This is a genomic window from Providencia sp. NPDC089933, assembly GCF_049545585.1.
GTDB lineage: Bacteria > Pseudomonadota > Gammaproteobacteria > Enterobacterales > Enterobacteriaceae > Providencia > Providencia huashanensis.
In genome coordinates, this window is sequence record NZ_JBMWDT010000004.1 from 176545 (window position 1) to 234215 (window position 57671).

Annotated in this window: 57 protein-coding genes and 2 pseudogenes (2 of these 59 only partly in view); 21 read left to right on the top strand and 38 right to left on the bottom strand. The window is 38.9% G+C overall.

What is annotated here, in order from left to right; translation table 11 throughout:
- Both ACPEH5_RS07975 and cfa read left to right on the top strand, forming a co-directional pair.
- Window positions 1-34, top strand: the 3' portion of a protein-coding gene (locus tag ACPEH5_RS07975) for a cytosine deaminase (protein WP_042845259.1). Its footprint begins 1262 nt before the window's first position; the window shows 34 of its 1296 coding nt (coding positions 1263-1296); its start codon lies off the left edge, out of view; the stop codon is at window positions 32-34.
- Window positions 35-477: 443 nt separating this feature from the next.
- Window positions 478-1641, top strand: coding sequence for a cyclopropane fatty acyl phospholipid synthase (gene cfa / locus ACPEH5_RS07980; protein WP_281110439.1), 1164 nt, complete (start codon window positions 478-480; stop codon window positions 1639-1641).
- Between the two features lie 312 nt (window positions 1642-1953).
- On the opposite strand, the gene ACPEH5_RS07985 is transcribed toward cfa, so the two are convergent.
- On the bottom strand, window positions 1954-2145 hold the full coding sequence (locus tag ACPEH5_RS07985; protein ID WP_225832987.1) for a hypothetical protein: 192 nt from the start codon (window positions 2143-2145) through the stop codon (window positions 1954-1956).
- Between the two features lie 17 nt (window positions 2146-2162).
- A complete protein-coding gene (locus tag ACPEH5_RS07990; RefSeq protein WP_187550066.1) occupies window positions 2163-2786 on the bottom strand; it encodes an SDR family oxidoreductase in 624 nt (207 codons plus the stop codon).
- Window positions 2787-3231: 445 nt separating this feature from the next.
- Between ACPEH5_RS07990 and ACPEH5_RS07995 the strand changes: the two genes are divergently transcribed.
- The 5 genes from ACPEH5_RS07995 to ACPEH5_RS08015 all read left to right on the top strand — a co-directional run bounded on the left by ACPEH5_RS07995 (window position 3232) and on the right by ACPEH5_RS08015 (window position 11480).
- A complete protein-coding gene (locus tag ACPEH5_RS07995; RefSeq protein WP_042845264.1) occupies window positions 3232-3987 on the top strand; it encodes a Slam-dependent surface lipoprotein in 756 nt (251 codons plus the stop codon).
- A 75-nt stretch (window positions 3988-4062) separates the two neighbouring features.
- Complete coding sequence (locus tag ACPEH5_RS08000) at window positions 4063-5517, top strand: porin family protein (RefSeq protein WP_048608007.1); 1455 nt, start codon at window positions 4063-4065, stop codon at window positions 5515-5517.
- Window positions 5518-5542: 25 nt separating this feature from the next.
- Window positions 5543-8506: a TonB-dependent receptor plug domain-containing protein gene (locus ACPEH5_RS08005; protein ID WP_281110440.1), complete on the top strand. Its 2964-nt coding sequence runs from the start codon at window positions 5543-5545 to the stop codon at window positions 8504-8506.
- 572 nt (window positions 8507-9078) lie between these two features.
- Complete coding sequence (locus ACPEH5_RS08010; RefSeq protein ID WP_166685687.1) at window positions 9079-10638, top strand: sulfatase-like hydrolase/transferase; 1560 nt, start codon at window positions 9079-9081, stop codon at window positions 10636-10638.
- 122 nt (window positions 10639-10760) lie between these two features.
- Complete coding sequence (locus ACPEH5_RS08015; protein ID WP_042845267.1) at window positions 10761-11480, top strand: oligogalacturonate-specific porin KdgM family protein; 720 nt, start codon at window positions 10761-10763, stop codon at window positions 11478-11480.
- Window positions 11481-11696: 216 nt separating this feature from the next.
- Here ACPEH5_RS08015 and ACPEH5_RS08020 read toward each other — a convergent pair whose 3' ends face one another.
- The 11 genes from ACPEH5_RS08020 to agaR all read right to left on the bottom strand — a co-directional run bounded on the left by ACPEH5_RS08020 (window position 11697) and on the right by agaR (window position 21662).
- Window positions 11697-12764: a glycoside hydrolase family 88/105 protein gene (locus ACPEH5_RS08020; protein ID WP_042845268.1), complete on the bottom strand. Its 1068-nt coding sequence runs from the start codon at window positions 12762-12764 to the stop codon at window positions 11697-11699.
- Window positions 12765-12782: 18 nt separating this feature from the next.
- Entirely contained in the window at window positions 12783-13538 is a 756-nt protein-coding gene (gene kduD, locus ACPEH5_RS08025; RefSeq protein WP_042845271.1) for a 2-dehydro-3-deoxy-D-gluconate 5-dehydrogenase KduD, read from the bottom strand.
- Between the two features lie 76 nt (window positions 13539-13614).
- Window positions 13615-14445, bottom strand: a complete 831-nt coding sequence (kduI, locus tag ACPEH5_RS08030; protein WP_042845272.1) for a 5-dehydro-4-deoxy-D-glucuronate isomerase — start codon at window positions 14443-14445, stop codon at window positions 13615-13617.
- A 38-nt stretch (window positions 14446-14483) separates the two neighbouring features.
- Complete coding sequence (nagA, locus tag ACPEH5_RS08035) at window positions 14484-15656, bottom strand: N-acetylglucosamine-6-phosphate deacetylase (protein WP_042845274.1); 1173 nt, start codon at window positions 15654-15656, stop codon at window positions 14484-14486.
- Window positions 15653-16084, bottom strand: a complete 432-nt coding sequence (agaF, locus tag ACPEH5_RS08040; RefSeq protein WP_048608013.1) for a PTS galactosamine/N-acetylgalactosamine transporter subunit IIA — start codon at window positions 16082-16084, stop codon at window positions 15653-15655. Before agaF ends, nagA begins: the two co-directional genes overlap by 4 nt.
- Before the next feature lie 51 nt (window positions 16085-16135).
- Complete coding sequence (locus ACPEH5_RS08045; RefSeq protein ID WP_042845278.1) at window positions 16136-17023, bottom strand: PTS system mannose/fructose/sorbose family transporter subunit IID; 888 nt, start codon at window positions 17021-17023, stop codon at window positions 16136-16138.
- Window positions 17013-17783: a PTS N-acetylgalactosamine transporter subunit IIC gene (gene agaW, locus ACPEH5_RS08050; protein ID WP_042845280.1), complete on the bottom strand. Its 771-nt coding sequence runs from the start codon at window positions 17781-17783 to the stop codon at window positions 17013-17015. Before agaW ends, ACPEH5_RS08045 begins: the two co-directional genes overlap by 11 nt.
- 46 nt (window positions 17784-17829) lie before the next feature.
- Window positions 17830-18324 carry a PTS N-acetylgalactosamine transporter subunit IIB gene (gene agaV, locus ACPEH5_RS08055; RefSeq protein ID WP_042845281.1) on the bottom strand — a complete coding sequence of 165 codons (495 nt, stop codon included), beginning with the start codon at window positions 18322-18324 and terminating at the stop codon, window positions 17830-17832.
- A gap of 32 nt (window positions 18325-18356) precedes the next feature.
- Window positions 18357-19541, bottom strand: coding sequence for an SIS domain-containing protein (locus ACPEH5_RS08060; protein WP_206227030.1), 1185 nt, complete (start codon window positions 19539-19541; stop codon window positions 18357-18359).
- An 8-nt stretch (window positions 19542-19549) separates the two neighbouring features.
- Window positions 19550-20833 (bottom strand): tagatose-bisphosphate aldolase subunit KbaZ, encoded by a 1284-nt coding sequence (kbaZ, locus tag ACPEH5_RS08065; protein WP_129466363.1) that lies wholly within the window; start codon window positions 20831-20833, stop codon window positions 19550-19552.
- A 52-nt stretch (window positions 20834-20885) separates the two neighbouring features.
- Window positions 20886-21662 carry a transcriptional repressor AgaR gene (gene agaR / locus ACPEH5_RS08070; protein ID WP_042845288.1) on the bottom strand — a complete coding sequence of 259 codons (777 nt, stop codon included), beginning with the start codon at window positions 21660-21662 and terminating at the stop codon, window positions 20886-20888.
- Window positions 21663-22189: 527 nt separating this feature from the next.
- Here agaR and ACPEH5_RS08075 point away from each other — a divergent pair.
- The 5 genes from ACPEH5_RS08075 to ACPEH5_RS08095 all read left to right on the top strand — a co-directional run bounded on the left by ACPEH5_RS08075 (window position 22190) and on the right by ACPEH5_RS08095 (window position 28171).
- Complete coding sequence (locus ACPEH5_RS08075; protein WP_042845289.1) at window positions 22190-23425, top strand: anaerobic sulfatase maturase; 1236 nt, start codon at window positions 22190-22192, stop codon at window positions 23423-23425.
- Between the two features lie 24 nt (window positions 23426-23449).
- Window positions 23450-25057, top strand: coding sequence for a sulfatase family protein (locus ACPEH5_RS08080; protein WP_281110441.1), 1608 nt, complete (start codon window positions 23450-23452; stop codon window positions 25055-25057).
- A 64-nt stretch (window positions 25058-25121) separates the two neighbouring features.
- Window positions 25122-26597 carry a DUF2264 domain-containing protein gene (locus ACPEH5_RS08085; protein WP_042845291.1) on the top strand — a complete coding sequence of 492 codons (1476 nt, stop codon included), beginning with the start codon at window positions 25122-25124 and terminating at the stop codon, window positions 26595-26597.
- 111 nt (window positions 26598-26708) lie between these two features.
- A complete protein-coding gene (locus ACPEH5_RS08090) occupies window positions 26709-27563 on the top strand; it encodes a tagatose bisphosphate family class II aldolase (RefSeq protein ID WP_042845292.1) in 855 nt (284 codons plus the stop codon).
- Window positions 27564-27592: 29 nt separating this feature from the next.
- Complete coding sequence (locus ACPEH5_RS08095; RefSeq protein ID WP_042845293.1) at window positions 27593-28171, top strand: DJ-1/PfpI family protein; 579 nt, start codon at window positions 27593-27595, stop codon at window positions 28169-28171.
- Window positions 28172-28389: 218 nt separating this feature from the next.
- On the opposite strand, the gene arsC is transcribed toward ACPEH5_RS08095, so the two are convergent.
- From arsC to ACPEH5_RS08120, 5 genes are read right to left on the bottom strand one after another with little or no spacing between them, the layout of a single operon-like run.
- Window positions 28390-28815 carry a glutaredoxin-dependent arsenate reductase gene (gene arsC / locus ACPEH5_RS08100; RefSeq protein ID WP_042845294.1) on the bottom strand — a complete coding sequence of 142 codons (426 nt, stop codon included), beginning with the start codon at window positions 28813-28815 and terminating at the stop codon, window positions 28390-28392.
- A gap of 10 nt (window positions 28816-28825) precedes the next feature.
- Window positions 28826-30115: an arsenic transporter gene (locus ACPEH5_RS08105; protein ID WP_217008416.1), complete on the bottom strand. Its 1290-nt coding sequence runs from the start codon at window positions 30113-30115 to the stop codon at window positions 28826-28828.
- A 53-nt stretch (window positions 30116-30168) separates the two neighbouring features.
- Entirely contained in the window at window positions 30169-31920 is a 1752-nt protein-coding gene (gene arsA, locus ACPEH5_RS08110; protein WP_281110443.1) for an arsenical pump-driving ATPase, read from the bottom strand.
- Between the two features lie 13 nt (window positions 31921-31933).
- Window positions 31934-32299, bottom strand: coding sequence for an arsenite efflux transporter metallochaperone ArsD (gene arsD / locus ACPEH5_RS08115; RefSeq protein WP_071548315.1), 366 nt, complete (start codon window positions 32297-32299; stop codon window positions 31934-31936).
- A 47-nt stretch (window positions 32300-32346) separates the two neighbouring features.
- Window positions 32347-32682: a metalloregulator ArsR/SmtB family transcription factor gene (locus ACPEH5_RS08120; protein ID WP_042845301.1), complete on the bottom strand. Its 336-nt coding sequence runs from the start codon at window positions 32680-32682 to the stop codon at window positions 32347-32349.
- A 120-nt stretch (window positions 32683-32802) separates the two neighbouring features.
- Between ACPEH5_RS08120 and ACPEH5_RS08125 the strand changes: the two genes are divergently transcribed.
- A complete protein-coding gene (locus tag ACPEH5_RS08125; RefSeq protein ID WP_226693511.1) occupies window positions 32803-32985 on the top strand; it encodes an isochorismatase family protein in 183 nt (60 codons plus the stop codon).
- Between the two features lie 203 nt (window positions 32986-33188).
- Here ACPEH5_RS08125 and ACPEH5_RS08130 read toward each other — a convergent pair whose 3' ends face one another.
- From ACPEH5_RS08130 to ACPEH5_RS08140, 3 genes are all read right to left on the bottom strand, one after another.
- On the bottom strand, window positions 33189-33767 hold the full coding sequence (locus ACPEH5_RS08130) for a cytochrome b/b6 domain-containing protein (RefSeq protein ID WP_129466254.1): 579 nt from the start codon (window positions 33765-33767) through the stop codon (window positions 33189-33191).
- A gap of 483 nt (window positions 33768-34250) precedes the next feature.
- Window positions 34251-34934 carry a hypothetical protein gene (locus ACPEH5_RS08135; protein WP_071548316.1) on the bottom strand — a complete coding sequence of 228 codons (684 nt, stop codon included), beginning with the start codon at window positions 34932-34934 and terminating at the stop codon, window positions 34251-34253.
- A 522-nt stretch (window positions 34935-35456) separates the two neighbouring features.
- On the bottom strand, window positions 35457-35894 hold the full coding sequence (locus tag ACPEH5_RS08140) for a hypothetical protein (RefSeq protein WP_048608041.1): 438 nt from the start codon (window positions 35892-35894) through the stop codon (window positions 35457-35459).
- Window positions 35895-37424: 1530 nt separating this feature from the next.
- Between ACPEH5_RS08140 and ACPEH5_RS08145 the strand changes: the two genes are divergently transcribed.
- Genes ACPEH5_RS08145 through ACPEH5_RS08155 form a run of 3 tightly spaced genes read left to right on the top strand, consistent with a single transcriptional unit; the run spans window position 37425 to window position 40592 of the window.
- Complete coding sequence (locus ACPEH5_RS08145; RefSeq protein WP_042845314.1) at window positions 37425-38273, top strand: HlyD family secretion protein; 849 nt, start codon at window positions 37425-37427, stop codon at window positions 38271-38273.
- A 3-nt stretch (window positions 38274-38276) separates the two neighbouring features.
- Window positions 38277-39911: an FUSC family protein gene (locus ACPEH5_RS08150; protein WP_071548318.1), complete on the top strand. Its 1635-nt coding sequence runs from the start codon at window positions 38277-38279 to the stop codon at window positions 39909-39911.
- A gap of 21 nt (window positions 39912-39932) precedes the next feature.
- Complete coding sequence (locus ACPEH5_RS08155) at window positions 39933-40592, top strand: MarC family NAAT transporter (protein WP_281110446.1); 660 nt, start codon at window positions 39933-39935, stop codon at window positions 40590-40592.
- Between the two features lie 389 nt (window positions 40593-40981).
- On the opposite strand, the gene ACPEH5_RS08160 is transcribed toward ACPEH5_RS08155, so the two are convergent.
- Both ACPEH5_RS08160 and ACPEH5_RS08165 read right to left on the bottom strand, forming a co-directional pair.
- On the bottom strand, window positions 40982-41395 hold the full coding sequence (locus ACPEH5_RS08160) for a hypothetical protein (protein ID WP_206227027.1): 414 nt from the start codon (window positions 41393-41395) through the stop codon (window positions 40982-40984).
- 171 nt (window positions 41396-41566) lie between these two features.
- Window positions 41567-41656 (bottom strand): annotated as a pseudogene (locus tag ACPEH5_RS08165) (Arm DNA-binding domain-containing protein); the annotation flags it as partial.
- 77 nt (window positions 41657-41733) lie between these two features.
- Between ACPEH5_RS08165 and ACPEH5_RS08170 the strand changes: the two are divergent.
- The 3 genes from ACPEH5_RS08170 (at window position 41734) to ACPEH5_RS08180 (ending at window position 43544) form a co-directional block, all read left to right on the top strand.
- Window positions 41734-41919: a hypothetical protein gene (locus ACPEH5_RS08170; protein WP_369109835.1), complete on the top strand. Its 186-nt coding sequence runs from the start codon at window positions 41734-41736 to the stop codon at window positions 41917-41919.
- Window positions 41920-42234: 315 nt separating this feature from the next.
- Window positions 42235-42771 (top strand): GNAT family N-acetyltransferase, encoded by a 537-nt coding sequence (locus tag ACPEH5_RS08175; protein WP_042845323.1) that lies wholly within the window; start codon window positions 42235-42237, stop codon window positions 42769-42771.
- Between the two features lie 38 nt (window positions 42772-42809).
- On the top strand, window positions 42810-43544 hold the full coding sequence (locus ACPEH5_RS08180; RefSeq protein ID WP_166686111.1) for a class I SAM-dependent methyltransferase: 735 nt from the start codon (window positions 42810-42812) through the stop codon (window positions 43542-43544).
- 483 nt (window positions 43545-44027) lie between these two features.
- On the opposite strand, the gene ACPEH5_RS08185 is transcribed toward ACPEH5_RS08180, so the two are convergent.
- From ACPEH5_RS08185 to ACPEH5_RS08195, 3 genes are all read right to left on the bottom strand, one after another.
- Complete coding sequence (locus ACPEH5_RS08185) at window positions 44028-44558, bottom strand: GNAT family N-acetyltransferase (protein ID WP_240133192.1); 531 nt, start codon at window positions 44556-44558, stop codon at window positions 44028-44030.
- 393 nt (window positions 44559-44951) lie between these two features.
- Window positions 44952-45563, bottom strand: coding sequence for a hypothetical protein (locus tag ACPEH5_RS08190; protein ID WP_131680680.1), 612 nt, complete (start codon window positions 45561-45563; stop codon window positions 44952-44954).
- Window positions 45556-45819 (bottom strand): hypothetical protein, encoded by a 264-nt coding sequence (locus ACPEH5_RS08195; protein WP_131680681.1) that lies wholly within the window; start codon window positions 45817-45819, stop codon window positions 45556-45558. Before ACPEH5_RS08195 ends, ACPEH5_RS08190 begins: the two co-directional genes overlap by 8 nt.
- Window positions 45820-46002: 183 nt before the next feature.
- Here ACPEH5_RS08195 and ACPEH5_RS08200 point away from each other — a divergent pair.
- Both ACPEH5_RS08200 and ACPEH5_RS08205 read left to right on the top strand, forming a co-directional pair.
- A pseudogene (locus ACPEH5_RS08200) lies at window positions 46003-46356 on the top strand (tyrosine-type recombinase/integrase); the annotation flags it as partial.
- 231 nt (window positions 46357-46587) lie between these two features.
- Window positions 46588-47805 carry a tyrosine-type recombinase/integrase gene (locus ACPEH5_RS08205; RefSeq protein WP_281110458.1) on the top strand — a complete coding sequence of 406 codons (1218 nt, stop codon included), beginning with the start codon at window positions 46588-46590 and terminating at the stop codon, window positions 47803-47805.
- Between the two features lie 54 nt (window positions 47806-47859).
- On the opposite strand, the gene ACPEH5_RS08210 is transcribed toward ACPEH5_RS08205, so the two are convergent.
- From ACPEH5_RS08210 to ACPEH5_RS08265, 12 genes are all read right to left on the bottom strand, one after another.
- Window positions 47860-48255 (bottom strand): hypothetical protein, encoded by a 396-nt coding sequence (locus ACPEH5_RS08210; RefSeq protein ID WP_281110462.1) that lies wholly within the window; start codon window positions 48253-48255, stop codon window positions 47860-47862.
- Between the two features lie 303 nt (window positions 48256-48558).
- Window positions 48559-49224 (bottom strand): tail fiber assembly protein, encoded by a 666-nt coding sequence (locus ACPEH5_RS08215; protein WP_281110464.1) that lies wholly within the window; start codon window positions 49222-49224, stop codon window positions 48559-48561.
- 2 nt (window positions 49225-49226) lie between these two features.
- A complete protein-coding gene (locus ACPEH5_RS08220) occupies window positions 49227-50615 on the bottom strand; it encodes a hypothetical protein (protein WP_281110466.1) in 1389 nt (462 codons plus the stop codon).
- An 8-nt stretch (window positions 50616-50623) separates the two neighbouring features.
- Entirely contained in the window at window positions 50624-51280 is a 657-nt protein-coding gene (locus ACPEH5_RS08225) for a DUF2612 domain-containing protein (RefSeq protein WP_281110469.1), read from the bottom strand.
- The gene (locus ACPEH5_RS08230; protein ID WP_281110471.1) at window positions 51277-52464 is read right to left on the bottom strand and encodes a baseplate J/gp47 family protein; all 1188 of its coding nucleotides are present in this window, start codon (window positions 52462-52464) and stop codon (window positions 51277-51279) included. The genes ACPEH5_RS08225 and ACPEH5_RS08230 overlap by 4 nt, the downstream gene beginning before the upstream one ends.
- Window positions 52464-52808: a hypothetical protein gene (locus ACPEH5_RS08235; RefSeq protein ID WP_281110474.1), complete on the bottom strand. Its 345-nt coding sequence runs from the start codon at window positions 52806-52808 to the stop codon at window positions 52464-52466. Before ACPEH5_RS08235 ends, ACPEH5_RS08230 begins: the two co-directional genes overlap by 1 nt.
- Window positions 52808-53560, bottom strand: coding sequence for a Gp138 family membrane-puncturing spike protein (locus ACPEH5_RS08240; protein WP_281110476.1), 753 nt, complete (start codon window positions 53558-53560; stop codon window positions 52808-52810). Before ACPEH5_RS08240 ends, ACPEH5_RS08235 begins: the two co-directional genes overlap by 1 nt.
- A complete protein-coding gene (locus tag ACPEH5_RS08245; RefSeq protein WP_281110478.1) occupies window positions 53557-54507 on the bottom strand; it encodes a phage protein in 951 nt (316 codons plus the stop codon). Before ACPEH5_RS08245 ends, ACPEH5_RS08240 begins: the two co-directional genes overlap by 4 nt.
- A gap of 60 nt (window positions 54508-54567) precedes the next feature.
- On the bottom strand, window positions 54568-55287 hold the full coding sequence (locus ACPEH5_RS08250) for an OB-fold protein (RefSeq protein WP_281110480.1): 720 nt from the start codon (window positions 55285-55287) through the stop codon (window positions 54568-54570).
- Window positions 55288-55299: 12 nt separating this feature from the next.
- Window positions 55300-55611 (bottom strand): phage baseplate plug family protein, encoded by a 312-nt coding sequence (locus ACPEH5_RS08255; protein ID WP_281110482.1) that lies wholly within the window; start codon window positions 55609-55611, stop codon window positions 55300-55302.
- Between the two features lies 1 nt (window position 55612).
- Window positions 55613-56230: a phage baseplate protein gene (locus ACPEH5_RS08260; protein WP_281110484.1), complete on the bottom strand. Its 618-nt coding sequence runs from the start codon at window positions 56228-56230 to the stop codon at window positions 55613-55615.
- A protein-coding gene (locus tag ACPEH5_RS08265) for a hypothetical protein (RefSeq protein WP_281110486.1) crosses the window boundary here: on the bottom strand, window positions 56230-57671 show its 3' portion. Its footprint extends 838 nt past the window's final position; the window shows 1442 of its 2280 coding nt (coding positions 839-2280); its start codon lies off the right edge, out of view; it ends in the stop codon at window positions 56230-56232. Before ACPEH5_RS08265 ends, ACPEH5_RS08260 begins: the two co-directional genes overlap by 1 nt.

Sequence of the window (57671 nt, forward strand, 5' to 3'; positions counted from 1 at the left end):
TATCAATTACGGTTATTCAGATCGAACTAAATAAGTTATTTAGCCGTTTAAATGGTTCTCTGTGGCCAACAGGTGAACCATTTAAGCTGTCTTCCTATATTTCATTCCCCCCATTTTAAATTTGCTGTTCATCTTTCATACCATTGCCATATTTATATACTAAGCTTATTATTTACATAGTTGATTTCTATAAAATATTGACAATTTTTGATAAGCAATAAACGTCTAGTTACCCCTTATTTTTGGTTATAAGTGCCATTTATAAAAATTAAGTGCAATTTTTATTGAAATTAAACCTGAAGGTTTTATATTTTTTAAAGAGTTATCTAAAACTGGATTTGAGCTTTATTTATAGCAACAATAACGCTAATACACTGACTGTCATACCGTGGTGGTCAATATTCCTGTTTTGCTGTACCGCGAATACGTCACAAATAAAGTTCTCTGAATCCCACTTTGACAAAAATTGGAGATCAGATGAGTACTGAAAATGTAGTTAACCAGAAAGCCTCTATCGACTCTTGGCGGCGTATTGCTTCAGAGCTATTAAATGAAGCAGGCATTGAAATTAATGGTTCCCGCCCTTTCGATATACAAGTTCATAATAACCAATTCTTTAAACGTGTCCTACAACACGGTTCAATAGGGTTGGGTGAAAGCTATATGGATGGCTGGTGGGATTGCGAGCGGTTGGATATGTTTTTTCAGCGCGTTTTACGCCATGGGCTTGATAACAAATTACCCCATCATTTCAGTGATACGTTGAAAGTCGCTGTAGCACGAGTGCGAAATTTACAAACCCTAAAACGGGCTCGTATCGTTGGTGAAGAGCATTACGATCTAGGTAACGATTTATTTTCTTTGATGCTAGACCCTTACATGCAATATTCCTGTGGTTACTGGAAAGGCTTAGACCATAGCCCTGAAAACCTCTCTCTAGCTCAAGAACAAAAATTAAATTTAATTTGTGAAAAATTACAATTAAAACCAGGTATGCGGTTACTTGATATTGGCTGTGGTTGGGGAGGTCTTGCTGCCTATGCAGCTAAACATTTTGGCGTTTCCGTCACTGGTGTCACAATTTCAGCTGAACAGCAAAAATATGCACAGGCTCGTTGTGCTGATATGGATGTCAAAATTTTATTAGAAGATTATCGAAACCTTAATGACCAATTCGACCGTATTGTTTCAGTGGGTATGTTTGAACATGTTGGGCCAAAAAACTACGCAACCTATTTTGATATTGTCCAACGTAATTTAGCCTCCAATGGTTTATTTCTCCTTCACACCATTGGGTCTAATCGCAATAAAGTTAATGTTGATGCGTGGATCAATAAATATATCTTTCCAAACGGCTGTTTACCCTCAATACAAAATATTGGCGAAAGTAGTGAAGGCAAATTAGTGATGGAGGATTGGCACAATTTTGGTGCGGATTACGACCATACACTGATGGCGTGGTATGCTCGTTTTCAATCAGCTTGGCCTGAGCTTGAAGCTAATTATACACCTCGTTTTAAGCGTATGTTTTCTTATTACCTCAATGCGTGTGCTGGTGCATTCCGAGCTCGCGATATTCAATTATGGCAAATTCTCTGGAGCCCACAGGGTGTTGAAGGTGGCTTGCGTGTTGCCCGCTAAATGTTGAAATTGAATTAGGATTGCAAAAATAAGCTAAAAGAAAGTTCTGTCATCAGAGCTTTCTGGCTTATACCTATTTTACCCATTCAACCATTGTTCAACCAGTTGCAAGCTTTGTTGTATATTCTTCCTTATCATATTGCACTTTAATGACCAGTAATGCCTAAAACCCTACTGTAATGAAACCAGTACTTGACAGCTTAACCCCGTGCTTTCCATAATAATTTCTAGGCTAATGCCTTGTTTAAGTAGCTTACTTGCCAAAACAATTGTTGCCTCTTGTCGTCCTTTTTCTCGCCCTCGCTCAATGCCTTAAAGTAGACCTTCTTGGCGGCCTTTATCCTGTAACCGCTGTGCAATATTCATTATAGTTTCCTTATGTTTTTCGGTTTGCTCCCCCAATGCCTGCACAATATGTTCGAAATTAGTGGAGTCCAACACAATGAACAAATAATTCACGATAGTCACGATATCATTATCACTATTACAGTGTTGAGTGACCAAGCAAGGCCACTATCTGTTTAAGCTAATGCCAGCTCTGGCTGAATTATGCTATAGATTTGATTTTTAAGCGTAGTTTGTTGGGCTAGAAGATAAACATGTTCTGCTACGTCTGCCCGCATCACTAAACCGTGAACATCATCTACTTGTTGTAATATCGCTTTTCCTGTTGCTTGTCCGTGCAGTAAACCACCAGGGCGAACGATGACATAATCGAGAGAGCTCGTTTGTAACCATGATTCAGCAAGGGATTTTTCACGCACGGCTTGACCAAAAGCGGTACGTGCCCGTAAAGACAAATATTGCCATGAATCACCGCATCCAAGCGATGTCACGAGAACCATGCGAGATATACCAGCCTGCTCGGCACAATCAATTACAGTGCGGTGAGCTAAATAATCCTGTGTTCCCCCCATCGTAGAAATAACCGTTGCTGAGGCGCCAGCTGCTTGGCAAGCTGACGAAACGACGGCCTTATCACAAGCATCACCCCTAAACACCTGTATGCCTTGATCTTCTAGCATTTCGGCTGATTGAGAATTACGCACTATTGCGATAACAGGACGTTTATCCGTAACTGCCAGTTTAACAACCATATTACCGACGCCTTTACCACCAGCGCCCAAAATTAACCAAGGACTCATTCTTGTACCCCTATCAATCTTTATGCCTGTAACTCATTAATATGCAACTTTGATTTAATCAAATTATCAACCTACTGCTCCTAGCCCGTCTATTTCATCCTATCCCCCACAATAAAACATTACTTATTTTAATGTTTTATTGTGAAATACTATTTTTTACATTCATTAAAATGTGACTAATCTAACTTTTTTATTAAAAATTTTTTAAGTGAAAAATAAATAAAACAACAATTAATTTACAAAAAAATTTTTAATATCAATAGCTAACACACCAAATACCGAGTCTATCATATTGATACCCATAATAATATCAATGTTAATGCGAAGAATTATCATTTGCATTTATATTTTTATTTGATTTAATGACACCCGTTATATATCAGAAAAATGATAATTACCATACTAGTAATATCATTATTATCTTTAATTAAAATGGAGTATTCCGATGAAAAAGTTAAATGTTATTGCTCTAGCATTCGCAGCATGCGGAATGTCTTTTAGTACCTTTGCCGCTGTCGGTTCTGATCAAAGCCAGCCTTTTGATCCATCGGGCCCTTCCGTACAAGTAGGTGCCACAGAAGGTACTGCTGGAGGCCATGGTGGCGCAATTGGTGACCCTGGAATAGGAGTTCAAGCTGTCTATGGCGGCAAAACTATTTCTTTTTCTGGTTTAACAAAAATGGCTCCAAAACAAGCTGGAAATGAAGCCCATGTGATTTCAATGCCTAATACTCCTGGCAATCCAGCCACACACAACAAAATGGGCGTATTCAATTTTGCACAAGTTGCCAACGCTGAAATTTACTTTGGTGAATGGTCATCAACAGGCCAAGTCAATGACACCACACATACTGCTTATTACTCAGGTAAAGATGTTACTAGCAATATGCCAACGGCAGGAACTGCGGAATATTCAGTGAAAGGGATTAGCCAATACAACGGCGGTGCACTAGCGACGGGAACTTTGACGGCTAACTTTGGTAGCAAATCATTAGCAGGGAATATCGGTAGCACAAATATCGATGCCAAAATTAAAAATAACGCAACCTTCGCAGGGGATGCAACGCTAAATGGCGCTGTCGGTGAAGCTCGCGGTCACTTCTTTGGCGACCAAGCGAAACATATAGCGGGTGTGACTAAATTTAACGACCAAAGTAAAGATATGGCCTTTGGTGGGAGCCGAGGAGATATCTCCCAGTAACGTGTAAATCAATTTAGGTGGTCAACAAAGCATGATTGACAGTTGGCTGCCTACCTTTAATGCCGAAAACAACCTATGCAATATTTTTTACTTTTTTCCGTCACAACTATATTAGTACTTTCTTTCCCTACATTCTCAGCAAGTCTGGATACAGACCGAGAACAATTATTATGGCAGAAAGACAAACAAAACTATCGTGATAAAAGCGCCGTTGTTCCCGGCAAAGACCAACAGTTACTCCCTGATGACATGTCTATTAATCTTAGCGGTAAAACTTACACGCTGAGAAACAATGCCCAAGATTTAGGGCAAGCAATTTATTTAGCCATTAACCATCGGCAATTTCAGGATGTACAGCGTTTATTAAAACGCTATCAGGCTTTGTCTGACGCTGATCCGTTATTGATTTTATTTGCTAAAGCCGAAATAGAAAAATCGCAAAATCACTACCCTCAGGCCATTGCGTATTATCAACAGATATTAGCGTTATCCCCCCAATTTCTACGAGTCAAGTTGGAATTGGCTCGTGCCTATTTTGAAGACAACCAAAATAAAGAATCATTAGCGTTATTCCAAAGCCTAATTAACGATGAGACCCTCGCTTTGCCTGCTGGGGTTCAACAAACTATTCAACAGTTTATTGGCGCGATTGAAAACCGTACGGCTTGGACAGGAAGTTTATCTTTTGGATATAAATACAACAGTAATATTAATCAAGCCCCTAATAAAGATAAAGTTTGGCAAACGCCGGGCGGCACATGGAAAATGGCCAACCCAATCGCGTCTTCAGGGCTTACTTATGATGCTAGCCTCAGTAAAATTATCCCAATAACAGGAAACCATTCCCTTCAAATCAAGGGAACATCCTATGGTGATCGCTATCCACATTATGCTGAGTATAGTGAAAACACCTCATCTTTCGCTGCCTTATATCGCTTTAATAATGCAAATACAACCGTATCTTTGGGCCCGCAACTCGAACTAAAAACCGTCAATGAAAAGCGTCGATATTTAGGAATGGGGGGACGAATAGACGCAGATTATCAATTCACCCCTCAAGTGATCCTGACAACTTCAGCTGATTATCAACAACTTCATTATCAGAAACCCTATGACAGCGCTGATGGCTCGCGAACAGCACTTCATATGACGGGGATTTACGGTATTACACCTAATAGTTCCATATTTTTAGGTGCTGATGCCACTCGCGTAACCACTGAAGTTCGCAGTGACAACTATGACCAACTTGGCGCACGGGCTGGCTTTTATACGGTATTAACACCCGATATTCATTTCTTAGCATTAGCAACTTATCGAGAAAGCCAATTTGGTGCCTTCAACTATTTGCTAAATGTTAAGCGTCATGATCGTGAAACTATGTATTTTGCGCGATTAAATTTTCCAAATTACACACTACTAACCTTCACGCCTTATACCAGTTACCGCTTTCGAAATAATAAAAGCTCGGCAGATGGGATCTATTCCTACCATCAGCACGAGGTTTCAGTTGGGTTAGAAACCCGCTTTTAAGTGTTATGGCATAGAGAAAAACAAAATGTACAAATACAAATTAAAACCTATTACTACTGCAATTATTACCACCCTCTTTTTCCCAGCAACGACTCAAGCGGAAAAGAAAGAACATATTGGCACTATTACTGTTCAGGATTCCGCAAAAACCATCAAGGAACGAGACCAACAAGGCTACGATGATCAATATGATGCCAAGGGTTCTAAGGTATATTTAGGTAAAGATCTAGTTGAACGCTATAAAGGAACCAGCACCGCTGACGTACTAAATAGTGCAATTGGTGTATACAGTGGCGATGCGCGTAATAGTGGAGCATTAGACCCTAATGTCCGAGGTATTCAAGGTCAAGAGCGCGTCCCCGTCACAGTCGATGGCACAGAACAATCTTTAACGGTCTATCGTGGTTATAATGGCGCCAATAACCGTAATTATGTAGACCCTAACCTCATTAGCAGTATTGATATTGAAAAAAGTGGTTCACTGGTTAGCGATATCAAAACATCCGTTGGTGGTGGGATAGCAATTAGAACTATAGGAATAGATGATGTTGTCGCCCCCGATGAGAAATTTGGCTTTAGTTTAAAGCTAGAAACCAGTAGTAATTCGACACGAGAACGAGTACCAAACTTTGGATATGGTAGCGATTATCGAGATCACCCTGAGATCTATAAAAACAATAACTATGTTTTTTCAGACCCCGTCGTTAATATCACCCCAAAATCTCGCGGTAATGCGCAATTTTTCAATTTTAAAGATAACGGTGGGAGAATAGCAGTAGGTACCCGCCAAGAAAAATTTGATGTTATGGCGGCCTATGCATACCGCCGACAAGGCAACTATTTTGCTGGCAAAAAAGGCGCTCATCGCTACCAAGAAGCAATTCAGCTCAACGAACAACAAACAGTGCAACAGCAGCTAGGCCCAGACCCATACCTCCCTTTCGCAGCCAAAATATATGCTCCCGGGAAAGAGGTCACAAATACATCTAATGAATTAGAATCTTATTTAATTAAAACAAATTTGTATCTCACTGAAAACCAAACATTACATTTAAGTTTTAGGCGCAGCGAAAGTACCTATGGTGAAATTATGCCTTCGCGTATCGGCTTTAAAGAAATTGAAGGGAAACAAGTGCTTCCTCAATGGCCATTAGCCCACTTTACGGTAAATGCCTATAATGCAGAATATGCATGGAAACCTGATGACAATCCATTGATTGATCTAAATGCCAATATCTGGATGACACACTCTGTTGGTGATACAAATACCTCAGGGGGTTACCCTCGTGAACCTAAAGAACGTGATTGGGGGTTTGAATACGGCTATGGAAACGGTAAAGACCCTAATATTGACGGTTCTTTAATTAATACTGCCGCAACAAACTCTGAAAATGACCGCATCGGTTTCAACTTGCGAAATACAATGGCACTTACACCAGATCTGGACTTAACGCTACGCGGGTCAATGCTTAAAGAAAAATTAGACTCTAATGATGTGCCCCCCTCCCAATCAGCTAGCCCCTTTATTGCTCTCCCCCGAAAAGGGCATCGGCAAGAGACAACCATTGCTTTTAACTTTAACTATAGGCCAACAACATGGTTAGAGCTTGATGCAGGCGCAAAATATATTGATGGTTGGACAGAAGATGATTACTTAAAAGAGCAAATGAGAAAACGCACCAATGGTTTTCAAAACCCTGATGAACGCCTTGCTAGAAGGATCAACTACAACCGAATTTTGACACAAGAAGAATATGACAAAGCCGTCGCTAAAGGTTATCAACCCTTTGGCGGTTCTTATCGTAATAAACAAATTTTAACTGAGGTATTAGGGCTTGATGATGTAGATTACCATGTTTATATCACCGAGAGAAAAGACCCTCAGCGACCAAACGAAAATGGCGTTTTAGACGTCAGTTTCCGTACTGACTGGAAATCGGATAAAGATGGCCGTTACACAACAAAAACGAACCCTTTCCACAATGGCACTATCGACCCACAAGCACGCGCAATTGACCCCGTCACAGGTAAGGAAGTGTTTGTTTATAATAAAGCGTATGAACATCCAGCAAGCGAACTTAAGCGAAAACTCACAGAGGAAGAAAAATGGCAGTTTCCCGGCAAACAAAAAAGTCATGGCTGGGCCCCTGCTTTTGGTGCAAATATCTGGTTATCGGATAATGACCGAGTTTATGCACGCTATATCGAAACAATACGTTTACCAAGTATTTTTGAAAACAGTATCGGCTTTGCAGGCTCAAGTGAAGCCCGCAAAGAAAAAATGGTTTTTAAACCAGAACGAGCTAAAACCATGGAATTTGGCTATTCTCGTAACCTTCAAAGCTTATTAGGCGCTGAACGCCATGCAGATATAAAAATAGGTTACTACCACACTGTAATCGAAAATGCGTTTGACCGTGATGGTCGCCTTAACTTTATTCAAGTAAAAGAACATAAAACCGCAGGGATTGAAGCCCTCGCTCGTTATGATAATGGCGGGGTATTTATGGATATAGGTATTGATTACCGCTTGAAAAATGAAGTTTGCGATGACTCCGAGCCTGCAAAAGTAGACATTGGTAATCAATATAATATTTCCCAATGTACAACAGCTGGATTTCCCGGCGGCTTCTTGAGAACGCAGTTACAGCCCAAATATGCGATTAACTCGAACCTTGGGATGCGTTTTATGGATGAAAGCCTTGAAGTAGGAACTCGTTTACGTTACACCAGCAGCGTGCAAAATAAAGATGAAAAGAAAATGATGCAGCGTTACCCCGGTAGTTATTCAATGGCGAATAATAGCCCTATGCACTGGACTCCAACATTAACCGCCGATGCCTACGCTCGCTACCAAATAGATAAAAATATCAATGTTGAGTTTTTAGTTACCAATTTAACTGACCGTTATTATATCGACCCATTGACTCGTAGTATGATGCCAGCGCCTGGGCGCACATTACGCTTAGGATTAAATGCACAATTTTAATATTGGTTAGTTATTTATCATAAAAGGATACCCGTATTAATATGTAACGGATATCCTTAACTTATTTAAACGCCTTAACTCAAGTATCAATCTTTTTATCAAAGACCTGATATACCTTACCGCTCTATTATTTCTCTTATTCTAAAACGCATCATGATTCGACAGTAAGCCAAAGCCATCTTTACTTATTATTCTCGATCACCTAGGCGTTATTTAGTCTCTATAACCTTGAATAAACACACTTCATACTCCCCTCACCAGAACCAATGAAAGCAAATGAAAAACAAAAAGCTCACCTTATGCCAAATGAAAGTAAAAATGTAAAATTTGCAACCCTTATCACAAAATATCAATTAATAGTTCTAAATCATATAGATAAATATAAATCACCACACTTACACTATTTTGTTTTTCTTTCGAAACAAATCACAGTAGCTTTCGATTGGTCATTTTTTGTGATCATGACTTCAATTTCGACATTTTCGATCACTTACTTTTTGATATTATGCAAAAGTATAAATAATATATAAAAACACAAAACGAAAGAAAACGTAAACAAAGAGGAAGAAGCAATGACTGTTTCGCGCAGAAGCTTTATCAAAGGATTAGCAGCCAGCGGTGCAGCAATGTCGGTTTCTAGTCCCATTTTAGCCAACTCAGGGAAACCTTCTAATGGCATGCCAGCCCGTCCTGATAATGCTCCAAATTTATTGATCATTTTCCCAGATGAAATGCGTGCACATGCATTGCAATTTATGGGAGAAGATCCTTCGATTACACCTAACCTAAATAAGTTTGCCAAACAAGCTAAAGTAATGACACAAATGGCGTCTAACTACCCATTATGTTCACCATTTCGCGGCATGTTTATGACGGGTCAATATCCTGTTCGTAACGGCATAACAGGTAATGCTCATGACTATGGCGGTAAGGTCGGTATTGATTTATCTCCTTATTCGAAATGTTGGTCCGATGTATTGAAATCACTCGATTATAGTACAGGCTATATTGGAAAATGGCATTTGGATGCACCTTATGCCCCTTTTATTGAAAGTTATAATAACCCGATGGAAGGCCGTTATTGGAATGAATGGGCAGCACCTGATCGCCGCCATGGCTTTGATTTTTGGTACTCCTATGGCACTTATGACCTACATATGAAGCCTATGTATTGGGGGAATGATACACCACGTGAGAAGCCAATTTATGTCGACCAGTGGGGGCCTGAACATGAAGCTGATATGGCTATCAAATTTCTACGCAATGAAGAGGGTAAATACCGAGATACATCGAAGCCATTTGCTTTAGTGGTTTCCATGAACCCTCCTCACTCCCCTTATGACCAAGTGCCACAAAAATATTTAGACGTTTACAAAGGAAAAACCTCACAAGAACTTAATACCAGACCAAATGTAAAATGGGATACTGAATATCAAGAAGGCTATGGCCCCCAATACTTTAAAGAGTATTTAGCGATGGTAAACGGCGTTGACGACCAATTTGGTCGCATCGTTGACGAACTAGAAAAACAAGGTCTTGCAGACAATACGTTAGTCGTCTTTTTCTCTGACCATGGTAGTTGTCTTGGGGCTAATGGGCAGGCAACTAAGAACAACCCTTATGAAGAGTCTATGCGCGTACCAATGATGTTCCGTTTACCCGGAAAAATCAAAGTAGGACAAGATGATGCATTGATGTCTGCGCCAGATATATACCCAACAATATTAGGGCTACTAGGGTTAGAACACTGGATCCCCGGCTCAGTTGAAGGGAGTAATTTAGCGGAGCGTATAGCAACAGGTGAAGGCGATACCGCTAATTCACAGCTATACCTGTTTATTCCTTATGGCGAACCTTCATTTGGTAAACGGGGGGTAAGAACTAAAACCCATACATTAGTTATTGATCGCCAAGATGGCCAGCCTCTGAAATATACTCTTTACGATAACGTAAATGACCCTTATCAAATGAAAAATGTCGCTGATGAGAATAAACCGCTTATCGATAAATTAATTAAAGAAGAGCTAGTTCCTTGGTTAGAAAAGACAGGTGATTCTTGGAGACCAAGTGAATTTATTACAGCAACAACAAATAAATTAAACAAAAAAGTCACAGAATGTGAAACTAAATAATTAATATTAATTTGCCACCTCTCCTTAGGTGGCAATTTCATAAAAAATAAAACAATAAATTCTCTAATAAAACAGGGAACTACTACCATCATGCTTAAAGCATACAGCTTGGAATAAAGATAATGAAAAAACTATTTATCACTAGTGCCGTATTATTTGCAGTTTCTTCACAATATGCACTCGCTAATAACTATAAAACGACAATTGAATACCGTCATCAATATTTAGATGCTTCTGGGAAAAGTGGCGACCGTATTAAAGCCTTTTTGGATACTGGGAAAAATATTGGCTTTGAGTTAGATGCTCGCTATGGAAATAAAGATGGCGCATATGATGCAATGAAAATTGATGGTTCTGAGTTTTCTGCATTTTATTATAAAAAACTCAATCCAAACCTCGTTGGCCTTGTTGGTGCATCTCTTGATTTTGATAAGCTCGGTCTAGTTTATGTTCCTTACGTCCGCTTAAACTATACGTTTGATAACGGTATTCGCTTACAAGGTCGTTATAAATGGAAGGTTTGGGATTATGGGCAAGTTGGTGAAAACGGCAGCAACTACCACTCTAAAGTTCAAGAATTTGATAGCTGGATTGGTTATAAATGGAATAATTTAGACTTACAATATCAATTAGACTTAATGTGGGAAATGGCTGATAACGCACAACCTATGTATAACAATAAGAAATTTGATTATCAACATAACGTGCGCCTACGTTATGATATTAAAGCTGATGATGGCGCATTATGGCGACCATTTGTTGAAGTAGGTAACGTGAAAGAAAATCGTTTCTCAAGCGACCGTCAAACCCGTTTCCGCGTTGGTATTCAATATACTTGGTAATTAAGCAGCGGTTATTATTAATCTAAAAACATTAAGACCTATTTCTGAAATATTGAATAGGTCTTTTTATTTAAAAAAACATTGAGCACCCTACATTCTACAGTAATAACAATAAAAAAAACCGGTTATGTTTTATTACTAAAAACATAACCGGTGAAATAACAAATATAGTATTAAAAAGTAATAACAATGAGCAATGCTAAATGAATTTATAACCTAACAAAATAAATTGATAACTTCACTACCCGCTAATAAATAAGCTCCCGCACCATAATCCATATTATGTTCAAAATTAACATCTCTCGGGTTAAATGCAGGTAATTGTACATAACCTAACATACCATTAGGGTGAATACAGCCGCGTAATGCGACCCAAGCCTTTTCTAATACTGGGTAAAAAGTCTTTTCATCTAAAATATTATGATTAATTCCCCATGCTATTCCATAACAAAATAACGCTGCCGCACTACTTTCAGGCGCCGGGAAACTTTGTGGGTCAAGCAAACTCGTACGCCAAAAACCATCTTCTTGCTGATAAGGAATGATTGCAGCCAGTAATTCTGTAAACAAATCAATATAACGTTGACGATCGGGATGGTCACTCGGTAAGTGTGGTAAAATCCGAGGAATTGATGCGATAACCCAACCGATCCCTCTGCTCCAAAACACTTTCTCGCCATTCGCCTCACGTAGCTCACTACCTTGGCCATCTGGGATATAACGATAATCACGATAAACAAGCCCAGTCTCAATATCGCGTAAATGCTCAATTGCATCCCAATAAGCTTGATTCATGTAGTTTAAATAACGTACATCTTTTATTTTTGCCGAAAGCGCGGCAAATGCTGGGGGCGCCATAAATAAGGCATCACACCACCACCAATCTTCGCGACCCGCTTTGGGCTCTGCTAACATCAAATCAAACGCTTTAATCGTTGGCTCAAGAACTTCCGGTTGTAAAAATTGGCTACTCGCCACTAAATAAGCTTGCGTACAAACATGGTCATCCGCAAAGCGTGCATTAGGGCCTGGGCGAAACCCAGTATGAAGTGTGTAATTCATCACACCATCAAGGTATTCCTTATCTTGTGTCGCTTGCCATGCCGCAGCAACACAAGACCACAGAACGCCACGCTCCCAATCCGTATCTTTAATAAAACGGGTTTTTCCACTACGGCGGATCACACTACGTACCTGATTCGCAGACTGAAAACGGTATACTCGTTTCATATCCTGCAAAACAGTATTTCGTTGTAGCGATTGAGGTAATAATGATTGTTCCATTCTTATTCTCCTGATGGATTAACGGGCCAACCATCCACCATCTACCGCAATGGTATAACCATTAATATAGTCACTGGCTTTTGAAGCTAAGAAAATGGCAGGCCCTGCGAGATCATCTGGAGTTCCCCAACGGCCGGCAGGTATGCGCTCCACGATTGCTGCATTACGAGCCGCATCAGCGCGCAGTGCCGCCGTATTATCTGTTGCCATATAACCTGGTGCAATGGCATTAACATTAATATTATATTGAGATAACTCTGTTGCCAGTGCGCGAGTCAGCCCCATTACCGCGGACTTACTGGCCGTATAAGATGGCACCCGAATACCACCTTGGAAAGATAGCATTGACGCAATATTAATGATTTTGCCACCATTGCCTTGTTTTACAAACTGACGGGCAACGCGTTGTGATAGGAAGAATAATGTTTTTTGGTTAATGTTGATCACATCATCCCAATCTTTTTCACTAAACTCTAATAAGTCTTCACGGCGAATAATTCCCGCATTATTAACTAATATATCAATATGACCCATTGCCGATACTGCTTCGTCAACTAAATCTTGTAAGCCTGATTGTTCCATTAAGTTCATGGTAATGTAATGAAATTTGCGCCCTAATGCTTCTATCTGCTGTCGTGTTTCAGGTGCATCTTGTACACCAACCCCAACAATATCAGCTCCTGCTTGTGCCAAACCAATAGCCATACCTTGCCCTAACCCAGTGTTACACCCCGTAACGATGGCAACTTTCCCAGTTAAATCAAATAAATTCATGATGAGTTCCTCTAACGATGTGGGAATATCCCACATCGTTTTACTGTATAAGAAAAAAAAAGAGTGAAAGGAGTAACTATTTCAGATCTTTCATTGCGACATGGTCCATATCATGGAAAACTTGATTTTCCCCAACCATGCCCCAGATAAAGGTATAAGCCGCGGTACCTACACCGGAGTGAATCGACCAGCTAGGGCTAATCACCGCTTGTTCGTTGCGGACCACAATATGGCGAGTTTCTGTTGGTTCACCCATATAGTGGAAAACCACATTATCTTCTTTCATATCGAAATACAGATAAACTTCCATACGGCGCTCATGGGTATGACATGGCATGGTATTCCACAAACTTCCCGGCTCTAATACCGTCATCCCCATTGATAACTGACATGTTGGTAGGATTGACGGGTGCAAAAATTTATAAATAGTACGGACATTGCAGTTTTCAGCATTACCCAGTTTCTCAGGCGATGCTTGGTCAATCGTAATTTTACGGCTTGGATAAGCATGGTGAGCCGGTGCACAATTGATATAAAAACGAGCAGGTTCTTTCGCATCAATACTCATAAATTCAACTGTTCGAGTCCCCATACCAATATAAATGGCTTCACGCGGGGCTATCTCAAACACATCGCCATCGATAATAACTTTACCTGCCCCACCAATATTGATTGCGCCTAATTCACGCCTTTCTAGAAAAAAATCAACACCTAAGGCTTTCCCCGCCATTAACGCTAATGGCGCACTTGTTGGAACAATACCACCGACAATAATACGGTCGATATGGCTATAAGTGAGATTCATTTCCCCTTCACGGAACAGATCCTCAATCAGAAACTGTTGACGTAACCCTTCGGTATCGAGCGTTTTAGCATGCTCACTGTGAATTGGTTGACGAATTTCCATTATAAATACCTCATAAATTTACTGATGGGTTAACCATCTTAGTGATCGGCTTTCCCGAATACAGAGTGAACGTGTTCACCTCTGATGAATGTGTCTGTTAAATAAAAATTGTTATCAACAACAGCAAAATTGGCTTGAGCACCTTTACGGATATAACCAAATTGCTCGCTAATACCGAGATATTCAGCCGGTATTGCGGTTGCCATCTGAACGGCTTCCCATTCAGGTATGTGAGCTAAGCGCACCATATTGCGCAATGCACTATCCAAGCTACATGTACTCCCCGCTAAAGAACCATCGACAGTTCGAGCTTGGCCATTCGTGACTTTGACCATTTGTGCGCCAAGGGCGTAGTCACCATCAGGAAGCCCCCCTGCCCGCATGCAATCAGTAATCAATGCAATCTGTTGGTAACCTTTTAGGCGATAAGCCAGTTCCATCATGACAGGGTGGACATGAATACCATCGGCTATCAATTCAGCGAGTACATTGTGATATAACACGGCACCACAGCAGCCAGGTTCACGGTGATGTAACCCCGTCATCCCGTTATAAAGATGCACGCCACAATCTGCGCCACGCGCAAAAGCTTGGCTAGTCTGCTCATAATCCGCCGCAGTATGTGCAACACTGGTTTTAATTTTATGTTCAACAAGCCAATCAATAGCTGAAGTGGCGCCTTCAGCTTCAGGGGCTATAGCAACACGCAGTAAAGAACCTTCTGCACATCGATAAAGCTCATCAAGCTCAGCAACTGTAGGCGCTTTAAGGTATTTCACTGGATGCGACCCACGATGCCTTTCTGTGAAATAAGGGCCTTCAAGGAAGCTTCCTAGCAGTTGTGCACCGGATGTTTGTGGTTTGGAGGTAAAGTCTCGGATGCTGGTTAACGCTTGCTGGATATCATCCATTGGGGCTGTGACCGTCGTACCGACCCATGCCACAACTCCCGTTTGGACTAATTCATCTGAGATGGTTTGCAAAGCAGATTGACTTGCATCCATCACATCACAGCCGGCTCGTCCATGAATATGAATATCGACGAATCCGGGTAGCAAACTGCGGTCTTTAAGATGGATAATCGGGCAGTTTTCAGGCGCGATATTCGTAACTTCCTGTACAATGCCATCATTTATCACCACATACTGCTGGTAACGGATGCCCTCTGGAGTGAACGTCCTATCCGCTAAAATTGCATATTGCTGGTTCATAAACCATCTTCTTCATTTTCAGGTTCAGACGACATAGCAAGCTGCTCACGGAGGTCTTGGATACTTGTCATACCAATCTCTCTCAGAACCGACAGTAACTCACTGGCGGTGGTATCTTCACGTTCAAATGCAGCATTAACTATCATAGGAAGGTTGACGCCAGCTAAGACTTCAACAGAGGGGTTTTCCATCATAATTGCCATGGCACGATTACATGGAGTGCCACCCGGAAGGTCGGTGAGGAAAACAACTTGCTCACAAGACATCGATTGAATAGCGGCACGCATTTGCTGCTCTAATTCATCGGGCGATATTGATTCAATGAAATCAATAAACACCATATTCTCCTGTTCACCTGCGATAGCTTTTACTGCCGATGCCATACCACTTGCAAAATTGAGGTGACCCGAAATAATCAAACCAATCATTCGTATACTCCTAAGCGGGCAAACCCATTTGCCCGCAAATATCTAACTTACTTACAGAACACCCAATACGTGACCAATCACACCGAATGCCAACATTGAAAAAATAAGTACAGGAGGTTTAGCCCAAAAGCCTGTGCCCTTGACCATTTTGAACATCAGGAAAACCAAGCCTAGCGGTAGTAAATTCGGCATAATTTTGTCGAATAATGCACTTTGCAGCTCAACAACCTTGCCACCTAATTCAATCGAGGCCGTTGTTTGCACCTTTATGAAAGTAGCGGATAACGCACCGATAACAAAAATCCCCATAATGTTGGCGGCTTTCGCTAATTTTTCAGTCGCATCACTCATATTGACCATCGCAGCTGTACCTGCGCGATAGCCCATAAACATCAAACCGAAATACACAAAGAAGTGGATTATTTGATAGAGAAAGAAAAAGACAAACGGCCCTGCAATAGACCCTTCCATTGCAATAGAAGCGCCTAATGCTAACGTCAATGGCATTAATGTCATGTGGTCGATAGCATCACCAATCCCACCAGTAGGCCCCATACCTGCAACTTTCATCACGTTGACCGTTGAAGGCTTCTCTTTGTTTTCCTCCATAGCAACCGCTGTGCCGAGCAAAAACGTAAACAACTTTGGACTCGCATTGAAAAATTGCAGATGGTTTTTTAGTGATGTCGCATAGTCCCGCTTGTTGTTTCCATGGATTTTGCGCAAAGCAGGGATAATTGAAAAAGCAAATCCACCACCTTGCATGCGTTCGAAGTTAAAATTACCTTCCATAAATAAACCACGAAACGCACATTTCCAAAGATCGCCTTTCGTTATTACCTTACGAACCGTTGTATCCTGATACTCATCAACACCATCAACATAGGACTCAACAGGGAGGTTTTTCGTTTGTTCGATTGCTTTGTTATCAGATACCATCTTCAAAATCCTCATTTTTCTGTGAGTTATTGTTGTTACTGTTACCGCTGAAGAAGTAATACAGTGCTGCTGCGGATGCGCCAAGTATTGCTACCGCCATGATGGGAAGCTTCAAGTAAGTTGTCATAACAAATCCAACGAAGAACACGCCCGCCACTTCTTTTGACCACATGATTTTTAACAACATAGCAAAGCCAATTGCTGGTACCATTTTCGCGCCAATACCTAAACCTTCTAGCAATACTTTTGGCGTGTTTTGATCTATCCATTCCGCAGCATGTTCACCAAAATAAACCGTGACGAATGCAACAATGGAATACAGTAATGAACGAACAGTAATAGTGGCTATCAACAGTCGAGAAATACCCGATGCATCGGCTTTTTCTGCATAACGGTCTGCTTTACCCATAGTAAATGCAGTCATGGCGAAGAAACCGATAATGATCATTTGCATTAGCACTGCGATAGGCATCCCAATCCCCATCGCAACTGCAGGTGATTGATTAGTCATGATGGCAAAAGCAACGGCCGCTATAGTCCCTAATGTGACATCTGGTGGCTGAGCCCCTGCATTAGGAACTAACCCTAACCATGCAAGTTCCAGCGTAGCGCCTGCAATCAAACCGACTTGCATATCACCCATAATCAACCCAACAACAGGGCCTGTAATGAGTGGCCTGTGAATGTTTAGCGCAACATCATACTTATCTATACCGCAAAAGAAGGCCCATAAAGCCACAAGAGAAGCTTCATAAATCATAATAATTCCTTAAACACAGTTGTTTTAAGTTATGCCTCAAGCAGCCTTAAGCCGTTGCAAGCGCTAACACATCCACTGGAGATTGGTCAGGTGTATTTTGCACGGTACAGGTGACGCCTTTATCCACCAAACGGCGAAATGCCTCCAAATCACGTTCATCAACAGACACCGTCTTCGCAATCTGTCTTTTCCCTTCATGGAAATGCATATTGCCAACATTACAGTGCGTTATAGGAACACCACCTTCAACTAAACGAGCAACGTCAGTTGGGTTATTGCAAAGTACAAAAATTTTCTGGCGAGGAGATGCTTTACTAATCACATCAATGGTTTTTTGAATAGAGAAAAAGCGGACCGCATATTCTCCACCTGCTGATGCTTTCATGCCAGCTTGCATAAAAGCAGAATTGGGTCCATCAGCAGCGTCATCATTCGCAACAAGAATTAAATTTGCTTCCGTGTGTTTACCCCATGTAATACGAATTTGCCCATGTAATAAACGTTCATCGATTCGGGTCCAGACAATATTTGGTGTGTGCATAACTTGCTCTCTTATTATTTGTTGTGTCTATCTCAAGATAGCGATTCGCCATCTTTTTGATATGAGAACGGGTAAATAGTAACACCTTGAACAACCCGGTTAATTTCTCCTGTTGGAGAAGGGTTATCCGGTGTATTCCCCAGTGCAATAGAGCTATGAAAAGCAAATGCTTGCGCTAACATTAGATAAGGAAATAGTAACGCTGCGTCAGAACAATGCTCCAGTTTTGAAATATAAATGAAATTATCTTTCAAAAAAATATCTTCAGAGGACGCAGTGATCCCGATCACCTTGGATGATGCATTATCGTGAATTACCTCTCGTAATAAGTCAGTTTCATACTGTCTGGTATACGGGTCATTCGAAAGAAATAAAACGACTAGCGTGTCTTTGTTAACGATTGATTTAGGGCCATGACGAAATCCTAATGGAGTATCAAAACTAGCCACCACTTTACCTGCGGTAAGCTCTAACATTTTCAAAGCCGCTTCCTGTGCAAGCCCCTGAAGCCCCCCACTACCTAAATAAATCACACGTTTGAATTTACCTGCATAGCTCTCACGAATTATTCGGTTAAACTGCTGATAATTATCATGATATTGAGTGAAAAATGGTAAGATTTGTTTATTAAAGAAAGTATCATCTAAGAAAATGGATAGTGCGGCCATCATCATAGATGAAAAACTTGATGTCATGGCTAAAGAGCGGTCATTCGACTCTTCTGGCATCAAAAGTGCCAATGCATTAGGGTTATTTTGGCAATATTGGAATAATTGCCCCTGTGAATTGCAAGTCAGCACTAAGTGGTAACATTGAGATAAACACTTTTCAGCGACATCAAGAGCTGCAACACTTTCAGGGCTATTTCCAGAGCGAGCAAAAGAAACTAACAAGGTCGGCACATCTTCAGCTAAATACTCTTTCGGGTCAGAAACCAAATCTGTTGTTGCTATTGCATCAACACGACGCTTAAGATGCCCAGTTAATATAGGAGCCAGTGCACGTCCGGCAAATGCAGAAGTGCCTGCTCCAGTCATAATAATACGAGCATCTGGTGCTGATAAAACTTTAGCTAAAAACGCATCAATTTCAGTACGTAATGCTTTCACTGATAACGCCGTTTTTTGCCAACATTCAGGTTGCTGCTCAATTTCTTTTGCTGTCCAGAACGCATTAAGTTGTTCTAGTTCAGCCGGTTGATAACTTAAATATTCCATGTCAAACCTCAGTGACTGAATTTACACGCATCGGCGTACACCGATAACACATCGCGAATTTTTGCGAAAACAAACGACTTAGGTGAGCCATCAATCAGACCTTCTCTCAATTGTTTAAATTGATGTGGCAGATATTGGCTAAGTAAAGGTAATGGGATTGGTTTAGCAGATAAATTATTCATTAGCTTATCTATTGCATCGCTAATTTCTTTATCCGGCCAATAGTAACGAATGCGGTCGCTGAAGCTATATACCCGAGCAAATGCTTGTTGGTGAATATCGCCATGATAATACTTCTGCCAGAAATGCGGCTCGCTACACATCAAGCGCTCCATTTTTTCTTTTAAATGAGAACATTGCTTGGCAGGAAACATTTCATTCTCAATTTCGCACAATGAATACAGCGCTTCGCGCATTGCAAACGTCAATGCGGGGCCTACTTTCAAAATAGCAAAATGGTCACGAACCAATTGTTTATAAGCATCTTCTGTTTGGTAATCAGTTGAGTGAGCTTCGAAAACCAGATGTGAATAATCATCAACTACTTTACTCAATGCCTGTGCTTTTTCGGGTTGATAATCAATCACACCGGTATGATCAAATTCCACTCCAGGTTGAACGACCAATCCGATAACCCGTTGCCAACAATCCCCCACACCTGCTTTTTCGAATGCTTTCGCATGACACTCTAAGGTTTTGCGAGCGGCATCAGGAGAAGTGACCTCCACACCCTCTAAAGCTTCTGTGGCTCCGCCGGGAACAGGAACTTCAGTACCAATGACATACACAATATCGCTACGACCGAATTGTTGTTTTGCTGTTTTTTCTGCGATAACCGCAAGGCGAGCCGCCCGCTCAGCAACAATTTCATCGGTTAAAGGAACAGGGTCATCAGCGCAAGACATGCTGCAATCTAAATGAATTTTTTTAAATCCAGCGGCAACATAAGCTGCGATTAAAACATCGGCATTATCCATAGCATCTGCAGCAGGGAGGTCTTGCCAACGGTTAGGGCCTAAATGGTCACCACCAAGAATTAGCTGATTGAGAGGAAAGCCAACTTTCTCTGCTTTTTCAGTAACATAATGATAAAAATCAGCAGGTGTCATACCGGTATAACCACCGAATTGATCAACCTGATTAGAAGTGGCTTCAATAAGAAGAAAGGAATTATTGTCCAACGCTTGCTGCAATGATGCTTCAATAACAAAAGGATGAGCAGAACAAACAGAATAAATACCGTTCTGTTGACCTAACTTATTTTGCTGAACAATTTTTTCTAAAGGATGCATTAATACTAACTCCACAATCAACACCGGCAGTGCTGTTAATGGAGTTAGTCAGCTATAAATCTTTATCGACGATAATGACTTCGATTTTATGGTCCTTTAACTCTTGGACATATTCATCAGGAATACCAGAGTCTGTTACCAAAATATCAATATCACCAAACTCACGGATCATATGACAGCTGCGTTTACCGAATTTCGTAGAATCAGCAACTGCAATAATAGTCTCTGAGATATCACACATTAAACGGTTGAGGCTCGCCTCTTGTTCATTGTGTGTCGTGATACCAACACGTAAATCGAATCCGTCAACCCCAAGAAAAACCTTATCAAATCGGTAATTTCTTAGGCTGCTTTCTGCTTGAGAGCCAGAAAACGATAAAGCATTCTTTCGCAATGCACCGCCTGTCATTAATACATCAACGCCTGCGGTATTCGCCAACTCCATTGCAACATCTAAACCGTTAGTCATGACCACTACGTTTTCACGCGATTTTAAATGTGTCGCGATTTCACGCGTAGTTGTCCCCGAGTCTAAAATAACGGTATCCCCATCCTTAATTAGCGTGGCGGCAGCTTTCCCTATTAACGTTTTTGTTCCCGCATTTTGCCCACGTTTTTCGTGGATACTCAGTTCTGCAATAAACCCTGTATTCGGTATTGCAGCGCCATGAGAGCGAATAACATAACCATTTTTTTCAAGAAAACTTAAATCGCTGCGAATGGTGACACTTGAAACTTTAAAAATTTCGGCTAGATCCTCAACTCTGGCTTTACCATGTTGGTTAACCATGTCGAGTATTTCCATACGCCGCTCAACTGCCGCTTTCACTTTCGTCTCCTTACGAAACCAAACAAAAGACTTTCATTTGATTTCGAAATTAGTTTACTACGCCAAAAATTACCGACAACGTAAAAAAACAAAACTTTTGATCTCTTTCACAAAGTTTCGATTTGTTCACTATTTGCTTACGGATATTTTCATAATTGAAATATCATAGCTTCGAATGAGAAACTATCCAATATATAAAGTGTTAATCAGTGTATTTTAATTAATCTAATCGTCAGACTGTCGCCTCTAAGCCCAGATTCGTGAAATTTTAGTAATGAAATGACTCTAAAATTAGCAAAACGTGCTGAAAAAACTTTTTCTATTCGAAAGATGTCGGGTTCCGTTTAATTAAAAAGTATATTTTGGAATTTTAACGACACGATACTTTATCGTGAATCCCCCATTTATTCCTCTCCCCCCCACCTTTCAAAATCTTTCATTTTCCATTTTTGTGATTTCAATCTCTTTTGATTTTACGAAAATTGCGTAATGCTATAAAAATAACCTGACTTCTTTCGGATAAAAAAATGGCTTCTAACCAACCAACTAACTTTCATATGATGGCGAAACCCACTAGCTATCGCTGTAATATCAAGTGTGAATACTGTTTTTATCTCGAAAAAGAGAATGTATTTAACGAAGAAGTAGCAGATAACCATCATGACGTGATGCCTGACAATGTATTACGTCGTTACATTAAAGACTATATTCAGTCTAACGCGAGTGACCAAATTGATTTTTCATGGCAAGGCGGAGAACCAACACTCGCTGGGTTAGCGTTTTTTGAGCGTGTTGTGAAGTATCAAAAACAATACGCACAAGGAAAAACGATCACAAATAGTGTCCAAACCAATGCAATTGCAATAAACCGTCAATGGGCACAATTTTTTGCCGATCACCAGTTTTTACTCGGGGTTTCTATTGATGGACTTGAAGCGGTGCATGATAAATATCGTATTTCAGTCAATGGTAACCCAACCTTCGAACGCGTTAAAAAATCAATTCAGTTACTCAACGAATATGGTGTTCAATTTAATACACTTACCGTCGTGAACGATCAGAATTGGCGTAAAGGAAAAGAAACGTATCAAGCACTAAAAGATATCGGCTCGACATTCTTTCAATTTATTCCAATTGTTGAAGTAGACCGACGTTTTCCACATATGCAAGGGGGGCACTATGCGCCCGGTCCGAATGCTGTTATGGCGTCTTTCTCAGTTTCAAGTGAAGGATACGGACAATTTATGGCTGATATTTTCGACGAATGGATACGCCAAGGTGATGTAGGAAAAGTATACATCCGTTTGTTCGATAGCTTACTTGGTACATGGATGGGTTATCCTGCGTCCACTTGTATTCAATCCAAAACCTGTGGACAAGCATTAATCATTGAATCTAATGGTGATGTTTACTCCTGTGACCACTACGTTTACCCTGCAAACCGCTTAGGTAGCGTCCAAGAAAACACCTTAGCTCGTTTAGTTTCTTCTAAGCAACAGACACGCTTTGGTCAAAATAAATACGACAAACTCACCAGTATTTGCCAACGTTGTGAAGTCCAAAGCTTATGCTACGGTGGCTGCCCTAAACACCGAATTGTGGCAATTGATGGAGAAAAATATCGCCACAATTACTTGTGCCGTTCTTATAAAAAAATATTTCATCATACCGCACTAGGCATGCAGTTAATGCAGCAAGCTATTTCCCGCGGGGGATTGGCTAGCGATGCACTCCCTGCCTTAAAAAAAGCTTATTTTCAATAAATTAACCTTTCTGGAGAGACTTTTGTGATCTTACCTACTGTAAAAAAAAGCCTACTTGCTGGCCTTATAGCCACTAGTTGCTTAAGTTTTCCCTTAGCTGCAACTGCTGGAGGAACCCCTGAAAAACCCAATGTTTTACTTATTGTTATGGATGATTTAGGGACTGGTCAGCTTGATTTTGTGTTAGACAATCTTGATGTTAACGAGCTAGCAAAACGCCCTACCGCCCAACGTTATGATGGCGACATAAATAAAATGGTCGAAGCCGCGAAAATTGCGATGCCAAATGTCACTGAAATGGCAGCCGGCGGAATTAAAATGACTAACGCCTTTGTTGCTCACCCAGTTTGTGGGCCGTCTAGAGCAGGGATTTTTACTGGTCGCTCCCCTGCAAGCTTCGGTACCTATAGTAATGATGATGCTATGTTAGGCATTCCAGAGGACATAAAATTATTACCCGCTTTATTCCAAGCCGATGGTTATGCAACTGCCAGCATTGGGAAGTGGCATAATGCGAAAGTGATCAAAAAGCCCAAGATAGCTGAAGATAAACAAACTCGTGATTATCATGACAACATGATATCAACACCAGAACCTGGGTTTGCCCCCCATGAAAGGGGTTTTGATTATGCCTACAGTTATTATGCCTCTGGCGCAGCGTTGTGGAATTCACCAGCGATTTGGCGTAATGGGGAAAATGTCCCTGCTTCTGGCTACCTGACTCATTTATTGACGGATGAAACTGTCAAATTCATAGACAGTCATAAAGATAAGCCTTTCTTTATTAATTTGTCGTATAGCGTGCCTCATATCCCACTTGAGGAGGCTTCACCTGCCAAATATATGGATAAATTTAATACAGGTAATGTTGAAGCTGATAAGTATTTTGCCGCTCTGAATGCCGCAGATGAAGGGATCGGAAAAATAATTGCCACGTTGAAAGAAAATGGAGAATTACAAAATACGTTAATTTTCTTTATTTCAGATAACGGGGCTGTTCATGAATCCCCAATGCCAATGAACGCAATGGATAAAGGCTTCAAAGGCCAAATGTTTAATGGCGGAGTGCGTGTCCCTTTTGTTGCTTATTGGCCGGGCCATATCCCAGCAGGTAAACAGAGTGACATCATGGTTTCAGCTATCGATATCCTGCCGACGGCGCTGAAAAGTGCAGGAATAACTATCCCAGATACCCTGAAAGTAGAAGGGAAAGATATTATGCCCGTATTAATAGGCAAAGACGATAAATCTCCACATCAATACCTTTATTGGACAGGCCCAGGGACTAAACACTACAGCGAAGAAAATCAGGCATTCTGGCACGGTTACCATGAATGGATAACATACCAACGTAAAGAAATCCCTAATAACCCTAACCTAGAAAAACTATCAAAAGGCTCATGGGCGATCCGTGATGGCGAATGGGCTCTGTATTTTTATGACGATGGCTCAAACCAACCTAAGCTATTCAATGATAAACAAGACCCTGCTGAATCAATTGATTTAGCACGTCAGTATCCAGAAAAAGTTAAACAGCTAAAATCTGCTTATTATCATTGGGTTAAAGACAAACCAAAACCTGTTGTATGGGGACAAGACCGTTACCAAATACTTGTTGATTCTGCACGATAGAATCGGATCTTTGGCCAATTAAGTGAGCATGGAAGCTCGCTTTTTCTAACAATCGAGAATAAATATGACTACACCTATTATTCCTACTGAACGTCCAAAACTCCCCTATGAACACCCTAATATAGCCATCTATCAACGACTGTTTAAAGAAAATATTATTAGAAGATGTATCCGAAAACGGGCTTACCACCACCATGACCAACTTATTGCCGATACCTTTCGCGATAATCAAAAGCCATTATTATTTCTTTGCGAAACACTCACTCGCTATGTCACGGAGGCTTTTCATCATTATCAAGTTTGGGATTATACCCATGCTTATTACCCCGGAAGCCCCGGACAACAAACCGTCAAGACAGATGCTATGGAAGGTGTTAGCCGAGTATTACCCCTGCTTGCAGCATGGTTAGTTCATCATCAGCAACCGATAATCAAAGGGCTAAACCAACAACCATTTAATATTGCAGAGATGATTAAAAGCGCATTTGTGAATGGGACAAACCCTTCCCATAAAGGCTATTGGGGGAAGCTTGAAAACTACGACCAAAAAATATGTGAATCTGCAGACTTAGCTCTCACCCTTTGGCTCAGTCGTAAATGGGTATGGGATCAGCTTGATATTAGCTTACAACACCAAATTATCACGTGGTTCGAACAAGTTAATCACTGCGAAATCGTTGATAATAACTGGCATTTATTCCCACTCACCGTCCAATTTGTTATCAAAGCATTGACGGGAACTGACCATATTGCCCATTGGCGTTATAACAGAATTAAACAATTTTATGCTGGCGACGGTTGGTTCCGTGATGGTGCAAAAGGGAATTTTGATTATTACAATGCTTGGGGTTTTTACTATGGGCTTTACTGGCTAAACCAAATTATTCCAGGCTTCGATCATGAATTTATAAAGCAATCCCTTAATCAGTTTAATCGCAGCTATCTACCATTTATTACAACCAAAGGTATTCCATTTTTTGGGCGCAGTGCATGTTACCGTTTAGCGGTGTCAACTCCATTAATCGCAGGTGTTGATTTAGGTTGTGATTCCGTCAGTATCGGTCAAGCCAAACATGCCTTAGAAAGCACACTTCGCTACTTTATTAGTAATGGTGCATTAAAAGCGGGAGCACCAACGCAAGGCTTATTCGCGCAAGACTCTCGTCTTGTCGATAATTACAGCGGACCTGCAAGCAGTTTCTGGTCATTACGGTCTGTGGTCATCGCTTTATATTGTGGTGAACGGCTTCAGCTTTGGCAAACTCCCACCAGCGAACTTCCAATCGAAAAGGCCGATTTTCGTTTCGAAATTCCATCGATTCATGCTTCGGTAATAGGAGTTAAAGATACGCAGGAAGTTACGGTGATATTTCGGCAGGAGTATACTCAACAGCAGTCTCCTTTAAGTCGCCGCTTAGATAAACAACCTCTCACTCAAAAGGTAATTGAAACAATTATAGGTCAATCAAAACGTCCTAAAAACAACCTATTACGTAAAGGTGTGACAACTTATAGTTCTAAAATGAGTCATTTTTTTTAGTTTTCTTTCATTACCTTTCGGTGTGAAACAAATAAAATGTGATTTAGATCTTTTACCTTTCTTTATCTTTCGATTATTATAAATCGAAATTAAATGAAAGAAGAGGCAACTATGTTTCTCGTATCGACCCGTAGTATGTTAAATAAAGCCCAACAAGGTGGCTATGCTGTGCCTGCATTCAACATCCACAATCTCGAGACTATTCAAGTTGTGATGGAAACTGCCGCAGAAATGGGGTCTCCAGTGATCCTCGCAGGAACACCAAGTACCTTTGCCTATGCGGGGAGTGATTATCTTATTGCTATCTGCCAGCAAGCGGCTGAACGCTATCATATTCCTGTCGCATTACACCTAGACCATCATGAAGATATTCCTGATATTTTCCAAAAGGTGGTCTCAGGAGTGCGTTCCGCAATGATAGATGCATCCCACTTTCCTTTCGAAGAAAATATTCAAATTGTTAAACAAGTTGTTGATTACTGTCACCAATGGGATTGTACCGTAGAAGCGGAACTTGGACGCTTAGGGGGCCAAGAAGATGATTTGGTCGTTGATGCTGCAGATGCTTTATTTACAGACCCAGAGTCTGCCGTAAAATTTATCCAACGCACTGGTATTGACTCACTTGCGGTCGCAATTGGTACAGCTCATGGTATGTATAAAAGCGAGCCGCACTTAGATTTTGACCGTTTACAAGCAATCCGTCAAAAAACAGAAATACCACTAGTATTACATGGTGCATCAGGGATACCCGATGCAGATGTACGCCATTGTATTGATCTAGGTATTTGTAAGGTAAATGTGGCAACTGAACTGAAAATAGCCTTTTCCGATGCCATCAAACACTACTTTCTTGAAAACCCAGATGCTACTGACCCTCGTCACTATTTAGTTCCAGGCAAAGCTGCAATGAAATCGGTTGTCATGGATAAAATTCGCGTTTGTAAAAGTGATGGAAAGTTATAATTCATTGAAATAAATAATAAAGGAATGACATGAAACAAGTTGCTGTATTACTCGCAGATGGCTTCGAAGAAGGTGAAGCCGTCGTTTTCATTGATATTATGCGTCGATTAGATATTCATGTTGATGTTCTTTCATGTATGGATACCCTGACACTAAATACTTATTTTGAAACTAAAATTAGTGCTGACTACTTGTTAACAGAAAAACTATCTCACAGTTATGACGCAGTAATGATGCCTGGCGGCCCAAAAGGCACCGATCGCCTTAGTAGCTCACCACAAGTTATTGAGTTTCTTCGCCGTCATATTTCTGAAGATAAATATATTTGTGCCCTATGTTCCTCTGGTGCCAAAGTACTCGCAGCTCATCAGTTACTTGAAGGTAGACATTATAGTACTGGTGATAAACTTGCTGAAAAATATAATGATGGGCACTACGTTGATCAAGACGTTGTTGTGGATGGTAAATTTATTAGTGCAAAAGGGCTAGGTGTCAGCTTTGAATTTGCATTTACTGTCGCTCGCTATTTACTTGCAGACAATACTGAGAAAGTAGATTGGCAAGCAAAGCATATCTACTTTAAGCACTGGCCATTGCCTTATTTGTAATCCCTTAATTAACGGGATAGTGCGCTGTAACCTCAACTCGCACTAAAGGCGGCCTTCAGCCTTTAGTGCTTTTTAAGACCGAGCAATATAAAAAAACCGTTTTCACTGGTAATCGCAGGGGGTTTTATCGCCCATTTCATTGAAATAGAGCTTATTTTTCTCATTATTTCAGACGTATTCACGTAAAAGAAAACATAATAAAACCACTAAATAGTTACCTACTTTAGTCTGTTCCCCAGTTTATCAACGATAACCTCACCATCTTCTTTGATAAACACCTTTTGCTGCGGATTTGGCAATATGTCTAATACCACTTCAGATGGCCTGCATAATTTCACACCTAATGGCGTTACCACAATCGGCCTATTAATCAATATTGGGTACTGCAACATAAAATCAATTAATTGGTCATCGGTATAAATCGTTTTTTCTAAGCTTAGTTGCTCATACGGTTCCACATTTTTGCGTAATAGCTCTCTTACCGTAATGTTCATATCTATAATCAGTTGAACTAATACATTTTTAGTGGGTGGCGTTTCTAAATAATAAATAATCGTCGGTTCAATGCCACTATTGCGGATCATCGCTAGAGTGTTGCGTGAAGTACCACAATCTGGGTTATGGTAAATTGTAATTTCATTCATGGAGTTGCCCTTAATTTAGCAGTGAAAGCCTTAGCACTAAAGCAATCAATGTGACGGTGAGTACAGGAATAGTCATAATGATCCCCGTTTTAAAATAATATCCCCATGTAATGGTCATATTTTTTTGTGATAACACATGCAGCCACAGCAATGTTGCTAGACTCCCTATAGGGGTAATTTTCGGGCCTAAATCAGCACCAATGACATTGGCATACACCATCGCCTGTTGAATAACTCCCGTTGCTTGGCTACCTTCAATGGAAAGAGCGCCGATTAATACTGTTGGCATGTTATTCATGATGGATGATAAAAACGCAGTGATAAACCCTGTTCCTAGTGTTGCTACCCATAACCCTTTATCGGCAAGGTAATCAAGCGTTTCAGAGAGGTAATCCGTTAACCCTGCATTTCTTAAACCATACACGACCAAGTACATACCTAACGAGAAAATAACAATTTGCCACGGCGCACCACGCAACACTTTTTTGGTATTAATCGTATGACCTCTAGCTGCAATTCCCCATAAAATTAAAGCACCAATCGCAGCAATCACACTAACAGGAATACCTAATGGTTCTAAGACAAAAAAACCGATGAGTAATAGCGCTAGCACAAACCAGCCTGCTTTAAACGTCGTCATGTCCTTGATAGCTAAAGCTGGTTCACTCAGTTTAGTGACATCATATTGTTTAGGAATATCTTTACGGAAAAACCAATGTAACATCACCAGTGTCGCAATAATCGCAGCAATATCCACCGGCACCATAATTGACGCATACTCAGTAAAACCAATATTAAAAAAGTCAGCTGAAACAATATTAACGAGGTTAGAAACAATAAGTGGCAAGCTCGCTGTATCTGCAATAAAACCAGCAGCCATAACAAATGCTAATGTCGTGCCTTTGTTAAAGCCAAGTGCAAGTAACATTGCAATCACAATCGGCGTTAATATCAATGCCGCACCATCATTGGCAAATAAAGCCGCAACAGTCGCACCGAGTAACACAATATAGCTAAATAATAGTTTTCCTTGGCCACCACCCCACTTGGCAACATGTAATGCCGCCCATTTAAAAAAGCCACTTTCATCTAACAGCAAACTGATAATAATCACGGCAACAAATGTCGCGGTGGCATTCCACACAATATTCCAAACAACGGGAATATCTTGAAAACTAATCACCCCAAAAATAAGGGCTAATACCGCCCCTGCCGTTGCACTCCAGCCAATACCTAGCCCTTTGGGTTGCCAAATAACGAACGTAATGGTCAAAATAAAAATTAATGCGGCAATAAACATAACAACCTCGTTTAAAAGGTGCTTTTCTATGCACCTTTTTCCAAAAGTAGAACTTATCCTGCGAGCTGACTTAATGCGGATATCCCCACAGGCTCTGTCTCAAGTAAAGGGACAATAGCAACACGCTTTGCCAATGTTGATGCCACCTTTTCAATCTGAGAAACCTCCTGCTCAGCCCTTGAAAGTAACAATGGTGAGGTTGTTTCTGTGATAGATAGGCTATTATTAATCACCCATGCCCACGGGTGTATATCTGCACGTATTAAATCATTTTGTAAGTTTTCCGCCTCAAGCACAGGTGTTGTTTCAGCAAGTGTCGTAATAATCACTTTTGTCCTTTCAGGATCTTGCAATTGCATCATAGGGGTTAAGAAGTGGCCCTTCCCTCCCATTTTCTTAGCAATTTCTTTATGGTATGCCCCAGTTGCATCAAGGAGTAATAATGTATGCCCTGTTGGAGCTGTATCCATCACAACAAAACGTTTTCCAGCATCCTTAATAATGCGAGAAAAGGCCTGAAATACCGCAATTTCTTCAGTACATGGGGAGCGCAAATCTTCCTCTAGTAATGCCCGCCCCTCTGCATCTAAATCTTTCCCTTTTGTTTCTAAAACATAACTACGATAACGTTCAGTTTCGGCGATAGGGTCAATTCGACTAACTTGAAGGTTGGGTAAAACACCATCGAGTGTTGACTCAATATGAGCAGCAGGGTCGGATGTGGTCAGATGAACATCTAACCCTTTTTCTGCCAGTTTCACCGCTATTGATGCTGCAATCGTTGTTTTCCCTACACCGCCTTTTCCCATTAACATAATCAACCCATGCTGTTGTTGAGATATTTCGCCAACCAGTTCTGACAAAGTAGGTAAAGAAATAGGTTGTTTTGTCGGGGTAGTAGTTGGAACTTGTGGCATGTCATTAGATAACAACTGCTTCAGTGCATCGACTCCAACCATATTGATATTTTGTAAATAAAGAATATCGACAGGTAACGAGCGTAGTGCTTCAGGCATAGACGCTAATGCGGCTTGTTCACGAGAGTAGAGCGCATGGGATAACTTATCATTGTCAGTTATCGCCGTTTCGGGGAAAACACCATTAACGATCAATTGCTGATTTTTAATCCCCAGAGAAGATAACTCATTGTAGGTTCTCGCAACTTCTCTTAACGCAGCTGACTGAGGACGTGCAACTAATAGTAACCTTGTTAGCGAGTTATCACTCAGCGCTTCCACTGCCATGCTGTACTGCTCGCGCTGTTTTTCAAGGCCAGACATTGGCCCTAAACATGTCGCTCCGTCAGGGTTATCGCTGATAAAATCACTCCATGCACTCGGGAGTTGTAGTAAACGAATGGTATGCCCCGTTGGTGCAGTATCGAAAATAATATGGTCAAACTGACGGGTAATTTCTGTATTAGTCAACAACCCAGTAAATTCATCGAAAGCAGCAATCTCTGTTGTACAGGCACCTGATAGCTGCTCCGTAATACTTTGAATTACCGCTTCAGGTAAACTTTCTTTGATGGGATTAATAATTTTATTTCGATATTCTTCGGCAGCGGCTTGCGGGTCTATTTCAATCGCAAATAGGTTTGGCACTAATGTTATTGGCTTAATGTGGTTTCCAATTGATTGAGAAAATACTTGCCCCACATTAGAAGCCGGGTCAGTACTTACCAATAAAACTTTTTTTCCTTCCTCTGCCAATTTGATTGCTGTTGCGCATGAAATCGAGGTTTTACCGACCCGACCTTTTCCTGTAAAAAATAAATAGTTAGGTGCGTTATCTAAAAATTTCATTGTATATCCCTCGTTAACAACATGTTTTATCGTTACCACAGCACGGCTTAATGACCTCAACCTTCTCAATATTCATACGAATTCCAAACCATCTAGCAAGCTCATGGCGTTTAGGATATCGACCAGTCAACACAATCTCACCATCAAGAATAAATAGAGGGAGTGATTCCGCCCCCGCGGTTTCCAAAAATGTTTTCACTTTTGTATTGTCAACAAACGCTATAGGTTCTTGTGCTAAGTTAAAACGCTTTACATTCGCCCCTTGTTTTTTTAACCAATCTACATCTGTTGCGAAGTCTACTAATACTTGGTCGACTTCTGTTCCACAAACACCAGTGCTACAGCATAGCGCTGGGTCAAATACTTCTAATCTTTTCATATCTCAACCTTATATATGTTTTTTCGAATATGTTAATTTAAAAAATTTTATGCCGAACAATGACCCACTGACACTTTTGTCTCTAGGCTCTTGAGCAAATCTGCGATTCTATTTTTCTCGGTTGCATAGGTGACATCAATGATATTTTTTACCCATGGAAGTAATGTTGGAGATAAGCGATAGTGAACCCATTTACCCTGTTTAGAATCAAGCAAAAGACCGTATTCTCTAAGCATCGCTAAGTGACGAGATGTCTTGGGCTGTGATAAATTTAATGCGGTATAGATATCACAAACACACAATTCACCTGATGCTTTTAAAAGCAACACGATGTTTAGCCTTGTTTGATCGCCTAAAATTTTAAACAGTTGTAATGGTTCCATACATGCTCCTTTACTCTCTACTATGTATAATATATACACGCCAAACACATACGTCAAAGCATATATGTCTTTTAACTATAGGTTATCCTATCCCCCCTTCAGGCGATGAGCCATCACGCTATGGCAATATTTCATATTGAATTATGCGGAATGATGACTCAAAACTGCGTACTATTTACCACGATTGCTGAACAAGCAAAGAAATATAAAATAACAGTATTAGGGAATTGCTGTACAAGTGTTTCACCCGTGATTCATGCTGTTGCATTAAAAGGCTTATCGAGAATAACAAATGTGATTTAAAGCGGTAATTGGGTTATTTTTTCTATAGATATTATTGCTAGCAAAAGTGTCAAAAGTAATAACCTATACCTATGATTTATTTAACTTTATTAAATATCATAGGGAATAAAAATAACCCTCACCAACTTCATTTAAAATGGAATTGTTTGTTTTTATTAGTATTTAGAGATTCATAAAAAATCATTAAATACATAGGAGCAAAACTAACCACCCATTTTATTATTTTTTTTCCAAATTATAAAATGGATAACCCCTAAACCACCATGACCATAAATATAAATCTCAATTAAAATAGTGAGTGACTTATGAATACTCCTAGCCTCTAAAGCAAATGGAGACTGCTGTAGCCATAAAATAAACCATGTTATACCTGACAAAATAACAATTGATAAAGCCCCCAACCCCAACCCTTGAACTGTTGCAGCAAGTCCTTTAGGAGAGCTATCTGGTAGCTTTTTAGCTAAAAGAGAATTTATATCTTCTTTGATTTGTTTAAAATCCCCCCAGAGATAGGGATAAAAATATTTAAAACCGCGTTGATTAAAACAAGATACGACTAAAAAGAACGTTAAAAAAAAGAGCACAAAACCAGAAATAATATGAATCCAAGTAAATAAATAAGCCATATCAAAAAAAGGAGGAACGACTGACTTTGTTCCTGTCATCCAATTACTAACAATGATTTGCGATATCACTAAAACTAAAATTAATAAATGTAAAATTCTTATTTTTTTAGTCTGATACAGGCCAAAAAAATCCCAAATCGATTTAAATATGCTCACAGTATCTCACCTTTCTTTTTATAATATTTCATTTACACAAAATTTATTAGTTTATAACTCGACTACCTCGTACTGCCAAACCTTGACTGCAGAATATTATATATGAAAAATAACATACATCTACTGTTCAATTATGACTCTCTTTTTGTGATAATTATATTTATCATTATAAGGGTGATTAAATTAGACAAGGGTTTACAGACTTTTTACTAAAATTTCAGAAGATAATAAATTACAGAGAAAGGTGTCATTCGCTCAACAAAAAAACACCTTATCTTATTGAAATTTGATTGAAATATATTTTCACCATAACTATTTTTTATAGTAAAACTATAAACAGTTTACGATTTAAATTATTACAAGATTTTTATGCGCGGGAACTATTAGCTTTGATATTTCAAAGTTACGATAGTAGCGTTAAACAAAGAATGACTTTATATGTTTAACGCTATATTTTGGAAAAACCATCCATTTCCGATAGTTTTAATTACCCGAGAAATTACTTATAACTTCATACGTCAATGAATCATTAGAACTATTTATAATTTTTAGTTTTACATTCCCATAAGAAATAACATTGCTTTTTTTAAGGTTATATTGAAGATTGTTTCCAAACCCTTGATTTTCAATGTTTGAGCCTATTTTTCTGTAGCTAATATCTACTATTTGATTATTTATCCCATTAAAAATCAAAGCCTGCTCAAATGAATTACCATCAGGGTTATTTAACTCAAGATATTCAATTTGGGCTTTATCACTACAAACAGCAACATTTAAGTCAGTTACAATACAAATTTCATTAGCATTGGCTCCTTTCTTTATTAAAATTGAACTCCATGGCTGACCAAGAGCCTCAACGACAACAGAACCGGAGTCAATGGTTTGAGCTGGCATATAGAAATCACCTTTGTCACTTGAACCAACTTTTTTGAACACACCAGGAATAATTTTATAAGCCAAGTCTATTTGTATTGGGTTCAATACCTTAATCGCTTTCAGCTCGCTTATATCACCTTCCCTAACTAAACTTTGACCTATGATGGCACGATTAACACTACCTACTTTCGGCTCACTTATTTTATGTGAATCTGGCGTGTAATTATATTCGGTCACTGCACACCCAGATAATGAAAGAATACAACTAACAGAAACTAACAAATTTTTCATTTAATAAGACCCGTGGAAAAAAACATATGTGGACATCAAAGGTTACATTTATAAACAAGTTCTAACAAGCAATTCTCTGCGCTCCTGTTAGCGGATAACCACTAAATCACTCATAGTAACCTGTAACTTTCTTCCTTTCTGGCAGGTCACCCGCTACAACGCGTTAATTTAGAGGTGGCTTGACTTTTTCAGCATCCTGAATAGCTCTGATTCTTTCCATTTGAGTCATTATTACCATTACAGGTTTTAAAAATTACTGGTAAGAAGTTATCCCACCTTATACCTATAATGAGTCTGTCGTCGTTTCAGTGATCAATTTAGTACTATCATAAGGCATAGATAACGGGCGCATTATCGCTGTACGAATTCATGGGCTTAGCTATCAAGCTAAAGGCGGTAAAGTATGGGATAAGGATATTGTAGGTAAGCTTATTTAATTATAAAACAGGTAGAGGGGCGGTTTTAGCTAACTAACTCGCCCTTCTAACAAAAAAGGATTAGGAGAAACTATATTAGCTATGTTTAATAAAGACAGTTAGAAGATGACCAGTCTTTAATTAATCCATTTTTATCGGTAATAAAGTTATCTACGCATAAGCGAGGGTTATTAAGGTACGGGTCATTAGAACTGTTTTGGGTTTTCTTAAAGGTATACTGAGATCCCCCATCCTGTCTCTTATGAACCCCAAAAGGGCTGCCCCTTTGCATTATTAGGTCATCTATAGATTTACCAATCCAACTTTGGCGGCGATTTTTGAATTCATACTCCTCTTTTTCTCTTTCTAATTGTGCTTTTGATTTCATTGCAGTGGTGTTATTTCCATTGTTTTTGTGCTTTGCACCAGGGACACCCGTTAATGCATAAGTTATATCTGATATGGTATCTCTATGTTTCTGAGTACAACCACTTAATATGATCAGTGAAACTAAAATTATACTTAAATTGAATTTTTTATTCATCGAAGATAGCTCAAAATTAATAATTATTAATTATTTCATGTGGATATGAAATTTAAGTGTATCTTATACTAACTATAGTAATTATTAGACATATGAGAATCATCCGATATTGAAATAAACACAACCTACCCCCCAAATATTGCGCCGTTCAAAACGGTACGAAAGATATCGCATGGCTATTTTTTCGCTCTACCAATTACAATCTCTTACTAAAACTTTTTTATCATAATAATCTATTGACCTAATCATTTTTATACATCTGATATTGTGAACGATAATTAATTTCAATCTGAAGTTTTCTGTGGTAGTAAACTGAGAACAACAATTAATAGTAGGCAATTATTGGATAAATACAGCCATTAATAGGCTTCAATACTCTATTCCCCTTCAAGACCAACTACGAATTCACTCTTTTTCTCGCGATTTAAGCACGGTTTTTCTTGGTGATATTCACGATCACATACTGTGATTACTCAATCCTGAACGCTGTGTCAGTCGTTCTATTCTTATCCACGTTTTGTGGTTACGAGAACCATTCAGGATAGTCGGTTATCTCCATGAGATATCCATAAAAACGCCCCCTATATGTTGAATGATATGTCCAACTTTTTGGGTGCAATTCATAAGCGGGTTAGTTTTTGATGGCTACTGAGCTCTTCCTAAATGAAACCTATCAACCCTATCAATACGTATTCTCCATAAGAATAGTGGCATATCTGCGGATGGGTGGCTTAGTATTTTAACGTCTTTCATGTGTAGTGTTGTTACTATTTTTAATGGATTTGCGTCAAAGTCAGCAATTAAATGGTTGTAATAAAACTGAATAATTTCACCACATTAAGAGGTAGCTTATCCATAGGATATATTATCATTACCAATTTAAATTGTATTTCTGATTAATTGCACCAATGTAAATATCTATTTAGTAAATTATATCGTGTTCTATTTAGTTGTCTTGTTATTAAAATAGTACAGACTTAATTAATAAAAATGTATGAAATTACTAGTTACAATGCACATAATTAAGATAAATTTATTTATCTGCACAATAACCAATCATGATTAATTTTGGCATTTAACTCTAACAAGTTAACTTTTGGTGCTTTCAAGTTTTACATCGGTATTTATTGGTAATATAATCGGCTAAATTCATTATTCCTATCATGTAGTAAAGTAGAAATAAGAAAATCGTAATATTTTACAGTTTATATAATTAAAGCAATTGTTTGGGTTTGTTATATTTTAAAAATTATACTGCGATGTAAATTTACTACCTACAATAGTTAATGTCGCCAAATATCTCTTTATAATGGGATAGTCGTATGAAAGATTTAATTCTAGGGGGTACGGTTTTTATACCCGGTATTGCTTTGGTATTTTTTTTAGGTTTCTTTTCTTGGTTATTGATTAGGGTGGTTTACGCAAATTTAGTGTGCAAATATGAATATGCGGGGAGTTTATTCGATATTTCCATACTATTTTTCTGCGTTTTGGCCGTTCATTCATTATTAATTTATAGTTGGTAATATAATGAATATAAAGAAATACTTATTAATTATTATATCTGTTTTTATCATCATTTCGTCTATATATTTATTATGGAACCATTATGCATTAAGTCCATGGACTCGTGATGGTAGAGTGCGCGCTGAAATCAACCAAGTGACAGCTGAGGTTTCAGGGAAAATTGAACAATTGATGGTCATTGACAACCAAGAGGTCAAACAAGGTGAATTGTTACTCATCGTTGACCCTACTGATTATGAAATTAAACTACGTCAATCTGAATTAGAACTTAATGATTTAGTAGTTCAATACAATTTTGCAAAGAACCAATTAGCAAGGCGGACTAAATTAAGTCAAGTTGCAATATCTAAGGAAGAGCTAGATGATGCTAGAGCCCGCCAGGAAAGCTTAGCTAAGAAAATTGAATTAGCAAAAGTGAAGATTGAAAAAGCTAAACTTGACCTATCAAGAACACAAATTCATTCACCAGTAAATGGTTTTATTACTAATTTGAATTTACGTTCAGGGAATTATATTAATGCAGGTTCCCCTTTATTTGCGATCGTTGATAAAGACTCTTTCTATGTGATTGCTTATTTAGAAGAAACTAAAATGACCAATGTTGTGGTTGGTGATAGTGCAAGTATAAAGTTATACAGCAACAATCATGAATTAAAAGGCAAAGTACAAAGCATTGGTAGAGCAATTGATGATAACAATTCCACGACAGGGAGTCTGTTACTTGAAAATATACAGCCTAACTACCCGTGGGTTCGATTAGCGCAAAGAGTACCAATTAAAATATCATTAAATGGCACTCAAGGAGTTACACTTATACCGGGTACGACTTGCACTGTATTTATTGAAGACTAAGTGATGAAACTAAACTGGATATTCGCAGTTAAATATATGCTAGCGATTTTATTGGCTTGGTATATATCTTCATATTTTGGTTTTGATAAGCCCTATTGGTCAATGATGACGGTCGCAATCATTGGCTATCCAGACCCATCATTAAGCTTGGCTAAAATGGTGGCACGGCTTGCTGGAAGTTTTATTGGCGTTATAGCAGTAACATTAATCGCTAATATTAGTATCAGTGACCACTGGCTGTTTACCGCCCTGATTATTATTTGGCTGTCAGTATGTTTATTTATGGCGCTGACCTCACGTTATATGATGCCTTATATGTTTTCACTTTCAGGGTATACTTCTGCAATTATTGCTTTTGGTACTTCAGTTTATCCATTGCCTATGACTATATTTAATTTGTCTCAAGAAAGGCTAATGGAGGTCATGATAGGTATCATTATTTATACATTTATTAGTTATGCTTTGCCAAATAGAACGAATAATCTACAAACAGTTCTACTGAAAAGAAAAATAAGTACGGATAGAAAAGATGTGTTATCAAGTGTGTTCAAAGGAAACTATGATAATACGATGAAAAATCTATCTATTATCATTGCTGATAGTATTGCCCATGATGAAGTGAGTAAATATGAAAGTCATTTTTTATCTTTTAAAAAGGCACACAGTAAGGTATTAAAATTACCTATGCTGGTCACTATATCTATTATTGGTTTAGTCGATCGAGCATTTTTACAGTATGAAAAATATAATCAAATATTAAGCTTGAAGAACAAGGTTGATAATCCCTCTACCTCTCAGTTTTATGTTTTTTTTGATTGGAAAGATGCTTTTTTAAATACATTACGGTTAGTTGTAAGCCTAGTGATTAGTGTCATTTTTTGGCTTAATACTGGTTGGGAATATGGCTACATATTGCCTGTGCTAGTGAGTATTTCTTTTACTTTTGGGGTTACTATTCCCAATGCTAATAAGCTTGCTTTTATTGTATTTATTGTTGCTCTGTTGGTTATCGCACTTAGCTATGTATTGAAGTTTTTCTTTTTAATACAAGCATCAAGCTTTATGCAAGCAGCTTTGATTATGACCCCTGTTTTCATCCTTTTAGGTGTCCTGAAAACAGTCGGTAAATTAGCATTTCTGATTTCACATATTATGTGTATTTCATTAATATTTTTAATTAATTTTACTAATCCAATGAGCTTTGATTTTGTCTTTTTTGCTAATACAGCCATAGCACTTATTTTTTCTATCATTATAGTGATCTTGATGTTGTATATCATCCCATTGAGTAATACACAGCAAATAGAATCTCGTAAAGTTAATTTTATTTTACAGAAGATAAATACAATACCGTTAAATGAATTGGCTCTCATAAAAATCCGTAATACCTTACTAATGAATGTGAATTCATTATATGAACATAAAAATATTAACCAATTTTACGTGTTAATTGCATTGATTAGCCTATATGAATTATCGGAATCTGAGCAGGTAAGAAAGCTGATAGTAAGTATCATTAATGCAGTATCAATAAAAGATGATAAAGATAATATATTGAAATCTCTTAATGGTACTGAAAAATTTTATTCTGATATTAATGTAAAGTATGCCAAAGACGTTATTGGCTTGTTGTTATAACCATAAATATATGAGGTGGTCATGTTTGAATTATTAACTGCAATAGGTATTGGGTTAGTGGTATTGTTGCCATTATCAAATCCACTAACTACAGTTGCATTGTTTCTTGGTTTATCAGGTGGAATGACAATTGAGGCTCGTAAAAAAACTATAAAAATGACGCCTGTATATGTCTTTTTTATTATGTTGGCCTCATGGTATTCAGGGCAAGCGATCATGAATACCTTTGGTGTTACTATTCCTGGTTTGAGGATTGCAGGTGGTTTTATTGTTGCCTACATTGGTTTTCGTATGTTGTTTCCTATCGCTGAAAATAGCCGTAATGTTGAAGGGGGAAAAGCGGTAGATAATACATCTAGTATTGCATTTGTTCCTTTAGCTATGCCAAGTACTGCAGGGCCAGGTACTATAGCGATGATTATTAGTATGGCTTCATCAGTAATCACCAATGAAAGCGCTTACCCACATTGGGTTGTTATTATCGCTCCACCGCTGGTATTTTTAATTTTTTCTGTGATCCTGTGGGCCAGTCTAAAAAGCTCAAATCTTATTATGAAGTTTTTTGGTAAAAGCGGTATTGATGCAATATCTAGGCTGATGGGATTTTTACTAGTTTGTATGGGCGTGCAGTTTATCATTACGGGTATAGGAGAACTCACACGTTCTGGTTTTTTTAGCTAGTTTTGATCAATGTTATCGTGTATTGCTCTGATTTAATATATAAATAACACCTTATTCAGCTCTTACTCCTCAACTGAATAAGGTGTTATAGCGTTTTATTTTTCATCGCCAGTCAACAAAGGTGATAAATTAATATCGAATAGTATTAATTATCTTTACCATCTCTAAATCCTTTTAGAATATACAAAAAATACATTAGTGAATATGTTATTACTTAATTTTTAAATATAGTTACTAACTATTTGAAATTACAATGCCTTTTCATATTTACATGAGAAGTGGATATAATTTAAATATAATGTTAAAAAACTATCTAACTACCTTTGTTAACGAGCCCGAAAATCATCATTCTTATTCCCCTACCAATAATCAACTATTCCCCATAAAAACTAATTACTTTTAGGTTTGTATTTAGCCCTGTAAACCCGTTTTTCATCATTAACACACTCCAAGGTAAACACTTCATCTATTGATCCGACTCTTACTTTAAAGTGTGTGCTGCTATCAACATCAATTACTGTTGGGTAGGCGTTACTGAAATTAGAAATTACAATCTTTGCTATTGATTTACATTCATTAAATAGCATTTTAGAGCTATCAAACTTATCCAAAACGGGGGTTTCGCTATTCGGGATTTTATTGGTAACAGTCATCTCTAATAGCTCTAAGGGAGTATAAACAACGGTAGGCTTCTCCTTAGCGATACCAAAAACTGGAATTAACATACATAACCATATTATTTTCTTTATATTTTTATATCCATTAATGTTACCAATAAATGATTTAATCAAAATCGCTATCATGTTGAACGGACCTATTTTTTGTCTTATAAAAAGGTATGGTCGACACTACTCGATTGTTATCCACTAGAAAACAGAAAGCACTGCGCCCTATGGTGTGTAAGAATCTCACGCTATCAGCTCTAATGTGAATATCTACCATATCAATGATTGGCTTCTCACACATTACAATTATACATATAAAGCCAGCCTTTTATCTTTACCAGCATATCTATATTTTATACGCCAATACTTAGAGCCATTCGGGGCAACTTCTAAATACATGGCTAAAGCCGCGACAGAAAAACCCATCAATTATCTACAAATATCTTTTCAGCAAGACTGATACAGTAAGTATTGATATCGTATTTGAAAGAGCACTAATTCACCACACTAATGATTACAATAGTAATTATAATGAAATCCATAGAATTCTAAATGATTATGGGTATTTTATTATTCAGGATAGAAGCATGAAAATGTTGCCCTATCGGGTGGAGAACAACACTTACGTGGTTTCCTCTTTGAATGCTTTCCAAACTGATTGAAATTGGAGCTATACGCAGTCCAATTCAGCAACAAATTGAAACTGTATTACAGCAATATGGCTTCAAACTTGTTTCCTCACAGTTTTTTTGTGAGGCGCAACGTGTTTATGAAAACTTTTCTTCCCTAGAGCGAGATATTAGCGCTCGTACAAACCGCTCCATTTGCATGAGTTAGATAATAATGAAATTACCTTTTTAACAAACACATTAACCCAACTTATCCAAAAATTATTAAATAATATTATTGGTATATTTGGGGCGCAAAAAAAATTATTGATTCTATTTACTTTTATTTCTAGCACTTCAAGAGACTCTATGACTATCCAATATTTCAGTCGCCATACATCGCAGTTATCTAATGACCAAAAAGAGGTTATCTACACTTTGTTATATCAAAGCTTTGACTGTGATTTTTCTCGAGATGACTTTCAGCATGCTTTAGGCGGCATGCATATTTTAGCTTACGACCAAAAACATGTTGTTGGCCACGTATCCATTGTTCAGCGCAATATGGCATTAGGTCATCACCCAGTCACTGTCGGTTATGTTGAAGCCATGGCAGTATTAGAAAGTTATCGCCGCCAAGGTATTGGTCGACAGCTCATGCAGGAAACCAACAAAATTATAGAAAACTGTTATCAACTCGGCTTACTTTCTGCATCTGAAGAGGGTTTTCCTCTATATCAATCAGCAGGATGGCATGTTTGGGAAGGAAAGCTGTATGAACTCAAACAAGGCTCTTATATTCATTCCATTGATGAAGAAGGCGGCGTTCTTGGGTGGACAAAAGATAAAACGATTGATTTTTCCCAACCACTCTATTGCGATTTTCGCAGTGGTGATCAGTGGTAACAGCTTGAAGATAATTTATAACGATACTGAGACTACCTATGAAAGAACAGAATATTTATGATAACCCCATTTTTTTTAAAAATTATCAAACATTAAGGGTCAATGATACGGGCCTTAATGGCATCATAGAAGAACCTGCATTAAGGGCTCTATTACCTGATTTAAAAGGTAAAATAATTCTCGATTTGGGATCTGGCTTTGGTGATTTTGCACGGTACGCACACAGCAAAGGGGCGAAAAAAGTTTACGGTATTGAGCTTTCAAGTAACATGATAGAACAAGCCAGAAAACTGACCCAAACCGATGATATTGAATATATTCATGCGTCAATGACTAACCCTATGACTTTCGATGAACGTTTTGACTTTATTATTTCCTCCCTCGCAATCCACTATATCGAAAACTTTAATCAGCTCGCAAGCGAAGCATATTCTCACCTCAAAGAGGGTGGGAAATTTGTATTCTCTGTGGAACATCCGATGTGTACCGCACATGCTTCTTCATTTATGAAAAATGAATCTGGTGAATTTATCTGTATGCCTGTCGATAATTATCAGAATGAGTCTATACGTCATACCTCATGGTTTGTCGATGACGTTATTAAATATCACCGAACAGTCGAAAGTTATATTATGGGATTACTCAATGTGGGATTTGTGATTGATGCTCTTAAAGAGCCTAAAGTCATCAATGACGCCCTATTGGAAAAACCGGAAGCTGAAATTTTTAATCGATATTCACCTTTTTTAATTATTAGTGCACACCGTTTGTAATAGCAAAGTTGTAATATCCGCTCTGAGTTAAGTTAAGGTGTCCATCACGTAGGATCACCATCAAGGGGTTCACATGACGGCTTATAGAGCGGAGTTTTTTACATTGGAAGATGAACAAAGAAAGCGTAAAATCAGTTAATCCACTGAATTTTAGGCATAAAATAGACATCATTTGAAGTCTACAGGATTCAATATAAAGACATACCTCATTAATTATAAACATTTTATATTCATTCAATTTCGTATCATGCTCCCAATTATGTCCCCTTTTTATTTTGTGACTCAAAATTAAGAGGTTTAAGATTCAATTTTCCCAAAGCCACCAGCACTGTAAAAATATCATCAATTGGTAATTTCATTGCAGATAATGAAATACCAACCGGAAATAGTTCTACTCGTGTTTTCCACGACTTCGTTTCAAACGGAACTGTAAAATTAACACAGATACGACTTCAAATTTAATCAGCTATTAATCAATCTTATTTAAACTTTACTTTCAGGGTTTAGCTTGAACATGATGGTTGTTGATTCAAGGTCGCCATGAATTGATTGAGCGAACTCAGGGATTTCACCACTAACCTGCCATCCTAGAGAGGTATATAAGCTAACAGTTATTCCTTTGGTATTTGTATCTAATGTTAGAAGTGTCAATCCTGTTTCCCATGCTATTTGCTCAGCCGCTAGCATTAATCTCCTTGCGAGACCTTTGCGCCTGTAATCAGGTAATACCAATAATTTACAAATTTCTCCTCGGTGTTTGCCATTTGCCTTTGTACACAAATCAAGTCCAACAACACCAACGATTTTATTATCTACCTCTACTGAGATAAGCTTAAAATTGTTTGTTGATAAAGAGTGATTGACACCAACCCAATAATTTTTCATATCACCTATTTGATCTTTTGCGTCAGTATATCCAACACTAGCCCCACCAAGGACGCATCTATGCAATAAATTGGTCAGCTCATCTATTTTGTTATCGCTTATTTTGTCACTATAACAACGTATAATCATATTTGCGCCTCAATAAGGGTCTCATTGCACAATAAGTTAGTAGATTAACTATGAATTAATTGAGCACACAAGTAACTAAAATTTTATAGATATATTTGAAACTCCTCGGTAACTTCGGAGCAGCTGAACTGGTCATCTTAAAGAGGAACAATGAAAGGTAGGTAACTAATTGTGGGTTAGTCTAAAGATGTGAAATGTCCTCTTTAGATTTTCCGATTTTAAATCGGCTTATGATACTAACTTTTACTAAGTAGTAACTATCTGCGCCCCTGTTAGCTGATAGCCATTAAACCTCTGTAGCTTTATGAGTAAATTATTAAAATAATAGTTCGTAATTAATTGTTAAATATCAGACTAAGAGGATATTATAATTTTAATTACGAACTATAGTAACTATTCTAAGAAAAATGAAACATCAATACTCCCTCGATAGCTTCCCGCTTTGATATTTCCATTATGACAAAGGTTGAAATATAATGTTTCTTTAGTGCTGCTATTTGACATATTCCCTAATTTAATACGGTCATAATATGGAATAGCATCACCATTTCCATTTCTACAAATATCTGGGGTGGATGCTGCTCTTGAGGTTACAATATATGGCCTTTCTGTTGAATCCGCTGTATTGCCACTAAGTGAGTCCAAGGCCATTCCAGCCAAATTTGTGCCTGAATTATTTCCCGAACTTGTTTCCCTATGTAATTGCTGATTAGCTGAAACTACCATTAAAAGCTTACCTGCTGTTACACAATTAATATGCATACTCGCAAGTTTAGTTTCAAGCAATTGATTCTGTTTTCTCCCCGCAAGTTGATTACCAAATTTAATATCAGTCGAGCTAAGAGGAGCCACGGTACAAGAATCTAATGCCTCAACACTTAAACTCTCGTTATCTAAAAAGTAGGGGAATAAATGTGCCCACCCTGAGATTTTTCTATATAAATCACTTTTATATCCAAAAGCAATAGACTCACCAGGCAATAATTTATATCTGCCTTTAACCACTGAGGCATCTCCATTTATCGAATGCTATACGTGTAAACTCTTTAGCGCTTATCCATGAACTATAATCACGAAAATCTGAAAATTGACAGATATTTGCTACTCCATCATGCCAATTAGATATCATAGAATTCAGTTCTTTGTCATTTTCGATTGCGCCATTATCAATCTTGCTAGTTATTTTCTCTAGCAGCTCCTGCTTTTTCTTTATTGTGATACGACTAACTTTAATAGGTTTCAAGCGTTCAGGTAATGACATTAGACCTTCTAATTAAATTAATACATCTTAATTCTATTAAAATACCCCCACGAACATATATGTTCTAGTTTTTTCATTTTATGGAAACGGTTAGTATGTAACTTATTGATATTTAAAAAGAGTGCTTATTTTCACTGTGGAATTAATTCCCAGAGGACAAATTTGTCTTGCGGTTACTTTTGGTGGTTATTTGTTCACACTGAATCCAAAAAGAGACCAGACGGAACATTAACGCCAAGCGTTAGAAAAATGCGAGTTGATTCTAACACAGCATGGAGAGCCGCACTTAAAAGAGCAGGAATAGAAAACTTTCGCTTTCATGATTTGCGGCATACATGGGCTAGCTGCTTAATTCAGTCTGGCGTCCCGCTTTCAGTTCTACAAGAAATGGGCGGATGGGAATCGGTTGATATGATGAGAAGATATGCTCACTTAGCACCTAATCATTTAAGTGAACACGCGAAGCAAATAGACACTATTTTCAGTACTTACGTCCCAAATACGTCCCAGTTAGCAAAAGTGGAGAATTTTAAATGATGGTAAGTGATTGAAAATTAATGGTACGCCCTACAGGATTCGAACCTGTGACCTACGGCTTAGAAGGGCGTTACAGCTTGATTTCATTGAGTTTTATGTGATTTCATAAGATTTCATCTAATTGATTTTTAAGGCTTTATATAGCTTGCATGATTTCACCTAGTTTCATATCATTTCGTCATTACTTGACCCGTTACTTGACCCGTAACCAACCTGCAACGGAATTACTAAATGGCAAGCGTATTACTAACAGACAGTAAAATACGAGGATTGAAGCCTAAGAAATCTGCGTACTATACTTGGCAAGCGTCAGCGACTAGGGGTACAGGCAGACTCGGTGTAAAAACATATCCATCTGGAAGAAAGGTTTTCGTTTATCGTTACTTCAAAGATGGAAAAGAGAAGTTTATTTCACTTGGTGACTACCCAAATTTATCATTAGCTGATGCAGCTGTAAAATCTGTTGCAGCTGCCGTAGAATCATCATCGCCTGAAAAAATCAAATATGAACACGCAACCGTAAAACAACTCTTTGACGACTACATTGAAGATCAGAAGCGACAAGGTAAGCGTTCGTACGATAAAACGCAAAATAGACTAAATCAGGTCTTAGAAAGCAAGCATATAAACCCATCAATGGCCGCTAAAGATGTTACGCCCGATCATATAAAAAGAATACTGTCTGAGTTTATTAATCGCGGTGCATTAGCTGGCTCAAATAAAGTTAGAGCTAATTTACATGCTGTGTTTAATTTCGGCTTATTTGCTGACAATGATCCTGCAAAAATTAACGAACGGGTTATTTACGGTTTGGATAGAAACCCCGTTGCTGTTGTCCCTAGACAAAAAGGTGCAGATAAAGCATTAGATAGATTTCTGTCATGGGATGAATTAAAGCACTTGCTGGAGTTATTTAATAAGCCAAGCAATGAATGCCCTATCAACCCAGATTACGCGCGACTGTTTTTATTCTGTGTTTATGCTGCAGGACAAAGACCATGGGAAATAATAGCCAACACTCGGGATAATTGGGATAAAAAGAATAATACATTGACAGTACCTCCGCATATTTCAAAAACAGAGGACTATCACGTAATACCATTGACTAAGCCTGCTATTGATATTTTAAATATTCAGGAATTGTTATACCCAACATCTAGTTTTCTATTTCCTGCTGATACTCAGGAAGGTCATTTATTAACATCAGAATACGCAAAACAATTAAATAAATTTTGCAAACGCAATGAGTTTGAAAAATTTACACCAAGGGATATAAGGCGAACATTTAAAACATTGGCAGGGGAAATGGGGATAAGCTCGGAAATGAGAGATATGGTACAAAACCATAAAAGACCAGGAGTGTCTAAAAAACACTATGATAGATATGATTATTTGAGAGAAAAACGCGAAATTCTCGACGCTTGGTGTGAGAAATTAGCCTCTATTTAAGCCTAAAGCCATGCGGCTTTAGGCTACACAATCAATTGGCTTAACAAAAAACGATTAGACTATTGTCAGTCCTGACCTGCGTATGTACTCTCCGACAACATCACCAACTGCAACATTGACGATGTTCGCAAAATTAACATCAGCGCTCCTTACTCGTAAGTCCGCAGCAGATATTGGCATTGGAAGTATTGCTCTTCCTCCGTCAACAGCAACAAGATATTTGCGTTCCACCAAAGAATTACCATATTTTACTAAATATGTAACCCTAAACGCATTAGGGTTAGAATGACGAATAGCCCAGTCCTCATTAAATTCCCTATCGTTATCATTCACACACTGGATGTGTAGATTAAGATCTTCTTTATATGTGAATGAACCTGTATCCGTATCAATCAACCAATCATCCTGTTGTGAATTGGATAAAATTTCAATAGCCTGAGCACTGTTCATGATGATTCCTTTTTAAATTTCCAACAAAAATAAGAGATTAATATGTTATTCATTTAGACTTAAAGCGGGATTAATATATTTTATTTAGCTTAATAATCAACTGATTTTTTTTGCACTCAAATTGAGCATATCAAGGCATACTGCTATGTATACAATCTAAAAAAATAATGTAGCGCGGCGGATTAATTTGCACTAATTGGCGAACAATTTCGCATGGTGGAAAGATATAATAAAGATGTATTTTGCACTGAGTGGAATTGATGGAAATAAAATTTGGGCAAGCCTTGCAGCTTGCCTTGGATATTATGGTTTTTGCGGCCAATCAATGTCAGGGGCGAGGAAAATATCAACACGGTTTAACAGAACGCGGTATTTTTTCCACGCTGTTAATTTTGCTTTCTCTTCATCGGTAGCTATACCCAAATCTACAGCATCTTGCAATGGTGCAATTGCGTTATTCGCTTCTGCTTGCAATGATTGCTTTTGTATTTCGGCTTCAGCAATTAACTGCTCTTTAGATATTGGTGGATTCAAATAAGCCTCAACTTCCTTAGTGCTCATTTTCTTCATGTTTTTTAAATTTTCACGAATTTCAAAAAATACAGGCAAGATTGCGTCAAATTCATCTTTTAAAGGTTGGTACTCAGATTCAATTTGATTAAAGACAATTGTTGCCTCATTCAATTTAGCTGTTTTCTCTTCAACAGCTAAGGTTAAACGCTGAATTTCTTCATGATTATCAATATCAGTCTCTTCGCCTTCGCTTGGAAAGCTATCAATGACTGTCTCTAATTGCAGTTTTGCATCATTGAGTTCTAGCGCAGCTTTCTCAACGCTTTGACTTACTTCAATAAAATTAGGCTCTTTTTCTTGAAGTAGTGATTCAACTTCTGTCAGTCGAGTAACTTGAGCTAACTGTTCATCGTCATACGCGTAGACATTTAAATTTGTATCTTTGTAATATTTCATGATTATCTTAACTCCGCCCAAGTAGCAATACTTGACGCAACAACTCTATACGTGCTTCCAGCAGGAATAATTGTGTACCCAATTGAGTGTCGTGATACATCGAATCCTGCACCACCGCCAATCGCGTTATCTGAACATAGAACATCATCAACATAGATTATTAAGTTACTAGACCCATGCTGACCCACTGAGCTTGCATAAAGCGCAATCGTCCGGCCTGTTGTATTTGTATAGCTAACCCCTGATGAGCGACTTGCTTTAACATCCTGCCACCGTTGCCCCTCACCCAAACTTTTTTTAGCATTAAATTCATCGAGTGTTGGATAGGTGTTCCATGCCCCATTACCATAACGCGTTCCAATTCGACCTTGTAGATTCACCTGCATATGACAAATGTATTTATTATCACGAGTCATAACAAAAATAGGTGCGTATGGGTCGAAGTAGTTTTTACCACCTGCACCTCCGCCCGAATAAATGCCATTAATGACCAACGAATTAGCATCGGTTTGCGATGGTGGGTATGCAGTACCTATTCCATAATCCCCCGGCTTTAAATAATTACCTGATGGTTGGGCACCAATACCTTGAGGTGTAATAGTGATTGTTTCGCCTTTTCCATAAAATTCTTGGCCTGCAATTATGCTTTTAGTCGAAAGTTGTTTAGCTGATACCGCTGTAGAATTAATCCCTAAAAAGCGAGTTTTTAGCTCCTCATCATCACTATAAACTTTCCATTCGCCCTTAATATCTCGTGCTGCAATCTTTCCCGCTGGGGTTATTTGAAATTGTCGGATATACACACCATTCCGATTCATAACAAACATAGGGGCGTAAGGGTCATAAAAATTAACGCCCGCAGCGCCAGCAGGTGAATATATCCCGCCTTTTTTTGCATCATTTGCATCTGTTACTTGGGGCGGTAATTCGCCACCGATACCGTAATCACCAACTCTTAAATAATCGCCAGAGGGTTGTTTTTTACCTAATTCAGTCGTCAGTAAATTCAAACTAGGGACTTTGCTATTATCGTTACCTAGAACACCTGAAATGCTCGCTTTATCGATTTTTTTGTTAAGTTCTAAATTCATTGCAGCGGTAGTAACATACCCTACCCCTGAAATAGTTTGCTTAATCGCTGCAACTAAACGATTTTTAATACCTGCGACATCACCGTTATCAAGCAAATCTTTATTGTCCGAATCAACAACAAATTGAGCAATAGCACTCGATATAATCGACGACTGACGCCAGACAGTATTAAGCTCTTTCGATTTAGCTACACCGCTAATAAAGCCATTAAAACGAGCTGCGAGTCGTTCGTACTCCTGATTTGAAAGCACGTTTGCCCCTTCGGCTATACCGAAAGGCAGAAATTCATTCTTAGCCATAAGACCTCTTAAAGTGGAACCGCAAAGCCGCCTATATCAAAGCCGGCTATGTAGTTATTGGATATGTCGAATCCAAACATGGGGGATTTAGGAACAGAATTGATGTAATAATGATTAACTTGAACACCTTCGGGCTTAACGCCGAGATAACCTTGCTTAACTATCGCCTTAGTGACGTTATCAACATAAGAGCCTGTAATAAATACATCCATGCTCATATCTAAGTTATCAATAAAAAATAATTTGGTATCTTTATCAGGAAGAAGTGAATCATAAATATCCATCAATGATTCAGTTGTGCCATCCCAATGATTAGCCTTAATTTTAACTCTAATTATGGTTCGGTAAGTTTCATCATCTAATTCAGTAAACCCACTATCAGGGTCGAAAGCACGTTGCCAAAAGCCCTCATCAAGACCGACTCCGTCACTATCTAATGCAAAATACACCCCTGCAATTGGCGTCTGTATATATCGGGATATACCAACCCACTCACCAATAATATCTAGCTGAACGCCTACGGCGTCATCCAGCGAAAAATAATTATTTAATTGGCGAGCAAAACTGGCTGTTTCAGCTAGGGATTTAGTAATTAAATTGATGTGATTGCAAAATTTATTGGCGGTTCGGTGTTGAGAGGTGATCAGCTTGAGATAATCTCTCATGTTGTCACTATCTCCACATATTTAATGTTGCTAGTCGCGAACTGGTGATATTTCAGGGTAATGTTATCTTCAGCGACACCACCAGCTGACAACCCTATTTCGAGTTTTGAAATATAGAAGGTGCCACCTTCTGGATCTGACTGCAGGTTAGCAGGTGAAAATAGCTTAGTACGATAAATATCAGTGCCAATCTCAAGGTTATTTAAGTATTCAGCCACTGCCTTTTTAATTTTATCGCCAACTAATGTTGTGTATCCCTCAAAAGCCTCAAGTGTTATTTTAACAAATATAGGCACACTTTCAGGTCGACTAAAGCGAATGGGTAACGTCACGCCATAGTGATTTGTCACAATAGTTTCTATATTTCCAAACGTACCTGTTCCGGGCGTTTTCTTTAGTGCAATAACCTCAGCGATTGTTTTTGCATCGCCGCCATCCACAATCAATGCAATAGAGTGAGGGGAAATACCTCTACTATCTGTCAAACTTGTATCATTCTCAAATGCCGCTAATCTAGCAACTCCGACTATTTGGCTCACTGAACCAATCACACCATCGAGTACAGTTCGCGAAGGCAAGGCAACAGACTTACTACGACGAATACGCAAGTCGCCATCGGTTTCCACTTTTCGACCAGGAGTTGCTGTTGCGATATTAGTGACTGATTGCCAGCCCCGGGTTGGCGTACCAATTTGATTAACCTCCCCCGGTAACGCAATAATAGCCCCTGCCTTTTGACTAATCGCTGTCACGGTAACATCACCATGTGTACCTATCACGACTGATTCGGGAAGTGACCAAATATTGCCTGATACGTCTTTTACTGTCCCATTACTAATCACTGTACCAACCTGACCTGTAATTAACACATCAACCGTTGAATTTGATTGAGGGTTACGTGATAACCCATTAATGGACACATTATTTGATAGCGCTTGTCCTGTAGACGTTGACGGGCTAAATGAGTTATAGGCCGTTACCGCTGCATTATTCGCATCCTGAATTGACAGCGCATAGATTGCTAACATCTGACCATCTTTACTATCAGGCTCGAGATAAACATCATTACCGTATATTTGCCTGAATAACTCCTGAAGCCGCTGAAGTATGGTTGGGTAATCAGGTGAGGTAATCCCTTTTTCTGTTATCACCGGTGCAAGTCCAACCGTTTCGATATTTAACATTAGCCCTCACTTTTAATGCTGGTTGTGCCGTACAGGGTTTCTATCATTGCTGTGATAGTTACCTTTCGTGTTGATGTATTAAGATCCACACCAAAATCGAGAATTTTCACTACTCCCTGCGTACCTTGAATGATTTCTTTTATCGAGAGCGCATAACCTTGAGCAACATGCTTTCCTAGCCCTTTTTGAGCATGAGGTGTACCAATGCGATCATCAAGGAACCATTCTTCTAACCAAAGTTTCAAACGGCTTTTTACCGCTTGAGCTACCGTTTCAGGGGTATTCATAAGAAATTGGTTTGAACCAAAGGTGTAATCTCCATCGTCTTCTTTTCGATATTGCATTACTTAGGCTCCCCTGTGTTGCTACCACCAGTTTGAACGCCACCATGTTTGTGTTTCATTAAGCTTATGCCACCAGCCGTAACGTCATTTTTCACCGTAACAGGTCCATTCATTTTGGCTTCACCGCCTCCCTCACCCATACCTTGTGATAAGTTTCCGTTAATTGTGACATTACCGTTTAACACAATTTCTGGTGAATTGATTTCGGTACCACCTTTTGCTGTTGCGGTTAGTTTTGCTGGGGTAATAACGGTCACGTCTTTACTGCCAGTGTTAATAGCAACATACGCACTACCGTCATCACTTCGTAGCTGAACTTCAGAGGTACTAATTCCGCTAATTTTTTGTGCTTGTGATTGAGGGCCAACTAATGCAAACCCATCTGATAAATTATGTTTCCGAGGGTCTACTGCTTCCTGAATACCACCACTTTGCCACCAATAATCAATGCAACGGTCAGCGAATATGACTAAGCACTCGTCGCCGGCTTTAATTGGAAAGGTTAACGTCGCGCCCCCTCCTCGAGGAAAAATAACGGGCACATCCACCAGCAAAGGAAGCGGGACTGTCTTATCAATACCATCTTCATTAACTCGCCACTTAATGGCTGGCTGCGCTTCAATCGTCACCGCATCAGCGTTGAATGACTGCACAATACAAGGCAGCGCAACAAACAACCCTGACATCACGCTTTCTTTCATCAATAAAAAAGGCGCTTCTGGGCGCCCTATTCGTTCATCATTGGTGATCATTCTTCTACCGCCATTGCTTGTATTGCCGATGGGCTTAGCTTAGTTTCAACAGAACGTGCTATACAAATTAACTCCTGGTACCACGTATTGCCTCGCGTATCACCGTAATAGCTCACATTGATAACTTTGTACTCACCATCGATATCAAGCGGTGAAGGCTGTTCAGTTGTGCCGCTGTGGCTACCATATAACCCGATTTCTTTATTCGATAAGCCGGCTAAATTAATGCCTGAATTATCCAATTGAATTAATGTTCCGGGCTTAATGTTCGGGTTTATCATGCAGGTCACATTGATACCACCGCCAATAGTTTGCTCCGGCGTTCCGACAAGACCAGTGTCATAATTCAAGATGATTTCATTGATGTAATTAGATTTTGGCACGATTTCAAGGTTGTTGCTGGAATAACGCCAATCCGCGTCGTTCTGCACTGCAAAACGAGTCATTTCATCACGGTGCATACCAAACAACACCTTTCCCCGTGGCGCCACCGTATCAGTGAATTCACCTCGCATACCCGCCAGCACACCGTATTTTTCAACACTTTTCATCAGTGCCTTATCAACCGCATCCTGTGTGTAGCCGCTAGCAATTGTGGTAGACACTATCGCGTTGTTATACGCCTGATCGCTTTCCGCTGACTGAATTACTACATAGGTATCTGTCACATTGTCACGACCTGAGTAGGTATACTGGATCTGGCCAGAAAATATTTGGCTACTGTTATCTTTATACCCTGCAACTATCACTATTTGCTTAAATTCATACTGGCGTAGTTTGTTTTCAGTTTCTTTATTTAAATTAAAAACTTTAACAATCGCTGTCGTCGGATAAGCAAAGTTAGGTCGAGTGATATTAAATGTAACCCTCAGCTCAGATAAATCGATGCCTTCGCCTTTTTCGTCAGCAACAATGACCTGACACTCACGGATCCAGTTTTTTGACATGTAGACTCCGATTTTTGGCATAAAAAAAGCCGCACTAGGCGGCTATGATTTACAAATAAATCAGTCAAATATTTTACCAAATTTATCTTCAAGCTCACTTTTATGTGAGTTTATGTATTGAAGGGTCTCATTTGTAAATTTAGAGTTATCTGCATCCATTATAGACTTCAGTTTTTTTAGACATTCATCTTCACCGCTCATACAAGCCGGCATTAGTTGTTGATCATATATTTTTAGTATGACATACGCAGTTGCTCTAAATTTTGGCTGGTTACTTGTATATTGATAAACCTGTTTCACTGTATCGATTGTCGGCGTACAATTTTTCAATATAGGTGTATTCATTAGATATTTATCACCAACACAAATCATATCAACTAAATCACCACGAGATAGCCCCAATACATATTCACTATCAGCACCGACCTTTAACTGTACTCCCGAGCCTCTGGTTCTATTGGATAATTCAATAATACCCAAACCGTCCAAACCTGACCTTATCTCTAAAGCCCTACCTGTTACTCTAATATTTTTACCTAAATACTTTTTGTTGGCATAAATTTCATTGTTTTCATAATCTCTAACAATGTCTATATCCCTGTGTTTTTCTGGTACATCATAAGATAGAGCAGTTTTCCCGCCATTTTTAAATACTTCATAATCTTCATTGATTAAAGAGTTAATGACATTATTCAATGCTATTTCCTCTTTATTTATCACTGCAGCTTGAGACGTTCCAGCCAACAAAATGCCACACAATAAAATGATTTTTCTAATCATATTACGCCTATATCATTGAGAATCCTGAGTGAAGTATAACCGATTTCCTTTACCTGCTTCATTCATATCTGTCTCATAACTAGAATCTTCACAATAAAAAAGTAGGGTCCCCTCCAAGCCCAAGTATTGATACTGACCAAAAATATCCACGCCATGCAATAAGGGAATCCCCATTAAAATTTCTTCTTTGGTTTGGGTCATAACATCAAGTATCCAACCACAAAAATCCATATATTTTATTCTTAGGTGATAGTTTTTTTTTCCTAGTTGGATATCCATCTCTTGGTTTTTATTTAAAATAGGAATTTCTATAGCACTATTCATTCTATTTACCTAATGGATTAAGCACTTCTAAAAGCCCACCCAGTTTACTTAGTGTGCTCTCATTCACTGGCTTAGGTGTTACCGTTCCTCTATCAACAGTCCCACCAGTAACTTCGGGAAACCTTTGGTTTTCTAGAGGGGCTACATTTTTACTTTTAGTCTCTACAATAATCACCTGCCTTAATGTCAAAGTGACCATTAGGACGTTTTCACTGGCTTTATCCGTTGTAACTTCAATCGCTCGGATAAGCATATTTTTGTAATCACGTTTACCAGTGATAACATCAAAAGGCTGCTTAGTTGCCCGAAGGTCTAATAATTGCTGATAAATTTCGCGGGGACTACTACCTAGCTTTAGCCCCGTTGAAACGTCAAACATGGTGGAAGTATCGAAACCATCGATTAGCGAACCGCCACCAGCAAAGCCAATTTCCATTACAACTTCAGAGAGTCTATCGAAAGTGTGATCACTAACTGCAAACCCTTCACCTCCCGGAACTTGAACAGGATGTTCGGTAATTTCAGAACTGTCAGAGTGCTTTTCTGATATCACCACACTGGGGACTATCATGCCGATTTTTCGAGTACCTTGAGAAAACAGCGTACCTAAAATATCCATTAACCCACCTTGTTTTCTAAGTTTCTTGAAAGTATTTGATATTTACGCCCAACACTTTCCGCAGTTAGTGATGCCGCTTCATGAGGAGATGAAACACCCGTCACATTGATGTTATTCACCGCATTAAGAACTATTTGCTTAGATGAATTGGAGTCATTACGAATGAGATATTCAGGTACAAACCGCCCTGATTGCCCCATGTTGCTTATGTTAGATACAGCCCTATTCATGCTCTCTGTGTTTACATTAATCGGCTTTGATGGCTTTATGGTCGGGTCTGACGCACCCGTTATCGCCGCTGTCACCAACTCCTTTGGATAAGGAAATTGATTTTTATTTTCAACAAGAGACATTGCATGTACCAGTGCATACATCGTTTCTGTGTCATTTAGATCTAACTTCTGATTACGTTTGACGCCTAATTCTTTAGTCACACGCTGAATATAGCCCTCCGTGTCATTGCCTTTATGTTCAGGTGGCGCCCACTTTGTGATAATTTCTTCAACGGTTTGCAACTTTTTAAAACCTGCCGCTTCTGATGTCCCATTAAAATACATCATAAGTTGCTTAACATTGGCACGAATACCATCATAGGCACTATCGAACACGGCAAACGCACTTTCGCTATCTTTCGATGCACCGTTCTGTTTTGCAAAATTTAGATTTAATGGGTTATTGTTTCTGATCCCTTTTGCGGATTTTGTACCTGAGAATGACAACCCACCACTTTTTGATAACCCTTGACCTAATTTGCTATTTTTGATTGCATCCCAAGTGTTGTTTAAATTGACATTTTTCAATTTCAGCATGTCACCAACAAAACCTGCACTGGGAATAATCCCACTTGCAGCTTCCAATCCTGCGATTGCTTTTTCTTCTGCCGTTGCATTGGGATTATTGAAAACATAGACCGCTTTAACAGCTTTTCCTGCTTTATCAATCACCGCATCATTGAACTTCTCTAGCTCCTTGAATACTTCATCAATTTTACTTTTCATTAAATCAAAAGTAAGGATAGCGCCGCCAATCAATAAACCCGGCAAGCCAAACATTCTAATGAAGCCAGCACCAACTTTAGTTAACGAGGCTAGTATGCTAAGCACCCATTTACCACCAAGGAATAGCGCAAATCCCTTAAGTACAGTTTCCCAGCCGCCAATCGTATCTACAAACCCCGAAGCCCCTTCCCACATTTTTTGTAGTGATTCGGTCACAGAGTCGATAGTGCCTTCCCACTCCGACCAATCAATGGCTGATTTGCCGCCTTCTTTCCATGTTTGGTAGTCATCCCACAATAAGAACAAGGCCGTTAATGCGGCAATCATTAATCCGATTGGAGAGGTGAGAAAGCCTTTATTTAACGCCCACCAAGCCGCCAGCACGAGACCAAACGTTTTAATCAGTCCTTTACTGGAATCATCAAGCGCATGCCACCAGCCAA

Bases quoted from the DNA above. Each gene is read 5' to 3' on its own strand.
- ACPEH5_RS08240 (WP_281110476.1), bottom strand. From the start codon at position 53,560: ATGATCACCAATGATGAACGAATAGGGCGCCCAGAAGCGCCTTTTTTA.
- kduD (WP_042845271.1), bottom strand. From the start codon at position 13,538: ATGAATTTATTTGATTTAACTGGGAAAGTTGCCATCGTTACGGGGTGT.
- ACPEH5_RS08005 (WP_281110440.1), top strand. From the start codon at position 5,543: ATGTACAAATACAAATTAAAACCTATTACTACTGCAATTATTACCACC.
- ACPEH5_RS08010 (WP_166685687.1), top strand. From the start codon at position 9,079: ATGACTGTTTCGCGCAGAAGCTTTATCAAAGGATTAGCAGCCAGCGGT.
- arsC (WP_042845294.1), bottom strand. From the start codon at position 28,815: ATGAATGAAATTACAATTTACCATAACCCAGATTGTGGTACTTCACGC.
- ACPEH5_RS08180 (WP_166686111.1), top strand. From the start codon at position 42,810: ATGAAAGAACAGAATATTTATGATAACCCCATTTTTTTTAAAAATTAT.
- ACPEH5_RS08120 (WP_042845301.1), bottom strand. From the start codon at position 32,682: ATGGAACCATTACAACTGTTTAAAATTTTAGGCGATCAAACAAGGCTA.
- ACPEH5_RS08195 (WP_131680681.1), bottom strand. From the start codon at position 45,819: ATGTCATTACCTGAACGCTTGAAACCTATTAAAGTTAGTCGTATCACA.
- ACPEH5_RS08075 (WP_042845289.1), top strand. From the start codon at position 22,190: ATGGCTTCTAACCAACCAACTAACTTTCATATGATGGCGAAACCCACT.
- ACPEH5_RS08145 (WP_042845314.1), top strand. From the start codon at position 37,425: ATGAATATAAAGAAATACTTATTAATTATTATATCTGTTTTTATCATC.
- agaW (WP_042845280.1), bottom strand. From the start codon at position 17,783: ATGATTTATGAAGCTTCTCTTGTGGCTTTATGGGCCTTCTTTTGCGGT.
- ACPEH5_RS08150 (WP_071548318.1), top strand. From the start codon at position 38,277: ATGAAACTAAACTGGATATTCGCAGTTAAATATATGCTAGCGATTTTA.
- ACPEH5_RS08105 (WP_217008416.1), bottom strand. From the start codon at position 30,115: ATGTTTATTGCCGCATTAATTTTTATTTTGACCATTACGTTCGTTATT.
- ACPEH5_RS08015 (WP_042845267.1), top strand. From the start codon at position 10,761: ATGAAAAAACTATTTATCACTAGTGCCGTATTATTTGCAGTTTCTTCA.
- ACPEH5_RS08205 (WP_281110458.1), top strand. From the start codon at position 46,588: ATGGCAAGCGTATTACTAACAGACAGTAAAATACGAGGATTGAAGCCT.
- ACPEH5_RS08045 (WP_042845278.1), bottom strand. From the start codon at position 17,023: ATGGTATCTGATAACAAAGCAATCGAACAAACGAAAAACCTCCCTGTT.
- ACPEH5_RS08245 (WP_281110478.1), bottom strand. From the start codon at position 54,507: ATGTCAAAAAACTGGATCCGTGAGTGTCAGGTCATTGTTGCTGACGAA.
- ACPEH5_RS08230 (WP_281110471.1), bottom strand. From the start codon at position 52,464: ATGTTAAATATCGAAACGGTTGGACTTGCACCGGTGATAACAGAAAAA.
- kbaZ (WP_129466363.1), bottom strand. From the start codon at position 20,833: ATGCATCCTTTAGAAAAAATTGTTCAGCAAAATAAGTTAGGTCAACAG.
- ACPEH5_RS08060 (WP_206227030.1), bottom strand. From the start codon at position 19,541: ATGGAATATTTAAGTTATCAACCGGCTGAACTAGAACAACTTAATGCG.
- ACPEH5_RS08220 (WP_281110466.1), bottom strand. From the start codon at position 50,615: ATGGCTAAGAATGAATTTCTGCCTTTCGGTATAGCCGAAGGGGCAAAC.
- ACPEH5_RS08185 (WP_240133192.1), bottom strand. From the start codon at position 44,558: ATGATTATACGTTGTTATAGTGACAAAATAAGCGATAACAAAATAGAT.
- ACPEH5_RS08225 (WP_281110469.1), bottom strand. From the start codon at position 51,280: ATGAGAGATTATCTCAAGCTGATCACCTCTCAACACCGAACCGCCAAT.
- ACPEH5_RS08095 (WP_042845293.1), top strand. From the start codon at position 27,593: ATGAAACAAGTTGCTGTATTACTCGCAGATGGCTTCGAAGAAGGTGAA.
- ACPEH5_RS08175 (WP_042845323.1), top strand. From the start codon at position 42,235: ATGACTATCCAATATTTCAGTCGCCATACATCGCAGTTATCTAATGAC.
- ACPEH5_RS08215 (WP_281110464.1), bottom strand. From the start codon at position 49,224: ATGAAATATTACAAAGATACAAATTTAAATGTCTACGCGTATGACGAT.
- ACPEH5_RS08090 (WP_042845292.1), top strand. From the start codon at position 26,709: ATGTTTCTCGTATCGACCCGTAGTATGTTAAATAAAGCCCAACAAGGT.
- ACPEH5_RS08000 (WP_048608007.1), top strand. From the start codon at position 4,063: ATGCAATATTTTTTACTTTTTTCCGTCACAACTATATTAGTACTTTCT.
- agaV (WP_042845281.1), bottom strand. From the start codon at position 18,324: ATGCACACACCAAATATTGTCTGGACCCGAATCGATGAACGTTTATTA.
- ACPEH5_RS08085 (WP_042845291.1), top strand. From the start codon at position 25,122: ATGACTACACCTATTATTCCTACTGAACGTCCAAAACTCCCCTATGAA.
- ACPEH5_RS08160 (WP_206227027.1), bottom strand. From the start codon at position 41,395: ATGATAGCGATTTTGATTAAATCATTTATTGGTAACATTAATGGATAT.
- ACPEH5_RS08020 (WP_042845268.1), bottom strand. From the start codon at position 12,764: ATGGAACAATCATTATTACCTCAATCGCTACAACGAAATACTGTTTTG.
- agaF (WP_048608013.1), bottom strand. From the start codon at position 16,084: ATGATTGGTTTGATTATTTCGGGTCACCTCAATTTTGCAAGTGGTATG.
- ACPEH5_RS08235 (WP_281110474.1), bottom strand. From the start codon at position 52,808: ATGCAATATCGAAAAGAAGACGATGGAGATTACACCTTTGGTTCAAAC.
- ACPEH5_RS08135 (WP_071548316.1), bottom strand. From the start codon at position 34,934: ATGAAAAATTTGTTAGTTTCTGTTAGTTGTATTCTTTCATTATCTGGG.
- ACPEH5_RS08210 (WP_281110462.1), bottom strand. From the start codon at position 48,255: ATGAACAGTGCTCAGGCTATTGAAATTTTATCCAATTCACAACAGGAT.
- ACPEH5_RS08255 (WP_281110482.1), bottom strand. From the start codon at position 55,611: ATGAATAGTGCTATAGAAATTCCTATTTTAAATAAAAACCAAGAGATG.
- ACPEH5_RS08140 (WP_048608041.1), bottom strand. From the start codon at position 35,894: ATGAATAAAAAATTCAATTTAAGTATAATTTTAGTTTCACTGATCATA.
- cfa (WP_281110439.1), top strand. From the start codon at position 478: ATGAGTACTGAAAATGTAGTTAACCAGAAAGCCTCTATCGACTCTTGG.
- nagA (WP_042845274.1), bottom strand. From the start codon at position 15,656: ATGAACCAGCAATATGCAATTTTAGCGGATAGGACGTTCACTCCAGAG.
- ACPEH5_RS08155 (WP_281110446.1), top strand. From the start codon at position 39,933: ATGTTTGAATTATTAACTGCAATAGGTATTGGGTTAGTGGTATTGTTG.
- ACPEH5_RS07995 (WP_042845264.1), top strand. From the start codon at position 3,232: ATGAAAAAGTTAAATGTTATTGCTCTAGCATTCGCAGCATGCGGAATG.
- ACPEH5_RS08125 (WP_226693511.1), top strand. From the start codon at position 32,803: ATGGCAATATTTCATATTGAATTATGCGGAATGATGACTCAAAACTGC.
- arsA (WP_281110443.1), bottom strand. From the start codon at position 31,920: ATGAAATTTTTAGATAACGCACCTAACTATTTATTTTTTACAGGAAAA.
- kduI (WP_042845272.1), bottom strand. From the start codon at position 14,445: ATGGAAATTCGTCAACCAATTCACAGTGAGCATGCTAAAACGCTCGAT.
- ACPEH5_RS08260 (WP_281110484.1), bottom strand. From the start codon at position 56,230: ATGGATATTTTAGGTACGCTGTTTTCTCAAGGTACTCGAAAAATCGGC.
- arsD (WP_071548315.1), bottom strand. From the start codon at position 32,299: ATGAAAAGATTAGAAGTATTTGACCCAGCGCTATGCTGTAGCACTGGT.
- ACPEH5_RS07990 (WP_187550066.1), bottom strand. From the start codon at position 2,786: ATGAGTCCTTGGTTAATTTTGGGCGCTGGTGGTAAAGGCGTCGGTAAT.
- ACPEH5_RS08250 (WP_281110480.1), bottom strand. From the start codon at position 55,287: ATGATTAGAAAAATCATTTTATTGTGTGGCATTTTGTTGGCTGGAACG.